Source organism: Allobosea sp. (assembly GCF_030695125.1).
Taxonomy (GTDB): Bacteria; Pseudomonadota; Alphaproteobacteria; order Rhizobiales; family Beijerinckiaceae; genus Allobosea.
The window spans coordinates 1-52,989 of record NZ_JAUYTP010000012.1 but is presented as its reverse complement, the minus strand read 5'-3'; the positions used below and the strand labels follow the sequence as shown (position 1 = coordinate 52,989).

General features: G+C 68.8%; 67 protein-coding genes and 2 tRNA genes (1 of these 69 only partly in view). 48 read left to right on the top strand and 21 right to left on the bottom strand.

What is annotated here, in order from left to right:
- The 5 genes in view from aspS to Q8S38_RS03215 are tightly spaced (at most 43 nt apart) and all read left to right on the top strand, a layout consistent with a single transcriptional unit that may run on beyond the window.
- On the top strand, window positions 1-1,755 hold the 3' portion of the coding sequence (gene aspS, locus Q8S38_RS03235) for an aspartate--tRNA ligase (RefSeq protein ID WP_305679000.1). Its footprint begins 24 nt before the window's first position; the window shows 1,755 of its 1,779 coding nt (coding positions 25-1,779); its start codon lies beyond the left edge, outside the window; its stop codon occupies window positions 1,753-1,755.
- Window positions 1,756-1,762: 7 nt separating this feature from the next.
- Entirely contained in the window at window positions 1,763-2,134 is a 372-nt protein-coding gene (locus tag Q8S38_RS03230; protein ID WP_305678987.1) for a hypothetical protein, read from the top strand.
- Window positions 2,135-2,152: 18 nt separating this feature from the next.
- Entirely contained in the window at window positions 2,153-2,452 is a 300-nt protein-coding gene (locus tag Q8S38_RS03225; RefSeq protein WP_305678986.1) for a hypothetical protein, read from the top strand.
- Window positions 2,453-2,495: 43 nt separating this feature from the next.
- Window positions 2,496-3,380, top strand: a complete 885-nt coding sequence (locus Q8S38_RS03220; protein WP_305678985.1) for a glycosyltransferase family 2 protein — start codon at window positions 2,496-2,498, stop codon at window positions 3,378-3,380.
- Window positions 3,377-4,459: an acyltransferase family protein gene (locus Q8S38_RS03215; RefSeq protein WP_305678984.1), complete on the top strand. Its 1,083-nt coding sequence runs from the start codon at window positions 3,377-3,379 to the stop codon at window positions 4,457-4,459. The genes Q8S38_RS03220 and Q8S38_RS03215 overlap by 4 nt, the downstream gene beginning before the upstream one ends.
- Here the strand turns inward: Q8S38_RS03215 and Q8S38_RS03210 are convergent.
- The 3 genes from Q8S38_RS03210 to Q8S38_RS03200 form a co-directional block, all read right to left on the bottom strand.
- Entirely contained in the window at window positions 4,456-5,214 is a 759-nt protein-coding gene (locus tag Q8S38_RS03210) for a class I SAM-dependent methyltransferase (RefSeq protein WP_305678983.1), read from the bottom strand. The two genes, Q8S38_RS03215 and Q8S38_RS03210, sit on opposite strands and share 4 nt — an antisense overlap.
- Before the next feature lie 166 nt (window positions 5,215-5,380).
- Window positions 5,381-6,004, bottom strand: a complete 624-nt coding sequence (locus tag Q8S38_RS03205; RefSeq protein WP_305678999.1) for a CatB-related O-acetyltransferase — start codon at window positions 6,002-6,004, stop codon at window positions 5,381-5,383.
- Window positions 6,005-6,108: 104 nt separating this feature from the next.
- The gene (locus tag Q8S38_RS03200) at window positions 6,109-7,968 is read right to left on the bottom strand and encodes a hypothetical protein (protein WP_305678982.1); all 1,860 of its coding nucleotides are present in this window, start codon (window positions 7,966-7,968) and stop codon (window positions 6,109-6,111) included.
- Window positions 7,969-8,132: 164 nt separating this feature from the next.
- Here Q8S38_RS03200 and Q8S38_RS03195 point away from each other — a divergent pair, with 164 nt between their 5' ends.
- The 4 genes from Q8S38_RS03195 to Q8S38_RS03180 all read left to right on the top strand — a co-directional run bounded on the left by Q8S38_RS03195 (window position 8,133) and on the right by Q8S38_RS03180 (window position 9,355).
- Window positions 8,133-8,678 (top strand): DUF192 domain-containing protein, encoded by a 546-nt coding sequence (locus Q8S38_RS03195; protein ID WP_371125819.1) that lies wholly within the window; start codon window positions 8,133-8,135, stop codon window positions 8,676-8,678.
- Window positions 8,679-8,749: 71 nt separating this feature from the next.
- Window positions 8,750-8,826, top strand: a tRNA-Pro gene (locus Q8S38_RS03190).
- Between the two features lie 73 nt (window positions 8,827-8,899).
- On the top strand, window positions 8,900-9,205 hold the full coding sequence (locus tag Q8S38_RS03185; protein WP_305678981.1) for an ETC complex I subunit: 306 nt from the start codon (window positions 8,900-8,902) through the stop codon (window positions 9,203-9,205).
- A gap of 73 nt (window positions 9,206-9,278) precedes the next feature.
- Window positions 9,279-9,355, top strand: a tRNA-Arg gene (locus tag Q8S38_RS03180).
- A 75-nt stretch (window positions 9,356-9,430) separates the two neighbouring features.
- Here Q8S38_RS03180 and Q8S38_RS03175 read toward each other — a convergent pair.
- The 17 genes from Q8S38_RS03175 to Q8S38_RS03095 form a co-directional block, all read right to left on the bottom strand.
- Window positions 9,431-10,594, bottom strand: coding sequence for a hypothetical protein (locus Q8S38_RS03175; RefSeq protein ID WP_305678980.1), 1,164 nt, complete (start codon window positions 10,592-10,594; stop codon window positions 9,431-9,433).
- Complete coding sequence (locus Q8S38_RS03170; RefSeq protein ID WP_305678979.1) at window positions 10,579-10,860, bottom strand: hypothetical protein; 282 nt, start codon at window positions 10,858-10,860, stop codon at window positions 10,579-10,581. Before Q8S38_RS03170 ends, Q8S38_RS03175 begins: the two co-directional genes overlap by 16 nt.
- Window positions 10,860-11,282 carry a DUF4326 domain-containing protein gene (locus tag Q8S38_RS03165; protein ID WP_305678978.1) on the bottom strand — a complete coding sequence of 141 codons (423 nt, stop codon included), beginning with the start codon at window positions 11,280-11,282 and terminating at the stop codon, window positions 10,860-10,862. Before Q8S38_RS03165 ends, Q8S38_RS03170 begins: the two co-directional genes overlap by 1 nt.
- Window positions 11,283-11,448: 166 nt before the next feature.
- Window positions 11,449-11,664: a hypothetical protein gene (locus Q8S38_RS03160; RefSeq protein ID WP_305678977.1), complete on the bottom strand. Its 216-nt coding sequence runs from the start codon at window positions 11,662-11,664 to the stop codon at window positions 11,449-11,451.
- Complete coding sequence (locus tag Q8S38_RS03155; RefSeq protein ID WP_305678976.1) at window positions 11,657-12,088, bottom strand: hypothetical protein; 432 nt, start codon at window positions 12,086-12,088, stop codon at window positions 11,657-11,659. The genes Q8S38_RS03160 and Q8S38_RS03155 overlap by 8 nt, the downstream gene beginning before the upstream one ends.
- Window positions 12,081-13,220 carry a DUF5131 family protein gene (locus tag Q8S38_RS03150; protein ID WP_305678975.1) on the bottom strand — a complete coding sequence of 380 codons (1,140 nt, stop codon included), beginning with the start codon at window positions 13,218-13,220 and terminating at the stop codon, window positions 12,081-12,083. The genes Q8S38_RS03155 and Q8S38_RS03150 overlap by 8 nt, the downstream gene beginning before the upstream one ends.
- A 12-nt stretch (window positions 13,221-13,232) precedes the next feature.
- Window positions 13,233-13,439: a hypothetical protein gene (locus Q8S38_RS03145; RefSeq protein ID WP_305678974.1), complete on the bottom strand. Its 207-nt coding sequence runs from the start codon at window positions 13,437-13,439 to the stop codon at window positions 13,233-13,235.
- Complete coding sequence (locus tag Q8S38_RS03140) at window positions 13,439-13,951, bottom strand: thermonuclease family protein (RefSeq protein ID WP_305678973.1); 513 nt, start codon at window positions 13,949-13,951, stop codon at window positions 13,439-13,441. Before Q8S38_RS03140 ends, Q8S38_RS03145 begins: the two co-directional genes overlap by 1 nt.
- Window positions 13,948-14,787 carry a ParB/RepB/Spo0J family partition protein gene (locus tag Q8S38_RS03135; protein ID WP_305678972.1) on the bottom strand — a complete coding sequence of 280 codons (840 nt, stop codon included), beginning with the start codon at window positions 14,785-14,787 and terminating at the stop codon, window positions 13,948-13,950. Before Q8S38_RS03135 ends, Q8S38_RS03140 begins: the two co-directional genes overlap by 4 nt.
- Window positions 14,787-16,982, bottom strand: a complete 2,196-nt coding sequence (locus Q8S38_RS03130) for a ParB/RepB/Spo0J family partition protein (protein WP_305678971.1) — start codon at window positions 16,980-16,982, stop codon at window positions 14,787-14,789. The genes Q8S38_RS03135 and Q8S38_RS03130 overlap by 1 nt, the downstream gene beginning before the upstream one ends.
- On the bottom strand, window positions 16,979-17,320 hold the full coding sequence (locus Q8S38_RS03125) for a TSCPD domain-containing protein (protein ID WP_305678970.1): 342 nt from the start codon (window positions 17,318-17,320) through the stop codon (window positions 16,979-16,981). Before Q8S38_RS03125 ends, Q8S38_RS03130 begins: the two co-directional genes overlap by 4 nt.
- A complete protein-coding gene (locus tag Q8S38_RS03120; RefSeq protein WP_305678969.1) occupies window positions 17,317-18,057 on the bottom strand; it encodes a hypothetical protein in 741 nt (246 codons plus the stop codon). The genes Q8S38_RS03125 and Q8S38_RS03120 overlap by 4 nt, the downstream gene beginning before the upstream one ends.
- Complete coding sequence (locus Q8S38_RS03115; protein WP_305678968.1) at window positions 18,054-18,332, bottom strand: hypothetical protein; 279 nt, start codon at window positions 18,330-18,332, stop codon at window positions 18,054-18,056. Before Q8S38_RS03115 ends, Q8S38_RS03120 begins: the two co-directional genes overlap by 4 nt.
- A 50-nt stretch (window positions 18,333-18,382) precedes the next feature.
- Entirely contained in the window at window positions 18,383-18,760 is a 378-nt protein-coding gene (locus Q8S38_RS03110; protein ID WP_305678967.1) for a hypothetical protein, read from the bottom strand.
- Window positions 18,757-19,518: a hypothetical protein gene (locus tag Q8S38_RS03105; RefSeq protein WP_305678966.1), complete on the bottom strand. Its 762-nt coding sequence runs from the start codon at window positions 19,516-19,518 to the stop codon at window positions 18,757-18,759. The genes Q8S38_RS03110 and Q8S38_RS03105 overlap by 4 nt, the downstream gene beginning before the upstream one ends.
- Window positions 19,519-19,644: 126 nt before the next feature.
- Window positions 19,645-20,139 carry a hypothetical protein gene (locus Q8S38_RS03100; RefSeq protein ID WP_305678965.1) on the bottom strand — a complete coding sequence of 165 codons (495 nt, stop codon included), beginning with the start codon at window positions 20,137-20,139 and terminating at the stop codon, window positions 19,645-19,647.
- Window positions 20,140-20,149: 10 nt separating this feature from the next.
- Window positions 20,150-20,845: a LexA family transcriptional regulator gene (locus tag Q8S38_RS03095; protein WP_305678964.1), complete on the bottom strand. Its 696-nt coding sequence runs from the start codon at window positions 20,843-20,845 to the stop codon at window positions 20,150-20,152.
- 87 nt (window positions 20,846-20,932) lie between these two features.
- Between Q8S38_RS03095 and Q8S38_RS03090 the strand changes: the two genes are divergently transcribed.
- Window positions 20,933-21,193 carry a hypothetical protein gene (locus Q8S38_RS03090; protein WP_305678963.1) on the top strand — a complete coding sequence of 87 codons (261 nt, stop codon included), beginning with the start codon at window positions 20,933-20,935 and terminating at the stop codon, window positions 21,191-21,193.
- Window positions 21,194-21,255: 62 nt separating this feature from the next.
- Here the strand turns inward: Q8S38_RS03090 and Q8S38_RS03085 are convergent, their stop codons facing one another.
- Window positions 21,256-21,507 carry a hypothetical protein gene (locus Q8S38_RS03085; RefSeq protein WP_305678962.1) on the bottom strand — a complete coding sequence of 84 codons (252 nt, stop codon included), beginning with the start codon at window positions 21,505-21,507 and terminating at the stop codon, window positions 21,256-21,258.
- Between the two features lie 113 nt (window positions 21,508-21,620).
- On the opposite strand from Q8S38_RS03085, the gene Q8S38_RS03080 reads away from it, so the two are divergent.
- The 38 genes from Q8S38_RS03080 to Q8S38_RS02895 all read left to right on the top strand — a co-directional run.
- A complete protein-coding gene (locus Q8S38_RS03080; RefSeq protein WP_305678961.1) occupies window positions 21,621-22,181 on the top strand; it encodes a phage regulatory CII family protein in 561 nt (186 codons plus the stop codon).
- Window positions 22,178-22,717: a GcrA family cell cycle regulator gene (locus tag Q8S38_RS03075; protein ID WP_305678960.1), complete on the top strand. Its 540-nt coding sequence runs from the start codon at window positions 22,178-22,180 to the stop codon at window positions 22,715-22,717. The genes Q8S38_RS03080 and Q8S38_RS03075 overlap by 4 nt, the downstream gene beginning before the upstream one ends.
- Complete coding sequence (locus Q8S38_RS03070) at window positions 22,714-22,980, top strand: hypothetical protein (RefSeq protein ID WP_305678959.1); 267 nt, start codon at window positions 22,714-22,716, stop codon at window positions 22,978-22,980. The genes Q8S38_RS03075 and Q8S38_RS03070 overlap by 4 nt, the downstream gene beginning before the upstream one ends.
- Window positions 22,977-23,597 carry a hypothetical protein gene (locus Q8S38_RS03065; RefSeq protein WP_305678958.1) on the top strand — a complete coding sequence of 207 codons (621 nt, stop codon included), beginning with the start codon at window positions 22,977-22,979 and terminating at the stop codon, window positions 23,595-23,597. Before Q8S38_RS03070 ends, Q8S38_RS03065 begins: the two co-directional genes overlap by 4 nt.
- Window positions 23,597-24,916: a DUF7146 domain-containing protein gene (locus Q8S38_RS03060; protein ID WP_305678957.1), complete on the top strand. Its 1,320-nt coding sequence runs from the start codon at window positions 23,597-23,599 to the stop codon at window positions 24,914-24,916. Before Q8S38_RS03065 ends, Q8S38_RS03060 begins: the two co-directional genes overlap by 1 nt.
- Entirely contained in the window at window positions 24,913-25,620 is a 708-nt protein-coding gene (locus Q8S38_RS03055; RefSeq protein ID WP_305678956.1) for a hypothetical protein, read from the top strand. Before Q8S38_RS03060 ends, Q8S38_RS03055 begins: the two co-directional genes overlap by 4 nt.
- On the top strand, window positions 25,617-25,868 hold the full coding sequence (locus tag Q8S38_RS03050) for an acyl carrier protein (protein WP_305678955.1): 252 nt from the start codon (window positions 25,617-25,619) through the stop codon (window positions 25,866-25,868). Before Q8S38_RS03055 ends, Q8S38_RS03050 begins: the two co-directional genes overlap by 4 nt.
- The gene (locus Q8S38_RS03045; protein WP_305678954.1) at window positions 25,865-26,338 is read left to right on the top strand and encodes a hypothetical protein; all 474 of its coding nucleotides are present in this window, start codon (window positions 25,865-25,867) and stop codon (window positions 26,336-26,338) included. The genes Q8S38_RS03050 and Q8S38_RS03045 overlap by 4 nt, the downstream gene beginning before the upstream one ends.
- Window positions 26,335-27,210 carry a DNA adenine methylase gene (locus Q8S38_RS03040; protein WP_305678953.1) on the top strand — a complete coding sequence of 292 codons (876 nt, stop codon included), beginning with the start codon at window positions 26,335-26,337 and terminating at the stop codon, window positions 27,208-27,210. The genes Q8S38_RS03045 and Q8S38_RS03040 overlap by 4 nt, the downstream gene beginning before the upstream one ends.
- Window positions 27,207-29,006, top strand: a complete 1,800-nt coding sequence (locus Q8S38_RS03035; RefSeq protein WP_305678952.1) for a DNA primase family protein — start codon at window positions 27,207-27,209, stop codon at window positions 29,004-29,006. Before Q8S38_RS03040 ends, Q8S38_RS03035 begins: the two co-directional genes overlap by 4 nt.
- A gap of 357 nt (window positions 29,007-29,363) precedes the next feature.
- Window positions 29,364-30,200, top strand: a complete 837-nt coding sequence (locus Q8S38_RS03030) for a hypothetical protein (RefSeq protein WP_305678951.1) — start codon at window positions 29,364-29,366, stop codon at window positions 30,198-30,200.
- 64 nt (window positions 30,201-30,264) lie between these two features.
- A complete protein-coding gene (locus Q8S38_RS03025) occupies window positions 30,265-30,915 on the top strand; it encodes a hypothetical protein (RefSeq protein ID WP_305678950.1) in 651 nt (216 codons plus the stop codon).
- 178 nt (window positions 30,916-31,093) lie between these two features.
- Window positions 31,094-31,666, top strand: coding sequence for a hypothetical protein (locus Q8S38_RS03020; RefSeq protein ID WP_305678949.1), 573 nt, complete (start codon window positions 31,094-31,096; stop codon window positions 31,664-31,666).
- A 23-nt stretch (window positions 31,667-31,689) separates the two neighbouring features.
- The gene (locus tag Q8S38_RS03015) at window positions 31,690-33,777 is read left to right on the top strand and encodes a terminase gpA endonuclease subunit (RefSeq protein ID WP_305678948.1); all 2,088 of its coding nucleotides are present in this window, start codon (window positions 31,690-31,692) and stop codon (window positions 33,775-33,777) included.
- A 25-nt stretch (window positions 33,778-33,802) separates the two neighbouring features.
- Window positions 33,803-34,015 carry a hypothetical protein gene (locus Q8S38_RS03010; RefSeq protein ID WP_305678947.1) on the top strand — a complete coding sequence of 71 codons (213 nt, stop codon included), beginning with the start codon at window positions 33,803-33,805 and terminating at the stop codon, window positions 34,013-34,015.
- 13 nt (window positions 34,016-34,028) lie between these two features.
- A complete protein-coding gene (locus Q8S38_RS03005) occupies window positions 34,029-35,618 on the top strand; it encodes a phage portal protein (RefSeq protein WP_305678946.1) in 1,590 nt (529 codons plus the stop codon).
- Window positions 35,615-36,508, top strand: coding sequence for a S49 family peptidase (locus tag Q8S38_RS03000; protein WP_305678945.1), 894 nt, complete (start codon window positions 35,615-35,617; stop codon window positions 36,506-36,508). The genes Q8S38_RS03005 and Q8S38_RS03000 overlap by 4 nt, the downstream gene beginning before the upstream one ends.
- Window positions 36,509-36,533: 25 nt before the next feature.
- Window positions 36,534-36,977, top strand: a complete 444-nt coding sequence (locus tag Q8S38_RS02995) for a hypothetical protein (protein WP_305678944.1) — start codon at window positions 36,534-36,536, stop codon at window positions 36,975-36,977.
- Window positions 36,978-37,034: 57 nt separating this feature from the next.
- Window positions 37,035-37,688, top strand: coding sequence for a head decoration protein (locus Q8S38_RS02990; protein ID WP_305678943.1), 654 nt, complete (start codon window positions 37,035-37,037; stop codon window positions 37,686-37,688).
- A 79-nt stretch (window positions 37,689-37,767) separates the two neighbouring features.
- Window positions 37,768-38,802, top strand: a complete 1,035-nt coding sequence (locus Q8S38_RS02985; protein WP_305678942.1) for a major capsid protein — start codon at window positions 37,768-37,770, stop codon at window positions 38,800-38,802.
- A 10-nt stretch (window positions 38,803-38,812) separates the two neighbouring features.
- Window positions 38,813-39,232, top strand: a complete 420-nt coding sequence (locus Q8S38_RS02980; protein WP_305678941.1) for a hypothetical protein — start codon at window positions 38,813-38,815, stop codon at window positions 39,230-39,232.
- Window positions 39,229-40,029, top strand: a complete 801-nt coding sequence (locus Q8S38_RS02975; RefSeq protein ID WP_305678940.1) for a hypothetical protein — start codon at window positions 39,229-39,231, stop codon at window positions 40,027-40,029. Before Q8S38_RS02980 ends, Q8S38_RS02975 begins: the two co-directional genes overlap by 4 nt.
- On the top strand, window positions 40,026-40,337 hold the full coding sequence (locus Q8S38_RS02970; RefSeq protein WP_305678939.1) for a DUF2635 domain-containing protein: 312 nt from the start codon (window positions 40,026-40,028) through the stop codon (window positions 40,335-40,337). Before Q8S38_RS02975 ends, Q8S38_RS02970 begins: the two co-directional genes overlap by 4 nt.
- A gap of 42 nt (window positions 40,338-40,379) precedes the next feature.
- Window positions 40,380-41,894, top strand: a complete 1,515-nt coding sequence (locus Q8S38_RS02965; RefSeq protein WP_305678938.1) for a hypothetical protein — start codon at window positions 40,380-40,382, stop codon at window positions 41,892-41,894.
- A 98-nt stretch (window positions 41,895-41,992) separates the two neighbouring features.
- Window positions 41,993-42,382 (top strand): phage tail tube protein, encoded by a 390-nt coding sequence (locus tag Q8S38_RS02960; RefSeq protein ID WP_305678937.1) that lies wholly within the window; start codon window positions 41,993-41,995, stop codon window positions 42,380-42,382.
- A complete protein-coding gene (locus tag Q8S38_RS02955; RefSeq protein ID WP_305678936.1) occupies window positions 42,382-42,747 on the top strand; it encodes a hypothetical protein in 366 nt (121 codons plus the stop codon). Before Q8S38_RS02960 ends, Q8S38_RS02955 begins: the two co-directional genes overlap by 1 nt.
- Before the next feature lie 74 nt (window positions 42,748-42,821).
- Window positions 42,822-45,044 (top strand): phage tail tape measure protein, encoded by a 2,223-nt coding sequence (locus tag Q8S38_RS02950; protein WP_305678935.1) that lies wholly within the window; start codon window positions 42,822-42,824, stop codon window positions 45,042-45,044.
- Window positions 45,044-45,751 carry a DNA circularization N-terminal domain-containing protein gene (locus Q8S38_RS02945; RefSeq protein WP_305678934.1) on the top strand — a complete coding sequence of 236 codons (708 nt, stop codon included), beginning with the start codon at window positions 45,044-45,046 and terminating at the stop codon, window positions 45,749-45,751. The genes Q8S38_RS02950 and Q8S38_RS02945 overlap by 1 nt, the downstream gene beginning before the upstream one ends.
- Entirely contained in the window at window positions 45,748-46,194 is a 447-nt protein-coding gene (locus Q8S38_RS02940) for a hypothetical protein (protein ID WP_305678933.1), read from the top strand. Before Q8S38_RS02945 ends, Q8S38_RS02940 begins: the two co-directional genes overlap by 4 nt.
- Entirely contained in the window at window positions 46,191-47,294 is a 1,104-nt protein-coding gene (locus Q8S38_RS02935; RefSeq protein WP_305678932.1) for a hypothetical protein, read from the top strand. Before Q8S38_RS02940 ends, Q8S38_RS02935 begins: the two co-directional genes overlap by 4 nt.
- A complete protein-coding gene (locus Q8S38_RS02930) occupies window positions 47,291-47,770 on the top strand; it encodes a phage baseplate assembly protein domain-containing protein (protein WP_305678931.1) in 480 nt (159 codons plus the stop codon). Before Q8S38_RS02935 ends, Q8S38_RS02930 begins: the two co-directional genes overlap by 4 nt.
- Window positions 47,770-48,312, top strand: a complete 543-nt coding sequence (locus Q8S38_RS02925; RefSeq protein ID WP_305678930.1) for a phage GP46 family protein — start codon at window positions 47,770-47,772, stop codon at window positions 48,310-48,312. The genes Q8S38_RS02930 and Q8S38_RS02925 overlap by 1 nt, the downstream gene beginning before the upstream one ends.
- Before the next feature lie 21 nt (window positions 48,313-48,333).
- On the top strand, window positions 48,334-49,404 hold the full coding sequence (locus Q8S38_RS02920; RefSeq protein WP_305678929.1) for a baseplate J/gp47 family protein: 1,071 nt from the start codon (window positions 48,334-48,336) through the stop codon (window positions 49,402-49,404).
- A 52-nt stretch (window positions 49,405-49,456) separates the two neighbouring features.
- Entirely contained in the window at window positions 49,457-50,194 is a 738-nt protein-coding gene (locus Q8S38_RS02915) for a hypothetical protein (protein WP_305678928.1), read from the top strand.
- 18 nt (window positions 50,195-50,212) lie between these two features.
- The gene (locus Q8S38_RS02910) at window positions 50,213-51,187 is read left to right on the top strand and encodes a hypothetical protein (RefSeq protein ID WP_305678927.1); all 975 of its coding nucleotides are present in this window, start codon (window positions 50,213-50,215) and stop codon (window positions 51,185-51,187) included.
- Between the two features lie 303 nt (window positions 51,188-51,490).
- Entirely contained in the window at window positions 51,491-52,459 is a 969-nt protein-coding gene (locus Q8S38_RS02905) for a hypothetical protein (protein WP_305678926.1), read from the top strand.
- A gap of 63 nt (window positions 52,460-52,522) precedes the next feature.
- Entirely contained in the window at window positions 52,523-52,783 is a 261-nt protein-coding gene (locus tag Q8S38_RS02900; protein WP_305678925.1) for a hypothetical protein, read from the top strand.
- A gap of 4 nt (window positions 52,784-52,787) precedes the next feature.
- A partial coding sequence (locus tag Q8S38_RS02895; protein ID WP_305678924.1) for a hypothetical protein occupies window positions 52,788-52,989 on the top strand: 202 nt, incomplete at its 3' end.

The following is a 52,989-nucleotide window of genomic DNA, read 5'->3' as shown; positions in this document are numbered from 1 at the left end:
TGCGGCGCCCTTCGCGAGGGCGACATCGGCTCCCAGGTCCGGCTCTCCGGCTGGTGCCACCGCATTCGAGACCATGGCGGCGTGCTGTTCATCGACCTGCGCGACCATTACGGCATGACGCAGGTCGTGATCGATCCGGATTCGCCGGCCTTCGCCGAGGCCGAGACGCTGCGCTCGGAGTGGGTCGTGCGCATCGACGGCAAGGTCAAGGCGCGCCTCGCCGGCACGGAGAACGCCAATCTGCCGACCGGCGCCGTCGAGGTCTTTGCCACCGGCATCGAGGTTCTCGGCGCGTCCGCCGAACTGCCCATGCCGGTCTTCGGCGATCTCGAATACCCCGAGGACACCCGGCTGAAGTACCGCTTCCTCGATCTGCGCCGCGAGAAGCTGCACGCCAACATCATGCTGCGCACCAAGGTCATCGACTCCATGCGCTCGCGCATGAAGGCCTCGGGTTTCTCGGAATTCCAGACCCCGATCCTGACCGCTTCATCGCCGGAAGGCGCGCGCGACTTCCTGGTGCCGAGCCGCCTGCATCCCGGCAAGTTCTACGCGCTGCCGCAGGCGCCGCAGCAGTACAAGCAGCTCCTGATGATGGCGGGCTTCGACCGCTATTTCCAGATCGCGCCCTGCTTCCGCGACGAGGACCCGCGCGCCGACCGGCTGCCGGGCGAATTCTACCAGCTCGACGTCGAGATGAGCTTCGTCGAGCAGGAAGACATCTTCGCCACGATGGAGCCGGTGATCTCCGGCATCTTCGAGGAGTTCGGCAACGGCAAGTCCGTCACCAAGACCTGGCCGCGCATCCCCTATGCCGAGGCGATCGCGAAATACGGCTCCGACAAGCCGGATCTGCGCAACCCGCTGGTGATGCAGGACGTCTCGGAGCATTTCCGCGGCTCCGGCTTCAAGGTCTTTGCGCGCATCCTCGAGGACGAGAAGAACCGTGTCTGGGCCATCCCCGGCCCCAAGGGCGGCTCGCGCGCCTTCTGCGACCGGATGAACTCATGGGCGCAAGGCGAGGGCCAGCCGGGTCTCGGCTATCTGATGATCAAGGAAGATGGCGAAGGGCAGGGGCCGATCGCCAACAACATCGGGCCCGAGCGCGTCGCTGCGATCATCGCCCAGATGGGCTTGCAGCCGGGCGACGCCTGCTTCTTCGCCGCCGGCAACCCCGACAAGTTCTACAAATTCGCCGGAGCGGCCCGCAACAAGGTCGGCCAGGAGCTTGGGTTGATCGACGAGAACGCGTTTGCCTTCGCCTGGATCGTCGACTTCCCGATGTTCGAGTACAACGAGGACGAGAAGAAGGTCGACTTCTCGCACAACCCCTTCTCGATGCCGCAAGGCGGGCTGAAGGCGCTGACCGAGGAAGATCCGCTCTCGCTGAAAGCCTTCCAGTACGACATCGCCTGCAACGGCTTCGAGCTGGCGTCGGGCGGCATCCGCAACCACAAGCCCGAGGCGATGGTGAAGGCCTTCGAGATCGCCGGCTATGGCGAGGAGACGGTGATCGAGCGCTTCGGCGGCATGTACCGCGCCTTCCAGTACGGCGCGCCGCCCCATGGCGGCATGGCGGCCGGCGTCGACCGGATCATCATGCTGCTCGCGGGCGCCACCAACCTGCGTGAGGTCGCGCTGTTCCCGATGAACCAGCAGGCGGTCGATCTGCTGATGGGTGCGCCGGCCGAGGCCTCGCCGAAGCAGCTGCGCGAGGCGCATCTGCGCATCAACGCCCCCGAGAAGAATAGCTGACATCGCCATGATCGTCCCGTTCCTCGCACGGCCGCTCGCGCTCGTCGGCCTTGTCGCGCTGCCGCTTGCGGCTTGCGTCTCCGGCCCGGCCAATCCCAGCGCCTCGCGCGCGGCTGAGCTCGCCAGCCTGGTCTCGCGCTCGGTCGCCTGCCGGGCCGGGGCGCCGCGCGCCAATACGCTGGAGCGCTTCATCGCCGCCGAACAGGCCCGCGGCGCGACGCCCGAGCAGCTCGCCAGCGCCCGCTCGACCTATGTCACCGTGTCCGAGGCGCAGACGATCAACCAGGGCATCAGGCCCCAGGCCTGCGCGCCCGACGAGCGCGCGGCCGTCCGCGAGAAGATGACCCAGGTTCGCGCCGGCGATTTCAGCGCGTTCTGAGCCGCACGTTCGACCGCGATGGCTTTGCCGAAACACTGTCTTGCCTGGCCGCTTCTGCTCGGCCTCTGCGCCTGCACCACGACCGGACCCGTGCCCGGCACGCCGGAATTCGCCGCCGCCCGGGTCTCGCGCGCCTATGATTGCGGCGTCAGGGTCGATCGCGGCCATGTGCTGGCCCGGCTGTCCCGCGCCGAGCGCCAGCGTTTTACCATGGCCAACGCCGCTTTCGCCGTGAAGTCCTACAAGGCGCCGCGCGCCTGCGACGCCGCCGAGCGCGCTGCCGTGCAACGCGATGTCGCGGCGCTGGCCCGGCCCTGAATTTCGCTTGCGTCAGATCGGCCAACGCGGCCACAAGGCGCCGATGTCCACCGCCAGCCCGATCACCGCCATCGTCGTGACCTATGACAGTGCCGAGGTGCTCCCGGCCTGCCTGGCCGCGTTGGCTGCCGAGGGCGTGCCTGCGATCGTGGTCGACAACGCCAGCGGCGACAACAGTGCCGAGATCGCCCGCACGCAGGGCGCGACCGTTCTCGTCAACCGCCGCAACGAAGGCTATGGCCGCGCCAATAACCGGGGCGTCGCCGCCAGCGCCACCCCTTTCGTTCTGATCGTCAACCCCGATGTTGCGATCCGGCCCGGCGCCGTCATCGCGCTGCTTGAGGCGGCCGAGCGCTATCCTGATGCCGCTGTTCTGGCGCCGCGCATCGTCGAGCCCTCGGGCCGCGTCTTCCTGCAGCCGCGCTCGCTGCTCTCACCGGACCATCTCAACCGCGCCGGAGCGATGGCGATCCCCGAGGGCGACGCCTGCCTGCCCTTCCTGTCGGGAGCCTGCCTGCTGATCCGCCGCGAGGTGTTTGCGGCGCTGGGCGGCTTCGATCCGGCGATCTTCCTGTTCTATGAGGACGACGATCTCTGCCGGCGCCTGCGCGATACCGGCCATGCGCTCGTTCATGTCCATGGCGCCGAGGCCGGGCATGGCCGGGGACGCTCGACCGCCCCCTCGGCCGCGCGCCGCTTCAAGGCGCGCTGGCACCTCGCCTGGTCGGAAGCCTATGTCGCCGCCAAATACGGTCTGCCGCGGCCGGGCCTGACCCGGATCCTCGAAAACCTCGCCAAGGCGGCCGGATATGCGATGCTGTTCAGGCGTGAGAAGATGTTCGCCCATGCCGGCTCCGCGGCCGGGGCGCTGGCCTGGCGGCGCGGTCTGAGCGCCACCCAACGCGAGGGCCTGGAGGCACCGGCGTGAACGGGTTTTCGGGTCTCAGCGTCGGCGAGGCGATGGCGCGCCCGCATAACAATTTCGGCCTGCTGCGGCTGATCCTGGCGCTCGCGGTGGTGGTCTCCCATGCCTTCAGCGTCGCGACGGGTCGCGTCGAGGACGAGCCCTGGGCCCAGACCACCGGCTTCACCCTGGGCGAACATGCGGTCAACGGCTTCTTCGCGATCTCGGGATTCCTGGTGACGATGAGCTATGACCGGCGCGGCTGGCGCGATTATCTGCTGGCACGGAGCCTGCGGATTGCGCCGGGCCTGATCGCCGCGACGCTGCTGGTCTCGCTGGGCCTGGGCGCCGCGATGACGCAGCTCGATCTCGGCGCCTATCTCGCCGATCCGCAGCTTCACCGCTTCATCACCGGCACCCTGACGACCTTCAAGAGCGCGGCGGCGCTGCCGGGCGTCTTCGAGGACAATCCGTTGCCCTTTCCGATGGGCACGGTCTGGACCCTGAAATACGAGACGATTTGCTATCTCGGGGTGGTGCTGGGGGGCTTGCTGGGTCTGCAGGGGCGGCCCAGGCTGGTGCTCGCGCTGGGGATCGCCCTGCTGGCAGCGACGATTCTGCGCGAGATCGTTGCCCCTGACGGCCCCAAACGCATCGAGACGGCACTGCGCTTGCCGCTGATCTTCCTCGTCGGCGGGCTGATCTATCTCTTCCGCGCGCGGATTCCCGTTTCGCTTCCGGGGCTGGCCCTCGCGCTGGTCGGGCTCGTCGTGCTGTCGCCGACGCCGCTCTACAAGCCTGCGCTCTATCTGGTCACGGCCTGGGGCGTGCTGGTGCTGGCGCTTGCGCCCGCCTTGACGCAACGGAGCACCGAGCCACCGGCCGATCTCTCCTATGGCGTCTATCTCTATGGCTGGCCGGTGCAGCAGGCGGGCCAGGCGCTGTTTCCGGAATGGGGCGCCTTCGCCCTGTTCTGGCCCGGGCTCGCCGTCACGCTGGTCGTGGCCTATCTGTCCTGGATCCTCGTCGAGGAGCCGGCGCTGGGGCTCAAACGGCGGCTGATCGCCAGCTCGCTTGCGCTGGATCCAGCGATCCGTCGCTAGAGGTGAAGGTCCTTCAGCGGCGTCACGATGATGCGCCTGATTTCGCGCATCTGCCGCAGCACCAGCCGGGTCTTTTTCAGCAGCGTGCTTCCTGAAGCGAGCAGGTCCGCCTCTCGCGCCGCGAAGGCGTTCAGCCCCGTCTGGGGGCCGATCGCGCTGATCGCGCCGACCACGTCCGTCGCGCTGTTGCGGCCCATGACGGCCAAGACCTCCTCGATGGCCGGCTTTGCGGCGCGCAGGCTCTTGCCGATCGTCTGGCGCAGAGCGTCGTCGAAGGCACCCTCGGTGTCCTGGACGGGCTTTTGCATGACGGCGCTCGAATCCCGCCACTGGATTCCCTTGCGATAGGCGGGAACCCACTGGACCTGTGCTTCGAGCAGGTTCAGCCCGGCATAACGCGCGAGTGCGGGAAAGGCATCGTCGTAGAAGCGCCAGCAATCGACCGGGAAGCGGTGGCGCGGCCCCCCGCCGGGCGAGGTGATGAAAGCCAGACCGTTGCCCTTCAGCACCCGGGTGATCTCGAGGATCGTGATCCAGAAATATTCGGCGTGCTCGAACACCTCCGAGCAGGTCACGACATCGATCGAGCCGCTCGCGATCTCGCGCCAATCATAAGGGTCGGCCACGACGACATCGACATTGTGGCCCGGCTCGATATCGAGCCCGATCATCCGCCAGTCCGGATTGGCCATCGCCGAACGATTGGCCAGGCTTTGCCCATCGACCGTGGCGGAGCCGACGTCGAGGACGGTCAAAGGGGTGGCTTCACAACCGGAAAGATAGGCGCCCCGAAAAACGCAAGCCTTGTCGTAGGCCGATGCATGCATGAACAACGCCACTGTCAGCGCGCCCCAGCGGCGCGTCGATTTCAATGGTCAATTGTTTCTGAATATACAATTGAAATTTCTCAGCGGCACGTCGTCACGTCGAGCCCGATGTTGTTGAGCCTTCCTCGGCGCCGACCGGAGAGGGAAGATCATCGACGCGGCTCGACATCAAAACCGGCAGAAAACCTGCAATTTCATCGCGCGGCCGCAGCCACCAGCGGCTGGCCAGGAGAGCCGCGACCTGGGCCTCGTCGAAGCGCTGCCGCAGCACCCGCGCCGGGTTGCCGCCCACGATCGCGTAGGGTGGCACGTCGCGCGTCACCACCGCACGCGCCGCGACGACGGCGCCGGTGCCGATGCTGACGCCCGACAGCACCATGCATTGCGAGCCGAGCCAGACGTCATGGCCGATCGTGACGTCGCCCCGCGTCATATGGCTGCCGCCGACACCCGCGGCTTCCGGCCAGAGGCCGGGCAACGCCGGGAAGGGGTAGGTCGTCACCCAGTCGGTGCGATGATTGCCGCCGAGCAGGATTTCGACGCCATCGGCAATCGAGCCGTAGCGGCCGATCGTCAGCCGGGCACCGCTTTCGGCGAAGCGCACCTTGGGCCGACCATAGGTCCAGGCGCCGACCGCGATCTGACCGGGCCGCCGCGCAATGAGCTTGGCCAGGTGGAGACGCGCCTGGTTGTCCGGGTTGAAGCGCTTGCGCAGCAAGCTGTTGGCCGCAGGCGCCAGCCCCGCCCACCAGGCGACGAGCGGGCCCGGCCGCCAGCCGGCGTCCTCCGGTGGGAGGAGCCCGGCCGGGTCCGTCACGGTCGTCACTGCGAATCGGCCTTGAGATCGATCTTGTCGAGCAGTTCGGTGGGATCGGTGATGGTGATGACGTCGGCCAGGCCAAGCCCGCTGGCAGACTTCGCCCGGGCGTCGAGCGTCAGCGTGCCGGGCTTGGCGGCGAAACGCGACACCGCCGCCGTCAGCGTCTTGGCGGCATCGGAGGGGCCGAGGATCGAGGCCAGGCCGAGACTGGCGATCATCGCGAATTGCTGGCGCATCTCGTCGGGCCTGCGGCCGGCCTTGCGGGCTTCGTTGGCGATCAGCTTCTCGACCAGCCCGAAATTCTCGAGCTTGGCGGTCAGCCCGCGCGCGGTCGCACCCAGCGCCGCGACCTGCGCCAGCGCCATGTCGTTGGAGAACAGATCCTTGGTGACGTTGCCGAGCGTCGCGGACGCCTCCAGCCGCGCCAGCCCGGCGCCGCCGAACGCGATCTGGCGGATGGCGAGTTCATTGCGCGCCGCCTCCCAGGCGAGATCGATCTTGGCCGAGAGGTCGAGCGAGCGGATGCCCATGGCGATCAGGTCCCGGGCGGCGGGATTGCCCGTTCCTTCGGAGATCGGCGCGAGAAGCTTGTCGACGGTCACGACGAGGCTGGTGGGAATGCCGTTGAGCTGCTCGCCGGCCTTCAGTTCGAACGTCCCGAGCCCGATCTTGATCGGCTGGCCGCCCGGCAGCATCGGCGGGGCGTCGACCGAAAGCCCGGCGAGGCGCATCGTGCCGAGCGTCGGGATGTAGCGCCGCCAGTCGAACGCATCCGCCCCGGCAGACGGCCTGGCGAGATCCTCGCGCAAGGCCTTGATGACCGGGCCGTAGGAGAAGCCGGAATAGCTGATCGAATCGATCAGCCCCTTGGCACCGCCGCCGGCGAACTGCAGCCCCTCGACCGAAAAACCCGACTTCGCCGCCGCGTCGTCGCCATAGGCGATGCGGGCGATCTTGACCGTGACGGGCTCGGGCTTGACGCCAGGCCTGCCTGCGGGCGTGGGGTCGACCACGGTCATCGTCATGTCGCGGATGTCGCCGCTGCCGTAGTCGATCCGATCGTAGAGCGCGAGCAGGGCTTCGCCCATGCGCTTCTCCGCATCGCCGGTCGTCGGGTTTGGCCTGGCGGCGCCAGGCCTTGTCGAGCCAGGCCTCGTCGAGCCGGGCTTGGTCTCGCTGGCGGCGACCTCCGCGGCCAGCGACATCGCGCGGTTGAAGACCTCGCCCAGCGGCTCCTCGCCGACGCGGGCGCCAAAATCGCGCCCGATCATCTTGCCGAGGCTGACCTGGCCGGCCGCGCCCATGTCGACGGTGTAGCCGTCCTGCTCGAAGCGCCGTACCAGCGGCCGGGCCGGCTCGTTGCCGCCAGGCGTGGCGCGTTCGGTCATCACGCGTGCGGTCTGCCGCAGGTCGAGCCCCTCGAAGCCCATGCGCTGCAGCGTGCCGGTGATCTTGCCCGATTGCGGGTTCTCGCCGCTGAGCGTGCCGCCCGCCGCTTCGCCGCGCCCGACGACGCCGTCCCGAATCGCCGAGAACCGGACGTCGCGATAGGTCGTGGCCTGCTTCTGCTGGCCCAGGCTGTGCTCGAAGACGAGTTCGGGCGCGGTGATCTCGCTCGCGTTCAGGCGGTCGATGCGGGCGACCGCGCTCTCGCTGCTCCTGGTGTCGAGCAGCGCGCGGAAGGCCTCCCGCTCCAGCGACGAGCCCTTGACCATCAGCCGGGGCGCCGAGATCACCACTGCCCCGAAATCGAGGCGGACATTGTCGAGCTGGAAATCGGCGGCCGCGACGGGCTGGACAAGCGCCAGCGCGGTGAGGGCAATGGCGGCGCTGAACCGATGGCGAAGGCGCGCTGCGGTCATGATGGTCTCCTGATCTGTGGCGGCGACCCTGCCGCAACCGGGCCGGGAAGGAAAGACGCCGCCGCTTCCGCCCGCGGACGAAAAGCTTGACCCCTGGCCGCGCTTGGCCGGTATCTGTCGCAGATTCGCCATCTCCGCCATCATAGCTTTGCAGGATCACACGCATGAAGCCGACACGGATGGAGCCGAGACCGATGCAGGCCAAGACCCGTTTCCCCGCCGCCTGCATCGCAGCGGCCGGCCTGGCCTTCGCGGCGGCCCTCGCAGCGCCCGTGCCGAGCGCGTCGCAGCCCTTGCGCCTGGCGCAGGCGACTCCCGCCGCACCGGCCGCGGCGCTGGAAACGCTGGCGATCGTCAGCGCCGACAAGCGCCACGCCTTCCAGGTCGAGGTCATGCGCACGCCCGAGCAGCGGGCGAGGGGGCTGATGCATCGCCGCTACATGCCCGCCGATCGCGGCATGCTGTTTGATTTCGCGCGCGTCGAGCCGGTCGCGATGTGGATGGAGAACACCTTCATCCCGCTGGACATGCTGTTCATCCGCGCCGACGGGACCATCGCCAGGATCGCCGAGAACACCGAGCCCTTGTCGCAGCGCACGATTCCCTCAGGCGAGCCCGTGCTGTCGGTGCTGGAGATCAATGGCGGCGTTAGCCGGACGCTCGGCATCAAGCCGGGCGATCGCATCGAGCATCCCTTGTTCAAACGCTGAGCCGCCCGGGCTTTCGCTTGCGGCAAGGCGGCCGGACGTGATAGCCAACCGGCTCGCCGGAATGACCACGTCGGGGTATAGCGCAGCCCGGTAGCGCATCTGCTTTGGGAGCAGAGGGTCCCAGGTTCGAATCCTGGTGCCCCGACCATTTTCGGTGTCGCTGGATTCGCTTATGCGAACCGCTAGCGAGCCAGGATTTCAGGTGAGGGCAAGCGAGAGCCATGACCGCACGCATCTACCGCCCCGCCCGCACAGCCATGCAGTCGGGCACCGCCAAGACCGAGCGCTGGCTGCTCGAATATGAGCCGGAGCAGCCGCGCCAGATCGAGCCGCTGATGGGCTGGACGTCGTCGGGCGACATGAAGAGCCAGCTCAAGCTCTGGTTCGACAGCGAGGCGGAGGCCGTGGCCTATGCCACCCGCAACGGCATCGCCTATCGTGTCGAGCAGCCCAACGAGCCGCAACGCCGCACCGTGGCCTATTCCGACAATTTCAAGTTCTCGCGTCTGGGACAGTGGACGCATTGAATTCCTGAGACAGGCGCAGGCTTGGGCCTGAGCCTTTGATGAGACAGGCGAAGGGGACGATGCCTTCGCTTGCGGGCCCGTAGCTCAGATGGATAGAGCAGCAGCCTTCTAAGCTGCTGGTCGCTGGTTCGAATCCAGCCGGGCTCGCCAACTTATCAAGGGCTTAGCCGCCCTTGTCGGCCGTATTGAGTTGGAAGAGGGGTGCTGTTTTCCAACTCGGTTTCATTATTCGTTCCCGGCCCTGCGCTTCTGGCGCCCCGCCAGCCGGGCTTTGTCGAACTCGATGACGGCGTCGTGGTCGACCGGCGCATAGGTCTTGTGCAGTGCGTTGGAGGTCTGGATGCTGTTGGCGAGCTTCGCCGAGAGCAGCCCCGGGTTTGACACCCCGCTGGCGTTGGCCTCGCCGCTGCCCGAGCGCCTCATGTCGCGCAGCTGGCGATCGTCGCCCGGGTCGCGGATCGCGGCGAAGGCCTTCGCCAGCTCGTGATCGCGGAAGGGCTGGCCGTTGGGCTTGCGGAAGACATAGCCATCGGGAAGGTGCTCGACGCCCTGCCAGACGGCTTCGCAGAGCCGTTGCGTTCGTGGCCCGACCGTCCCGATCGCCGCCCTGCCAGTCTTGATGCGGCCATCCTCGGTGCGATCGAAGAACAGGGCCTTGCGCCGGCCCTGCTTCCGGTAGGCGACATGCTTGCCGGCGAGAAGGCGGACATCGCCCGGTGAGAACAGGGTGTCCCAGGTGACCGCGATGATGCAGGCGAGCTGGAGTTGGCGTGCCCGAATCGCGCGCTTGACCAGGATGACCGCCTCGCCCTCGCTGTAAGTCTGCCAGCGCGGCGCCGGCGCCTTGTTCCGCATCCCGAGCGACGGGTCGTCGCCCCTGGCGACCTTCAGCGCCCGCATGATCTTCCAGAGCTTGCGCCAGAACTTCAGCGTCTTGTGGGCGACGCCGACGCCGTGATCCTCGACCAGTTCCTTGCGCCATTCCGAGATCAACTCGAAGGTCATCGTGTCGGGGTCGGCCTCGGCCCAGGCATCGCGAACGCGGTACCAGGCCGGCCAGAGCACCTTCGTCCTGGTGCTGTAGGGGATGGCCCGCCATTCCTCTGTGCGGATCCAGCGCTGGAAGGCCTCGCCGATCGACCGGGGAGGGTAGCGGCGTGCCGCCTCGGCGACCTCGCGGGAGGCGTCTTTCGAGACGGGCGGGTGCTCTTCATTGTTGAGGACCTTGAGCCAGGCCTCATACAGGCCGAGCGCGACCTTGCGGCTGCGGTCGTCGTCCCGGCCGAGCGGCTTCGGCAGGAAACCTTGCTCCTGCATCGCCTTCGTCGGCTGCCAGTAGCGCTTGCCGTTTTTGACCGGGGAATAGGGGATCTTCACGCCGTGCCCCATTTGCGCTGTCTCCGCTCCGCCGCCAGGGTTGCAGCGTTGCGTGCGGCGGGGGCGATCGTCAATTCCGGGAAGAGGTGCGGCGCGCGTGATCGGCGCCAGCGCTCGACGGCTTCAGGGTCGAATCGGCCGGTCATAGGGTCTGCCGCCGGGAAGCCGCGCTTGAGATAATCCGCCATCCGTTCGTTGAAGGCTCGCGCGCTGTCATAGCCCAGCGCCGCCGCGACCTCGGCCGGCGTGAGATCGGCGATCAGCCGGGCGCGGGGCATCAGCGCACCGCCTCGCAGATCGGCCGCAGGGCGGCGCGGCGGGTCTCGACATCGTCGTTGTTGACCCAACCCAGCAGCACGGCGGCGTGGCAGAGATCGGCCTCTCCGGGTTTCGGCAGCCGGCACCAGCAGGCGAGGTTCTTGGCCCTCAGCCGCCGGGTCTGCGCCTCGACGACATAAGGATAGGCACGGGCGGCTTCGAAGACGCCGTCGCCCAGGGTGAGCGGCACCAGGCCGTCGCAGATTGCGAGGAACAGCCGGACGCATTCGGCCCTTGTGCCGTGTTTGCCGACGACGAACGGATTCCCGAGGATCGATGGGCGAGCCACGTTGACCGCATCGAAGCCGTTCCTGGCCTGCGACAGGGCTTGCAGGTCAAAGCCCTTGCGGCGCGAGAGCTGAAGGCGGATGGGGTTGGTCATGCCGTCACCTTGTCGACGACCATGGCGCCGGCGGCGATCGCCAGGCAGGCGGCGACGAAGCCGCGCATCTCGTCCGGCATGGTCGGGGCCAGGGCGCGAAGCATCTCAACCGCGCCGAAGCCGGCGGCAGCTACCAGGGCGAACAATGCAAAGAGCGGGAGCCGGGTCATCGCGCGAGTGCCGTGTTGAGGTCGGCCTGCCGCTGCTGTTCCCGCCGCCAGTGCAGATAGCAGCCGCGTTTCTCGGCGCGCGGGCACCCGTCCCACCAATGGTAGCAGGAGCCGGGGCCGGCGGCCGGGTCGCGACCGCAGGCGTGCTTGCCCTTCGGCCGGGACCATCTCGTCGGTTGCGGCAGCGGGAGAGAGGCTTGAATCTCACCCATGGCTGGCCTCCCGCTGCCGCTCCAGCTGGTCGGCCGCCGCATCGGCGCCGAAGCGGAACTCCTCGATCAGGATGGTCGCCAGCTCGCGCCAGGGCGTGTCTTCGCGACATGCGCCGGCGGTGGCGCAAAGCGCCGTGTGCCCCATGACGCGGGCGAGCTGAAGGATCGCGCCAACGAAGTCGCCGCCCTCCGCCGCCTCCGCCTCCCGCAGCCCTTCTATCGCTGCGATGCCCATGACGCGCAGCAGCCGGACCATGATGCGCTCTTCAGCCGTGGCGGCCGTGTCGGCCCAGGCCTGATTGCGGGCCATCTCGGCGACATAGTCTTCGAACTGCTCTCCCCGGCTTTCGCCGAGAAACTGCGCCAGATTGGGCATGGGGCGCGCCTGGCTGCCGAGCAGTCCCCGCCGCTTCGCCTCACCCATGACGAACCTCCGGCATCGCGTCATGCGTCACGCCGTCCAGGAGGCGGCCGGCGCGGGCCTTGCCGACTTTCCAGAGGCCTGTTTCCCCAAGATCGGAATCGGCGCAGCGATCGAGCGGAATGTCGACTCCGCCGATCTCGATGGTGCCATCCTCCAGGGCGATGGCGCTGCCGGTATTGCTGATGCCGGAAAAGCCTTGGCCATCCGGGTGCCACTCCCCCCACTGCTTGAAGAAAAAGGCCGTGCCGGCGGCGGCGCATTGGTCGCGGATCGCGCGCGCCCAGCCGGGGTGCATCGGCCGGGCGTTCGGGCCGCTCTCGCCGCCGACGATCACCCAATCAAGGCCGGAGCGCCCCCGCTCCCAATCGCCCTTACCGCGCTGGCAATTGTAAAGAGGCGGGTGCCCCTTCTCGCACCATGCGCAGTCGCCCCAGCATTCGCTGTCGAGCGCGCTCTCGCCGTGCCACGCGGCCTCGAAATCGATCGGCGCGAGCAGCGGCTCGGCGCTGACGAAGCGGATCGCGGCCGGGGTCGCCAGCAGATCGGGGATGCGCTCGTCGGCGCGGCGCTGGTCCTCGGCGCTGACGCCGAGCCAGACATTGGGGAGAACGCGAAGCTGCGGCTGATAGTTGGCCATCAGATTGCGTTCTGTCGCGATCTCGACCGCCCGCTGCCAGATGATCGACATGCTGTCGCAGATGCCGCCTTCGTGGCGCACCTTCTCGAAATAGCCCCGCATCCGCGTGCTGCGCTTCGTCAGGATCTGGTAGCTGTGCTGCGGGGTCAGCGCCATCACCGCGAAGACGCGGTCGATCCATGCGTCGGGCACGTCCTCATGGAAGAGGTCGCCCATGCTGTTGACGAAGATGCGGCGCGGGCGCTTCCAGCGCAGGGGCTGGGTCAGCGTCGCGTCGGAGGCCAGAGCGACCTTGCCGGTCCAGACCGGCTTGCCCTTCACCGTCTCGACCGTGCCGTCATAGGTCGATGCGCGGTTAAGGCCCGCCGCGCAGCGGACGATGCGGGCGGCCTGGCCCATGGCGTAGCAGTTGGTGCAGCCTGGCGAGACGAGGCTGCAGCCGACGACGGGATTCCAGGTCGCGTCCGTCCATTCGATGCCGGTGTGGTCAGTCACGATCTCGCTCCATCAGAAGGGGATGTCGTTGTCGTGGTGAATGTCGTTGGGGTGGCGATCGCGATAGGCCAGCGTGTAGGCGAGGGCCTCGATCGTGACCTTTGCCAGCGCCAGTTCTGTCTCAAGCCGTTTGTTCCGAGCGATCGATTGCTGCCACCACTGGCGATACTCCTCGCGGTTCGGCTCGCGCTGCTCGGCCTGTGCCTTTCTCCTGGCCATCACTGCGCTCCGCACCAGTAGGCTGTCCGGGCGGCGCGGGCGGCGGCTCCGGTGGACCAGGGCAGAGCGCGGCCTTCCGAGACGAGGACGCCGCCGAGATCGCGGCCGCCGGCCGAGAGGCGGGCGAGGGTGCGGCCGTAGGGGTCCGTGCAGCGGCCCGAAGGCTCGCAGCGATCGACCGTGACCGGGCCGCCGCGCAGCAGCTGGGCGAGGCGTTCCTTCGCCTTCAGGCCGGCCGTGAGTTCGGCTTCGCAATGGGCGTTGCGCGTTTCGGGCGCGTCGATGTTGTAGATGCGGATCCGCTCGGCCGGGTTGCCGGGCAGGGCGACCGTGTCGCCGTCGATCACGACGATCCGGTTGCCGTCCACCGCCTCGGCCCTGGCGACGACAGCGAAAACCAGCGCAAAGCAGCAGATGGCGATGACACCGGCGCCGAACTGGATCAGGCGGGTGCGGCGGATTTCGCGGTGGTATTCGGACGATCCGGCCCAGTCGTCGTTCCGGCGGGTCATGCGGACACCTTTGGCAGCCTGAGGGTACGGCGCAGATAGGTCTCGATCTCCGTCGCCAGCACGCGCCAGCGCAGCGCACCCTTCTGGACGGGCGTGGCCTGCATCCGCTCGAAGGCTGCGGGCAGATCGAACTCGTCGAGGACGTCGAGCTGGTCGGGATGATCGCGCAGAACGGGATCGGACTCGAAGACTGCGCAGTAGGCGGTGATGATGCCGGCGCGGACCATGCCGATATTGCCGTCACTGGTCTTGACGATCGCCTCGAGGGCGGCCGTCAGCGTCTCGTCGCCGTAGAGGTCGGCGAGCTTGTAGATCGTGTTGACGGCCAGGGTTTCGCCGCGGCCCATCTCGGAGGCCGCCTTCATGTCGGCGATCGAGACCCCGGCGCGGTCGCAGATCTTCTGGATGCGCAGCGCCGCCTTGTCGCCGGCCGTGACCCGGGCCTTGTGCAGCACGGCGGGGCGCACAGCGAGCTGGCGCGTGTTGATCTCGGTGAAGGCCTCGGCCTGCTCGGCCTCGTCGACGATGACGACCATGCAGGGCACGGATTTGATGCCGCGCAGCCTGGCGGCATGGCAGCGGTGCTGGCCGTCGATGATCGCATAGAGCCCGCCCTCGACCGGGGCGACGATGACGGGCGCGAAGCGGGACCAGCGAAAGCGCTCGGCAATGCGGCGGATCTGCTGGCGGCCGCGCTGGCTCAACGGCCGCTGGTAGCGATCATCCATGCGCAGCACGTCGAGGCCGAGCCACTGCGTCTGGGGCACCGGGCCGACCTGGGTGGTGAAGGTGATACCGGCGAAGCCTTCGATATCGATGGCGCGGAGCGTTTCCATTACGCGGCCTCCGCCAGATCGGCCGGGCGCCAGCCCTTCTCGGCGGCCGTCTTCACCGCGAGGTCGACGAGCTGGGCCTTGGTCCAGCCGACCGGGGCCGGCTGCTCCATCTCCTTCAGCGCGGCGCGGATCGCCGGAGCCTTCTGCGCGCCGAACCAGGCGGCGGCGTCGAAGCCGGCGGGATCGTCGCCCTCGTCAATGCGACCGTCCTCGTCGCGCCAGATGGCGAGAGCGGCGTCGGCCGCGCTCTGATGCGCTTCCGAGGCCGCGAGATCCGCAGATGCGGTCTCTGGCTCGGCCGGCGTCTCGATCGCCGCGAAGATCTCGCCGCGCAGCAGCGGCGGCAGCCAGCGATGGGCCGTGGCGAGGCGGGTGGCGACGGCGACCAGGTCGCCCTTCTTGAGCTTGGCGTGCTTGGCCGGCTCGTCGCCGCAGTCGGCGATCGCGGCCAGCGCCTCGGTCTTCGGGGCCGCGGTGAAATAGGCGGCTGCGTCGAAGCACTCGACCAGGGCGGCACGATGCGCCTCGAGCGGAAGGGCAAAGCGCAGGTCCGAGACTGCGACCGGGCTCAGCGCCTCCATCGAATTCGCGTTGTTGGCCTTGCTGGTGAAGTCTAGCGCATGGGCGATGGCCGTGGCGACATGCCGGCTCAGGGTCTCCTCATCCCATGCTAACGCCGTGCGAAAAGCGGCGCCGAAGGAGAGCTTCTGACTCTCCCAACTGCGCAGCGGCCAGGGCAGATCGGGCCCGGCGTGTCGGCCGTTGATGTTGATCCGAACCGGCGCGCCATAGGCGACGGCGCTGGCGACGAAGGCTGCCATAGCGATACGCGGCTCGGTGGCGAGAACCTCGGCGGCTGCCATGGTTGCGGTCTGCGCCAGCTCGTCGAGGAGATTGGCCGAGAGCCGCACCGGTTCGGACGCCTCTGCCGTCTCGCCGGCGGTGGCAGGCTGGGGCTTCGGCGCCTGCATCGCGGTGGCCTTGGGCGGCGCCGGGGGGCGCTTGTTATTGAGGTGCCCGCGGATGACGTCGAGGCCGCCTTCGCGGTTGATACGGACGATGACGACGGCCTTGGCGCGCTGCTCGGCCGGCAGGGAGAGCCAGGCGGCGGCGCCCTCGTCGAAGTCATCGCGCTCGTGCTCGAGCTGCACCAGTTCGCGATCGAGCCGGTCGTTCTCCTCCTGCAGCGCGCGGGCTGCGATCGGCAGGTCATCCTCGTCTTCGCAGTTCGACCATGCCTCTTCGAGCGTCGGCTCGATCTCGAGCTGGCGGGCGTGGATCTGGGCGAGGCGGGCTTCGATCTCGCGGATGCGCTCCGGCTTGTCCTCGTCGCGCAGGGCCGGCTTGGGCAGCCGGTCCCAGCCGTGATGGCCATCCGCTTCCTGCTCGGTCAGGCCCTCGGCCCAGCCTTCCTTGGCTGCGAGGCGCTCGGCTTCAGCCTTCAGCTTGTCGCCGGCGAGCCGATGCAGCAGGCCGGCATCGGCGAAGTCGCGCTTCTCGACGAAGAGATCGGCCACGAGTTCGCCGCCGGCTGCGACATAGGCCTCCTCGCCGACGAAGATCGCCATCGGCGCGGTGCCCGGCACGGATTCGCGGGTGAAGGCGCGGCGGATATTGTCCCAGCGCAGCTCCCAGGCCAGCGTCGCCTTGGCGAGATAAGCCGCCTGCTCGGCCGGCGCGACCAGCGTGAAGGCGCGGGCGGAGTCGCCATTGATGCGGCCCTCAAGCCACGCCCTGCGGACGTCCTCGTGCAGCCGGCCTAGGGCCTGGCGCTGCTCGACCTGGCGCAGCGAGATCCCGAAATGCGCCGCGATCTCCTCGTTCGTCTTGCCGCGCTCGGCGAGCTGGACGAAGGCCTCGTATTCCGCAACCGGATGCAAGGGCTTGCGCAGCACATTGGCGGCCAGCGAGATCTCGAAGGCGTCGGCGTCGGGCTCGTCCCCGCGCAGCATGACCGGGACAAAGCCCTGCCAGCGGCCCTCGGCCGTCAGCTGGTGGATCGCCTTCAGGCGGCGGTTGCCGTCGATGATCTCGACGCATTCATCCGCGATCAGCCGGCCGACGAGCGGCTGCAGCAGCCCGTGGGCGGCGATCGACGCGACTAGGTCGGAGACATCCTCGTCGCCCGGGCGGCAGTTGACGGCGGTGCCGGGGATCAGATGCTCCGGCTGGTATTCGTTGGGGTGCTGGCTCATGGGGCCTTGTCCTCTTCTGCGAGCGCGTCGAGCACGGCGCCGATGATGGATTGGGGTTGCTTGGCCTGGTCGCGGGAGACCGAGGCCTGAAGGGCCGAGACCGGCCAGCCGGCCTGCAGTGCGAGCGAAATCATGATGGCCGCGTCGCGGACGATGGCGTGCATGTGCTCGCCCGATTTCGGGCCGGAGACGAAGACCTCGGCAATGCTGCCGCCGCCGGCGCCGACATCCTGCGGATCGGTGTCGAAGCGGCCGATCGTCAGCGTGAACGGCATATGCTGGTATGCGAGCGTGAAGGTCTGGGCGGTGCGGCGGCTGGGTTGACGGCGCGGTGTCATCGGGCGGCCTCGCGCGCCAGCTCGGCGATCGTGCCCGGGTTGGACCGGACCCGCGCGCGGGCGGCGTGGATACGGCTGCTCCAGGTCTCGAAGCGCGTCACCCAGGCCTCGGCGGCCTTGGCGGGTGGCAGGACCTTGATGCGGTGCTTCAGGGCGAGCGGCTTGATCGGCCGCAGCTTCTCGTCCCAGGGGCGCGGCTGCGGGCCGAGCAGATGGTCGCGCTCGGCCAGCAGCAGCTGCAGATCGACATAATGGACACGGTCACGCAGCACGGGCGGCAGCGGCCAGGGCAGGCCGGCCTCGGCATGCAGATAGCGGTCGATCGGCTCGGCGAGCTGCCGGCGCAGGCGCTGGATCGAGAGGCGCGGGCCGGCGGTGTCGCCCAGCGCCAGCCGCGTCTCGTCGAGCGCCTGCTGCAGGGCCGCGAGGAAAGGCGAGGTCTGGTCGCCGAGCGGGCCCTCATGCCCGTCATGGAGCAGAAAGGCCATGGCCAGCGCATCGTCCTGCGTCTGGCCCCAGAGGAAATCGGCGCCGATGCAGCAATGCTGGGCCACCGAATAGAGCATCCCGCTCGGCAACTGGTTGGCGAAGCGGCCGGTGTTGCCGAGCGGGATGGCGATGTCGCGCCGGATGTCGAGCGTGCCGGGCTCGATGACGCGGCCGAGCGTGAGCGCCCGGCCGGAGGCGAGCGGCAGCCAGGGCGCGGCGGCCGCGGAGACGGTGGTGGCGGGCTTCATGTGCCGACCCCTGCGCGAGCATGCCGGCGTTCGGTCAGGCGTTGGGCCATCCCCTCGACCGTATCGAGATCGTCGAGATCGTCGATGTCGAAGGCGGCGTCGCCGTTGAGCGCCTTGGCACGATAGAGCGCGTCGATGAAGAGCGCGCGCGTCGCCTTTATCAGGCCCGGTTCGCGTCCTGCTTCCCTGGCGGCTCGCCTGCGCTCGTCGGCCTGCCGCTGCAGCTCGGCCTCGGCCGGGCCATCATCGGCCGCACGATCAAGCGCGTCGCCCAAGCCGCGGTTATCGGGTTGGTCACGGGGCACGAGAGTTTCCTGAGATCGGATCATCGGGCGGCCTCGCGCAGCTGCGGTTCGCAGGGGCTGGGGCGCAGCGCGCGCAGGCGGCGATGGCTGGCCTCGAGGGTCGAGAGGGCCAGGCGGCGCAGCGCGGGCGTGTCGAGGCCGGCATCGCGATTGCAGATGCGATCGACGATGTTCGGCGACACCACGCCCGCATCGGCCTGGATCAGCGCGACCTGGGCCAGCATCCAGCCTGCCCGGGCCGACAGGGCGAGCGGCCCCTGCGCGATCGCCGGCGGCACGGGTTCGCCGCGCAGCCTCTCGACGAACCAGGCCATGTCGTCGGCGACGGCCTGCAGGCGGCGGATGGCGACGGCGCGCGCCTGCGCCTCGACGGCCGTGAGGGAGAGCGCGTCCATCACGCGACCTCCAGGCCGTCGGCGACGGTTGCGTCCTCGCCGCGCTCGGCGACGCGGGCGGCGAGCAGCTTGGCGGCATGGGGGCCGAGCGAAGCGGCCAGCTCGGCGTGATAGCCGGCGCGGTAGAGGTCGAAGATGTCGGCATAGCCACGATCGATGCGGCCCTGGTCGAGCACATCGACCATGTCGGCGATGACGACGTCGCGGATGCCCTGGCCCAAGCCGTCCGGCTCGATCTTGGCCCGCGCCTCGACGGCATAGGCGCCCCGCAATGCCGTCTGCAATGCGACGACGGGCGAGATGACGACGAGGTTTACCTCGGTCGCGCGGCCGGGCAAGCTGGCATCGGCAACGGGAGAAGCGCCATGGCGGACGACAGCATCCGGAAACTTGTGTGGAGCGGCGTCGTCGGGGAAGGCGACCGCTCCATCGGCTCGATTTACATCAAGACGCATCCGGACCGACTGCCAATGCAGATCGAGATAGACGTAGAGGGTCTGGAAAGCCTCGCGCGGATGCTCGGAGAGACAGCGCGCGAGCTCCGCAGCCGAAAGACTGGGAATTAGCGCTGAGAGCGGCGCCTCCAGCCGCTCGCCGCCGAGGCGGATCAGCAACATCGGATCGCTCTCGACGACCCCTAAATGCAGCAGCAGCTTGCCGGCGAGATTGCGGGCCAGCGCTTCGCCGTGTTTCTCCAGCAGAACGGTGTTGAGGTCCTCGGCCTGGCAGATCGTGCCGGGGATCGGGCGTTCGTGACGCATGGCGGCGCCTCCATCGGGTTGCGATGGGGGAACGCTAAGCGGGTGAATTTACCCTGTCAAGGGTTAAAGGGTATATTTCCGCATATGCCAACCGAGCCGTTGCGTGGCCCAGTGATTCGCGCCGCTTCACGGCCCGGCCAGAAAAGCCTTTTTCCACGAGGCGTAGATCGCGCCCTGCTCGGCAGCCGTCCAGCGCGAGCGACCGCAGGTAAAGGTTTTCATCTCATTGCTATAAGCCGTGGTATTGGCGGGAAAGAGATCGACGGTCGCCGTCCACCACACGCAGGCGTTGCCGAGGGCGACAGGCATGGCGCCGTCGCAGCCCGTCGTCAGGCAATCGGCGATCTTCCACATGCGGTCAGGATACAGCTCGAGTGCCCTGCTGACGGCCAGCAGATCCGATCGCTCTTCACTGCAGCGGCTTGTCGCGTTCGTGCTGCAGGTTCGCACGACCTTGCCAATCTGGTGCGGCGAGACAAGAGGTTCGCCGGCGCCCTGGGCGCCAGCTGCCGTCCAGACATTGAGCGCCACGGCCGACTGTAAAGGCGGGGTCTGAGATTGAACCGGCGCGCCGCTTGCCAGTAATCCGAAGGCAAATGACACAATCCAGCAGCGCTTCATGATGACCTCGTCATATCCCGAACAGTTCGTTCATCGTCAGCACCTTGTGAATGCTGACGACATATTGCGCATCGAATTCGATCTGGGCCGCCGGATTGAGCTGCGCCACGAGGATCTTCGATGACGAGCGGCGTACCAGTGTCTTGATGAAGGATTCGTAGGGGCCGTCGGGCGTATAGCGGGCCGTGATAGCGACGGTGTCGCCGACATTGGGGTGTTTGAAGGCGCTGACGAAGCGCAGCTCGCCCGGCTTGTGCTCCGGGACCATCGAATTGCCTTCGACATAGAGGGCATAGACACCCTTGGTATTCGCCAACCCCGGCGGCCGCGCCACGTAATCCACTACGCCACCCTCGAACTGGAACGCGCCGGCCATCGACCCGGCAATGGTACCCCTGACCTCGATGTCCTTTAGGAGGTTGGACCGGTAGGGATAGTCAACGTCGGCAGGGCGGCTGTTGGGTATCGGCCGACCCTCCAATAGTGGTGGCACGGGATCGCCATCGCCATCCATCAACCACTCGACCGAGCACTCCAGGCCAGAGGCCACCTTGCGGATCGTGTCCGCGCGCGGGTTCTTGGTCCGGCCATTGATGATGTCGCGGAGCAAGTCCTTGTTATCGCTGATTTTCAGCGAAACGGCGGTGGCGTTGGTGCCGAGGTGTTCGAGGCGCTCCTCGATCCTCAGGGCGAGCGGTGTCTTCATGTCGGGTAAAATACCCCGCTGGGAGAAAGCCGTCTCTGCGGAAATACCGCCTTGACGAGAGGGTAAATTTCCGCATAGCGTCGCGCCATGCTGACGTTGACCGACCAGATGCTGACTGTCGCCAAGGCCTATTGCGAGGCGCTGGGTGTGACGTTGTCCGTTGCCAGCCGGCGAGCCTTCGATGAGTCGAAGCTGCTTGTCGATCTCGACCGCGGTCATTCGTCACCCACCCTCAAACGGTCCGACCGCGCATTGCGCTGGTTCTCCGACAATTGGCCCGAAGGCCATGCCTGGCCATCTGACGTCCCGCGCCCGGTGCCGACCGATACCGCCGAGAGGGCCGCGTGATGACAATCCAACCTGGTGCGAACGATGGCGGGATCTGGCGGCGCATCTCTGAGGTGCCGTGGTCATGCGCGAACGAACCGGTTGATGACGTCGAAACTCGTCCGAGCCGCCTCGAACATCTGCAGCGCCCGTTCGCGGGTTTCAGGGGAGAGTTCCGTCAGGGCTTCGGCTTCCACCTTCGCCAAATGGCGCTCGGCTTCCGCGAGCAGCTTCCGGCTGTTGGCCTTTTCGCGAAGCAGCAGCGTGACCAGGATCTCAAGCGCGAGCAACCGCCCCGGCACCTGCACTTCAATATCGTCCATCGGGTTTGCCATCTGATCCGCCTCCTTTTGCGGCGGCCGGGCTCCGGCCCTCCGCCCTGATCTGACCGGGCCACCCTGACGCACCATCACTCTGCCGTCGCCTTGAAAAACAGGGAGGATTTCACGTGGACTTTTCCAGCCTCGACACGGCAGAGCCGGGCTTCCTCCTCCTCAAGCGCGCGAGCCGCCTTCTGATCAAGGCGGCAGGCGGGCTGCAGGCCGCCGGCGAGATCACCGGGCGCAGCCATGAGCAGATGCGCCGCTATGGCGACCCGGTCAGCCCCGAGTCGCTGCCGGTGCATCTGGCGATGCGGCTCGAGGCCGAATGCGGCCAGCCCTATGTGACGCGCGCGCTCGCCGAAGCGTCCGGCCACGCGCTGCGGCCGATGCAGGGCCGGGGCAGCGATGGTGGTCTGCCGCTTGCCTTCGCCGAGGCGACGATGGCCGGGGCCGAGTTCCACCGCGAGGTGGCGCTCGCCAAGGCCGACGGCGTCATCACGCCCAATGAAGAGAACGCGATCGCGAGGGCCGGCGCCAAGGCGCAGGCCGCGATCGGGACCGTGCTGGCGGTCGTGGCCGGTGCCGCGCCGCCCGTGCCGCCGCCGGCTTCGCCGGATGCGACGCCGGCGCAGGACGGACAGGTTTCGCGTCCCGTCCTGCGCTCGGTCGGCGAGGCCGGACGATGAACCCGCCGCCGCTCTGGACCGAGGAGCGCGTCGCCCGGTTGAAGGCCCTGCTCGAACGGGGTTTAAGCGCAGGCGAGATCGCGGAGGAATTGGGTGACGTCTCGCGCAACGCGGTCATCGGCAAGGTGCATCGGCTGGGCCTCGCCTTCACGCGCGGCTGGGGGATGCACGAGACGCCGGCAGAAGCCGCCGCGCGCAATCTGCGGCCGGCGCCGCCCAGGGTTCCGCGACCTGAAAAAGCCGCGCCGGCCGAGCCGCCGGTCGACCCGACGCCGAAGGCCTGGCCGAAACCGGCCGGGCCTGAAGCCGTCGACATCATCGGGCTGAAGGCCGGGCTCTGCCACATGCCGCTCTGGGGGATCGAGGCGCGCAGCGGGCTCTATTGCGGCAAGCCGGTTCGCGCCGAAGGGCAGCGCTGGTGCGCGGCCTGCGCCCAGCTGGTCTATGAGCGCCGGCCGATCCGCCAGCAGGAGGAGCTCAACGCCGCGCGCTCGCGCCGGGCGAAGCAGCTAAGCCGGGACGGGGCCTTCGCATGAACGCGACCCCGCTCTCCTTCGACGAGATCGCCGCCCGGCTGCGCACCGCCGCGCTCGGCGAGACGATGGCGCTGAACCAGCTCGAATTGCTGGTGGCGCAGAGCCCCAGCGAGGATCCGACGCTGCGGCGGCTGACGATCGGCGAGACGCTGCGCCAGGCGCAGGCCCTGGCGAAGGCGAGCGAGATCGCGCTGGCGCTGGCGCGCAACCCCGAGATCGCGATCGGGTTGGGCCTGGTCGTCAGCAGCGAGGGGCTGTCGTGAACGTGCCCGTTTCGTTTCGTGCCCAGGTCAAGGCGCTGGCCCTGAAAGGCCAGTCGCCGCGCGATATCTCCAAGGCGCTGTCGCGCTCGGCGGCGGCCGTGCAGCGCATGCTCTACAAGCTGCGCAACGCCGGCGAATTGCCGCCGCCGGAGATGATCGACCCGGCTTCGCTGCCCGGGCGGGTGCTGGCCCTGATCGAGGCCGCCGGCGAGGCGGGGCGCAGTGCGGCGGCGCTGCAGGCCGAGCTGGTCTGCGCGCCACCTGATCTGCGCCGCGCGCTGCGCCGGCTCTGCGAGCTGGAAGCCGCCCGCGAGGATCCCGATGCGCGCTTCCGGTCCGTCCAGGTCGCGCCCGCACCGGTGGCGACGGAGGCGCGCCCGTCCAGCGCGGTCGAGGACATCGTCGGCCATGCGCTGCTGATGGCGGTGAGCGGGCAGCGCTCGCGCGCGGTCGTCTTCCTCGAGCGCGCCTGCGGGCGGCTGCCGCCTGGCAAATTCCAGCTCTATGCCGAGAACTGGCGCGCGATCGCAGCCCTGCTCGCCGCGCCCGAAACCCGCAGCGCCGATGGGCGCCTGCGCGGCTATGGCGGCGGCTTCGATATGGCGGGGCGCGGCTGATGGCGGCGATCGCCCACAAGCCGGACCCGGCTTTCGACGCCTGGGTCGATCGCGCCAAGGCGATCTCGACGCTGAACGCGGCGTTCAAGTTCGGCTTCTCGCCGAAGGGCTCGGCCGGGCGGACGACGCGCGCGACGGGGGAGATCGCCGGGCCGTGCCCACGCTGCGGCGGTGTCGACCGCTTTTCGGTCAACGCGACCACGGGCTTGTGGAACTGTCGCGGCGCGGGCAAGGGCGGGGCGGATGCGATCAGCCTCGCGCGGTACCTCCTGATCGACGCCAGCTTCCTCGAGGCCGTCACCTTCCTGACAGGCGAACCGAAGCCCGGGCGGCCGGCGACGGAGCCGACCGCGGAGGAGATCGCGGCGCAAGAGGCGGCGTTCGCGCAGCGCAAGGCCGATGACGAGGCGGCGCGGGCGAAGACCGAGCGGGCCAACAACCAGTTTCGGGAGGATGAGCGCCGGCGCTGCCATGCGCTCTGGCGCGCGGGGGAGCCGGCGCCGGGTTCGCTGGTCGAGGCTTATCTGAGGTGGCGCTGCATCCCCGGCGTGCCCGCCGGCGCCAAGCTCAGGCTGCACCGCGAGATCCGCCTGCGCCACCCGGCCGGGAGGGACGGGGCGATCGTCTGGACGGGGCCGGCGATGCTGGCGCCGATCGCCGGCAATGACGGCCGCTTCATCGGGCTGCACATGACCTGGCTGGACCCGGCGCTCGCGGATGGCGGCCTGCCGGCGCAGGCCAAGGGCAAGCTCGTCCTGGTCGTCGATGGCGAGCGGCTCGACGTCAAGCGCTCGCGCGGGACGAAGCAGGGCGGGCATCTGGTGCTGGTGCCGGCGCCGTCGGGCCGCGTCACGCGGATCGTCATCGGCGAGGGCATCGAGACCGTGCTGTCGGTCTGGGCTTCGATGGTCGAGGCCGGAGAAGACCTCTCGACGACGGAATTCTGGTCCTCGATCGATCTCGGCAATCTCGGCGGCAAGGCGGTGGCTTCGATCGCCCATCCGACACGGAAGAAGGCCGACAAGGCCGGGCGGCTGTTCCCCGTGCGGGTGGGCGGGCCGGAGCCCGACATCAGCGACCCGAGCCGGTCAATCGCCATCCCCGACGGTGTCGACCAGGTGCTGATCCTCGCGGACGGGGACAGCGACCGCTTCACGGTCGAGATGACGGTCGCCCGCGCCTCGGCCCGCTGGGCCCGGCCGGGCCTGACCGTGCGCGTGGCCTGGCCGGAGGATGGCGGCGACTTCAACGACATGCGGATCCGGCTCGTGCGGGAGCGCGAGCGGGTGGCTGCGGAGCGGGAAAGGGAAGAGGCATGAGCATTGAGATCTCGCCGAGCGGCTTGAAGCCTCGGCCTATGGACAGCGCTCCCAAAGACCACACCTGGGTCCGGCTGCTCGTCGATTATTCCTGCGTCGAGTTCGACGCCCGACCGATCGAGGACAGCGCCGAGCCGAGTTGGACGATCGGCTACAACGGCGAGGATCACACGGGTGAGCCCGGCTGGACCTGGATGGGCTGGGACTGGTCGCACGATAGGATCGTCCAGACGCGCGCCGGTGTGCCAATCGGCTGGCTTCCCTTTCACGGGGAGGTGGCGATTCAGCCTGACTTCGTCCTGTTGCCTAAAACGCCGACGCCCGCCGAAATTGATGAGATGTATCGGCAGATGGCGACGCCCGGGCCGATCATGCTTGTTGACGACCCGCTGCGCCCTGCCATCCGTGACATCGCCGCGGAAAGGCTCCGGCAGATCGAGGCCGAAGGCTGGTCGCCCGATCACGACGATCGGCACTTCAAGGGCGAACTGGCGAGGGCGGCCGCCTCCTATGTCCTGCCTGCTCGTCATCGAGAGGGTGGCTTCGCCGACGGCGTCAACATCATCAAGCTGCTTTGGCCTTGGGGCTGGGATTGGTGGAAGCCGACCAGCCGCCGCCGCGACCTGGTCAAGGCCGGCGCCCTGATCGTCGCCGAGATCGAGCGGCTGGACCGCGCCGCCGCCAAGGCGGGAGCCGCGTCATGAGCGTCATCCCGCAGGACATCGTCGACGCGATCCGCGCCCAACTCGGCAGTGACGACAGTTTTACGCGCGAGACGCTTTTGCAGGCGGATCTCGGCCTCGACAGTCTCGACGAGGTCGAGATCGTCGTGCGGCTCGAAGGCAAGCGTGGGATCGAAGTGCCTGACGGTGTCCTCGACAGCATGAAGACCGTCGGCGACCTCGTCGCAGCCATCGAGGGCGTTGCCCCCAGTGCGGGAGCGGTGTCATGAGCAGCCCCGTCACCCTCGATTCCCTGGCCCGGGGCCTGTATGAGGCGCGCTTTGCCGACGAGCCGAAGCGCTGCGTCACGCCCTGGGAGCAGCTTCCGTCGGAGGCCATCGCCGTCTGGCATCGCTGCGCCCGCACCGCGATCGCGCGCTGCGGGCCTGGGCTGGCTGATCTGGGCGGGCATGTCTGGGAGGGCGGCATCACCGAGGACGGTCTGCCCTGGGCGGTCTATGTCTATGGCCACCACGACCCGGCCGCCTTCGCGAGCCCCGCCTATCGCCAGCGCATGGCGCGCGAACTCGAGCGGATGGGCTGCGAGGACCCGTTCGAATGGCTGGGCCACAAGCCGGCCGAGCAGCTGTGGATCTACGATTCCAGCGAGGACCCGGACGAGCCCGACGAGTTCGGCCTGCTGTTCTGCCCGGCTGAGCAGCCCGGCGCGATCGCGATCACGGGGGTACGGTTTCCGTGAGCGAACCGTCTCGGGCCGTGCTGCGCTGGCATGGCGGCAAATGGCTGCTGGCGCCCTGGATCATCGCGCATTTGCCGCCGCACCGCGTCTATGTCGAGCCCTTCGGCGGGGCCGCCTCGGTGTTGCTCCGCAAGCCGCGCGCCTATGCCGAGATCTACAACGATCTCGACAGCGAGCTGGTGAACCTTTTCCGGGTGCTGCGCGGACCGCGCGCCTCTGAGCTGATCGACCAGCTGCGGCTGACGCCGTTTGCGCGCGAGGAGTTCTTCGCGGCCTATGAGCCGAACCTCGACCCTGTCGAGTGCGCGCGGCGCATGATCATTCGCAGCCTGATGGGCTTCGGCTCGACCGGCGCCATGGGCCGCTCGACCGGCTTCCGGGCCAATAGCAACCGCTCCGGCACCACGCCGGCGCATGACTGGGCGAACTATCCCGACCTCTTGCCGGAGATCGTGCAGCGCGTGATGGGCGTCGTCATCGAGCAGCTCGACGCGCTTGACGTGATGCGGCGGCACGATGGGCGCGAGACCCTGCATTATGTCGACCCGCCCTATGTCCATGAGACGCGCTCGGGCGGCAACCCACACTGCGCCAAGCACCGATATCGCCATGAACTCGACGACGCGGGCCATGAGGCCCTGCTCGCCGGCCTGCGCGAGCTGTTGGGCATGGTTGTCATCTCCGGCTACCCGCACCCGCTTTATGAGCGCGCGCTCGCCCGCTGGCGGCGGGTCGAGCGCGTGGCGCTGGCCGATGGCGCCCGCGAGCGCACCGAGGTGCTCTGGATCAACCCTGCGGCGGCTGCCGCGCTCGACCGACACGCTGGCGGCCGCGGTACGCCGCTCTTCCCGTCGCAGGGTGATGCAGCGTGACGGCTTCCGACGATACGCCTTCCGACGATCCTATCCTCGGCGCGGTCCAGGCCGCGGCGCCGGTCTCCTCCGCGCCTCCTCCCGATCGTGCCGACGATGGCGACAGCGAGGGGCATGACGATGGCGAGGCGGAGCGTCCGCAGCTCGGCGCCGAGGAATGGGCGCTGATCAAGCAATGCGTCGCGCAAGGGACCCATGACATTGGCAATTCCCGGCGCTTCCGCTTCCGCTGCGGGACGGCGGTGATCCATATCCAGAATGTCGGCTGGCACGTCTATGACGGGCGCCGCTGGATCGAGGACATCGACGGCGTCCACATCACCCCGCTGGTTCACAGGACTGTCGAGGCGATCGCGCTCGAGGCGCATCTGATCGAGCCGACCGAACGCGAGGCGGCCTCAATCGAGGCCGGCGACGCCGCCCAGGCGATGAAGGATTCGGTCAACTGGGCCGAGGCCGGCGAGGCCGACAAGGCGCAGCTGCCCGAGCTGAACCGGCTGATCGCGGCCGGATCGCGCGCCCGCAAGGCCGTGATCAACCGCAAGGCGCAGCGCCGGCGCTTCGCCAACTCGGCCTGCAACACCGGCAAGATCGACGGGATGCTGAAGCAGTCGATCGGCTTCCTGTCCAAGCCGCTGGCGGAGTTCGATGTCGATCCGCTCGCGCTGAACCTCGAGAACGGGACGCTGCGTATCGTCGTCGCGGAGACCGAGGACGAGGAATCGGACCCCGACGATCCGCGCTTCATCCGCGAGGTCTCGATCGAGATGGCGGAGCACCGGCGCGACGACTGGATCTGCAAGCTGGCGCCGGTCGCGCATGATCCCGAAGCGACCTGCCCGGTGTTCGACGCGTTCCTGGCGCGCATCCTGCCCGAGCCGTCGATCCGCGACTACATGCTGCGCTATCTCGGCTATGCCCTGACCGCGCTGACGATGGAACAGGTCTTCGTGCTGCTGCATGGCGAGGGCCGCAACGGCAAATCGACGCTGGTCGACATCGTCTCCCGCATCGCCGGCGACTATGCGACCTCGCTGCCGATCGCGACCCTGACGGGCGAGGACCGGCGCAAGGGCGCGGAGGCGACGCCCGATCTGGTGCGGACGCCCGGCGCGCGCCTTGTGCGCGCGGCCGAGCCGAAGGAAGGCATGGCCTTCGACGAGAGCCTGATCAAATCCCTGACCTCGGGCGAGCCGATCCTGGTGCGCCGGCTCAACCACGAGTTCAACGAGGTCTATCCCAAGTTCAAGCTGCTGATCTCGGCCAACCGCAAGCCGGTGATCAAGGGCAATGACGACGGCATCTGGCGCCGTGTCGTGCTGATCCCCTTCGAGGTGCAGATCCCCAAGGACGAGATCGACAAGAAGCTGCCCGACAAGCTCTGGGCCGAGCGCGCCGGCATCCTCAACCGCCTGCTCGCCGGCCTTGTCGACTTCCTGCAGCGCGGGGCCCTCGACCCACCCGCCGCAATCCAGGCCGCGAGCCAGGAGTATCGCGACGAGAGCGACCAGATGGGCGCCTTCGTCCGCGAGGCGCTGATCGTCACGCGCGAGCCCCACGACACCGAGACCGCCGGCGCGCTCGTCGATGCCATGACGGCCTGGTGTCGCAAGGCCGGCCTGACGCCGTTCAAGCCCAACACCATCACCAGGCGGCTGCCGAAGACCGCGCACGACTTCGGCTTCGAGAAGGCCAAGTCGTCGACCTCGATCTATGTCGGCGTGCGAATCCGCGACGAGTTCAAGGCCTCCGACGAGGACGGCCGCTGGCCCTCGCGCACCCATCGCGACGACTGACGGGAGGCTAGGGAGGGTAGCTTTCGCTCCGGCGGCTACCCTCCCAAAAGGGGCGCGGGGAAAAAGGCCGCGATGTCAACAGGTTGGCTGATGGCGCGGGAGGCTAGGGAGGCTAGGGAGGGTAATCGGCTATGCCCGCACGCGCGTATTGAGGGGTGAATGGGGGACTGGGCCGCGATGACGGGAAACCGTGTTTTTTGTGGCCTCATAGCCTTTTACCCTCCCTAGCCTCCCTACACTCCCAAACGAGAGAAAAAGAACAAAGAGAAGAATGGGTTAGAGGTTCGGTGGCCTTGGGAGGCAAGCGTTTTTGCGCAGAGCTACCCTCCCTAGCCTCCCAAAACGGGGATTGAGCGGATGAAGACGATCGGGATCGAGGCCTTCCTGACCTGGGCCTATCGGGACGAGCTGCCGAAGGCCGAAGCCGGCGCGCAGATCTCGCTTGTCGGCTCGCTGGGCGGCGAGATGACCGGCGGTTGGGACGCGGTGTCGCGACAGGGCGAGCTGATGGCGGAGACGGTCCGCGACGGGCGGGTCAACAGCTTTGGCGTGCTGCCGCTCTCGATCGACTGCGGGCCGCCGCATCCGGACGCGCTGGTCGCGCATGCGGCGGTGTCGGCGCTCGACCGCTGGGAGATCGGCCTGCCGGAGGATTGGGATCCGCTCGCCGACATGCATCTCAGCGAGGCGGACCGGCGCGACGCGGTCGCCCGGGCGATGCCGCGCATCGTCGTCGGCCGCGAGGGCGTGGCGCGCTTCCGCCAGCGCCCGGCCGAGCTGGTGCGCCATCACGCCATCATGCGCAGCGCGCCGGGCTGGGAGGCGCAGGCCCCGGTGTCGAAGTTCGTGACGGGCCCGACCGGCAATCCCGCATGGTTTCGGCGCGTGACAGTGACCGAGGGGATGACGACCTTTGAGCGCGAGGTCGATGGTTTCAACCCGCGTACTCGGCGGCCCTGGCCCGGCGCCTACAAGAAGACCTATCTCGACCCCGACCCTGCCTTTGCTGCGGCGGACCGGGCGGAATACGAGATCTGGCACGCGGCCTTGGCGCAGGTTGCCGAAACGCTTGAGACGGCGGGTCTGGCTGGGCATCGCGTGCTGCATCCGGCCCGCCCGGCCCGGCCCTGGGAGGGGGGGGGAGATGCTGCTCGGCCTCCGTTGACTGCGACCTTCGCTTTACATACCCCTTGAAGCGTCAAATTCCGTCCGCCGCCCGGGTCACTCCCGAGGCGGCGTTTTCATTGGGAGCGCAGGGATGGTGAAGCCGATCCTCCTGCGCTGCGACGGCCGGGATTACCGGGCGCTGGGCAACCTCTATGCCGCTGCCGGCAAGCGCGCCCCGCTCGCGGTGACACGGGCTGTCCGACGGAAGGGTGAGCGGGCGTTCGGTCTCATGACCCGCGAGATGCGCACCTTGCTGGGCCTGCGGCTGAAGGACGTTCGGCGCCGGCTCGGTCGCAAGATGATCTCGAAGAGCAGCTTCGAAATATCGGCGCGTGGGCTCATCCGGCTTGAGTACTTCAACACCGTCCAAACGCCGTCGGGCGTCAAGGTGCCCGGGGTCGACGAGAGTTGGATCATGGGCAAGGACGATCTCAAAATCGCTTTCCAGGCGAAAAAGGGAAAGCCAGCGAACCAGCCCGGCAATGCGGCCAAGCGGCGCGGCACTCTCGGAGGTCGCATCGTCTACGGTGTCGGCAAAGGCAGACGAGAGGGCTTTCGCTCTGTTATGGGCGTCATGATCCCGGCCGCGTTTGTCGATTCTCGCGTTCAAGGCCACTTCAACAAGGCCGCCGCCGAGCTGCCAGCCGAGCTTGCGCATCAGCTTTGGGTCGTCACCGAAGGCATCGACATCGCCGCCAGCCGGGCGCGGTCGGCGCGCACCGGTCGCGCGTGGCGACTGTGAGGCCGCCCGCCGCGCGCGACGGCGGGCGGGGCGGCTCGCGCGGGGTGGAGCGGTCGAAATGTTTCACGCAAATGTTTCACGGGTCCTCCCTGGGGCTTCCACCCCCTGCGGGTAAGAATGCCCGCGGGATTTCTCTAGTGGCCCGGTTGCGTAACCCGATGCACGGATCTTCACGGAAATGAGCGGCGATGCACGCTTCGTGTCCGTGTCGAAGGCGGCGGAGATCGTCTCGGCCTCGGAAGGCCAGCGCGTCGATCGCTCGACGCTCTCGCGCTACATCAAGCGCTACGCCTCCGACTTCGCCCCCAGGCGCGAGGGCCGCGAGACCCTGATCGACGTCAACGCCCTGCTCGAGCACCGGACCGTCAACATCCGGGTCGAGCGCGGATCGGCCGCCCCTTTCAAGGCGGACGTCAAGGTCGCGTCGACCAAAGAGCGCAAGGGCGAGATCGACGTCCGCATCGCGGAGATCGAGCTCGAGCGCGAGGAAGAGAAGCGCGCCCGGGAGCGCGGCGAGATCATCTACGTGGCCGACCTGGCTGCCGCGGCGGAAGCCGCCATCAAGGCCTTCGGTGCGGCGCTCGACGAAGCCGAGAGCGACGCCGCCGAGGACATCGCCCGCCGCACGCGCTCGGAGGCCCGCCATGTCAGGCCGGGGCTGCGGACGCTGAAGCGATCCGCCCTGGAAGCCTTCACCCGCGCCCTGACCCGGGTGCTGCCGTCGTCGGAGGTCGACACACCGTCAGCGTGAGGACTGCGCCTGCATGAGGACCGATGACGGACCTGGCTAAAGCCGCCAGCTCGCGGGCCGGGCGGATCCTGTATGCGGCGCTTCTCGGGGCCGCCCGGCCGGAGAAGGAGCTGACGGTCTCCGAATACGCCGACGACTATCGCGTAGTCTCGGCGGAATCGGGCTCGCCCTGGGCGGGCGAATGGAAGACGTCGCGGATGCCCCATCTGCGCGAGCCGATGGACTGCCTGCATCCCGACCACCCGGCCAAGGTGATCCCGCTGAAGTGGGCGGCGCAGCTCGGCAAGACCGAGATCGGGGTGAACTGGTTCGCCTTCATCGTCGATCGCGCGGCTGGCCCGGTGCTGACGATGCTCCCCTCGCTCGACGAGGCGATCAAGTACAACCGCGTCAAGCTGCAGCCGACGATCGACGCCTCGCCCCGGCTCCGGCTGCGGATCAAGGCCGAGAACAGCCGCGACGAGGCTGCTTCGACAACCGCGTTCAAGCGCTTCTCCGGCGGCTTCAACCAGATCGTCACGGCCTCCTCGTCGAAGGGCCTGCAGATGATCTCGATCCGCTACCTGATCGCGGAAGAGATCACGAACTATCCGTTCGATACGGACGGCCGCGGCGACCCGCTGCAACAGGCCTATGCCCGGCAGAAGGCCTATACCGGCAACCAGAAGAGGCTTCTGTCGAGCACGCCGGGCCACCGTGCGACGTGCCGCATCAGCGCCTATTACGAGGCGGGCGATCGGCGCCGGCGCTATGTGCCCTGTCCGCATTGCGGCACCTTCCAGGTGCTGACATTGGCGGCGCTGCAGCCGCCCTCCGAAAGCACCGCCTTCATGGCGAGCTTCAGCTGCCTGTCCTGCGGCGGCATCATGGAGGAGCACCACAAGCCTGAGATGCTTTCGAGGGGCGAGTGGATATCGACACGTCCGCTGCCGTCCGACGATCCCGAAGCCGCTCCCGCCGCAGTGCCGGACCTCATTCCCGCGAGCGACATGGACCGCTACCGGTGCCTGCCGCTCGAAGGCCGCTGCCGGGAATACGAGCCGAGCTGGGCGCTCTGGACGGCCTATTCGCCGGCCGAAACCTGGCAGTCGCTTTGGCTTTCCTGGGAAGAGGCCAAGGCCTCGCCGGTCACGCTGAAGACCTGGACGCAGCAGACGCTGGGTGAAGCCTGGGAGGACGGCGCCGCCGAGGTCGAATACGAGCGGCTGCACGGCGCGCTGGAGGAGATCACGTCCGGCCTCGCCACGATCGAGCACCCGGTCTGGGTCGGCTTCATCGACTGCCAGGGCGATCGCCTCGTCTGGGCCGTCTGGGCCTTTGGCCCGATGACGCAGGGCGTGCTGATGGCCCGCGGCGTCATCCCGCACGCGCCGGAAACGCCGGAGGCCGTCGCCGGCATCGACGAGCTGCTCTCGCGCAGCTGGCCGGCCAACACCGGCGGCGTCGTCGAGGTCGCCCGTTGGGGCATCGACTCGTCGAACTGGTCTAACTGGGTGCGCGCCGTCGCCGCCGGTCGCGGCCACCGCCTCTGGGCGATGGAGGGCGCGGAAAAGAAGACCGCACCGATCCTGGGCACGCCGAAGCGGCTCGCGATCAAGGACAAGTTCGGGCGCACGCTGTCGAAGGCCCTGGTCTATCCGACCGGCGTCTTCGACCTGAAGCACACGGTCTATCGCGGCCTGCGCCAGTTCGTGGCCGGTCCGCTCGAAAGCGGGGCCTTTCTGCCCGGCACGCTGCGCCTGCCGCGGGACCTGGTCGACGAGGCCTATTGCCGCGAGCTAACCGCCGAGGTCTGCATCGACCCGGCCCAGCAGGCCAAGGGCAACGCCCGCCGCAAGCTGCACGAGAAGCCCGGCGACAACCGCATCTGGGTCAAGCGCGCCGGCTGGGCCAACGAGGCACTCGACATCGCCGTCGGCTGCCGGGCGCTCGCCTTCTCGCTCGGTGTCGACACCATGGGCCCGGCCGGCTGGGCCAAGTGGCGCGAGCGCCTCGCCCCGCCGGAAGGCATGGCCGATCTCTTCGACGCGCTACCGCCCGGCCAGGTCAAGCCGGCGCTGAAGCCCAACGACATGTTCGCGCGGCTCGCCGCGCTCAACAACCAAGACTGAACCGACAGCCCTTATGGAGCACACCGTGCCGACCGATGCAGAGATCCTCGCGAATCTGGAGGCGGAGCGGGACCGCGTCCTGCTCGGCGAGCGGGCGTCGTCCGTGATGGTCACGCCCAACGGCCACAAGACCGACTTCGTCGCGCCCGACCTCAAACGGCTCGACGCGCGAATCGAGGACGTCAAGGCGAAGGTCGAGGGCCGTCCCCGCCGCGGCGCGATCGGCTTCACCTTCTGATGCGGCCCTGCTGATGATGCGTCCCGCCCTGGTCGCGGCAGATGGGGTCACGCCCCTGTTCGGCCAGGCCTCCGCTTCAGCCCAGCCGATGCATCGCGGAGCGGAGACGCGCTCGCAGGCGCTGTCGAACTGGAATCCGCCCGGCGCCTCGGCCGACATGGCGGCGCTGCGGGAGCGGCGACTCATCGCCAACCGCGCCGAGGATCTGGCGCGCAACAATCCGATCGCGATCGCGGCAATCACGCGCCTCGTCGACATGATCGTCGGCGCCGGCCTGCGCTTCTCGTCGAAGCCCAGCGCCGCGGCGCTCGGCATCACACGGGACCAGGCGCTCGATCTCGGCAAGCAGATCGAGCGCGAGCTGGCCCGCCATGCCAACGATCCGCGCAAGCGCTGGGACGCGCAGCGCAAGGTCAGCGCGAACGGGCTGTACCGGCTCATGGCCCGCAGCTTCGTCAAGCTCGACGAGGCCTGCGTCGTCGCCACCTGGCGCGAAGGGCAGGGGCCCTATGAGACCGCCTTCCTCGCGGTCGATCCGGAGCGCCTCGCCAACCCGACCTGGAAGTCCGATTCGGACACGCTGCGCGGCGGCGTCGAGATTGACGGCTACGGCGCCCCGGTCGCCTACCACATCCGCAACCGGCATCCGGGTGACGGCTTCGGCAGCGGGGTCAGCTGGGAGCGCGTCCCGCGCGAGACCGCATGGGGCCGCCCGGTCTTCTGCCACGTCTTCGAGCCGGAGCGCGAGGACCAGAACCGGCCGATCTCGCCCTTCGCGGCGCTGATGCCGATCCTGCGGATGAAGGGCACGCTCTCGGAGCTCGAGCTGGCCGCCGCCGCCGTCAACGCGATGTACGCGACTTACATCAAGTCGAACCTGCCCTTCGCCGAGGTCGCCGCATCGATGGAGCCGGAGGCGTTCAACAGCGCCACCAACTCCTATGCCGACAAGCGGCTCGACTTCTATGAGGCCGCCCCGGTCAAGATCGGCGGCGTCCGCGTGCCCGTCCTGCCGGTCGGCGACGAGATCTCCATGGCCGGTCAGGGCCGCGAGCGCGCCGGCATGGGCGAGTTCGACGACATCTTCAACGACCAGATCGCGGCGCGCATGGGCATGTCGCGCCAGCAGGTCCTGATGAACTTCGCGAAGCTGAACTATTCCAGCTCGCGCACCGTGCTGAACGAAACCTGGCGCATGGTCCGCCGCAAGGTCGCATCCTTCGTCGAGCAGGGCCCGATCCCGATGGCGCTCTGCGTCGTCGAGGAGGCGATCGACAAGGGCTATATCCGCATGCCGCCGCGCTGCCGCCCGCTCTGGGACGAGCCGGCGGGCTGGATGGCCGGCCGCTGGATCGGCCCCGGCCGCGGCTGGGTCGATCCGGTCAAGGAAGCCGAATCCGCCTCGCTGCGCATGGAGACGATGGTCTCGACGCTCGAGATGGAATGCGCCGAGCAGGGCCTCGATTACGAGGAGGTCCTCGACCAGATCCAGCGCGAGGAGGCCGAGATCACGTCGCGCGGCCTGACCCGCGCCACCGTCATCAGCCGGATCGCCGCGCGCTCCGCCCAGGCCGACCCGGCCGAGGAGACGACCGCGCCATGACCCTGCTGCTGCCGCGCATCGCGGCCGAACTCGTCAACACGCCGTTGGCGATCGACGGCGCGCGCGCCGACGTCATGCTGCGCGCGCTCGGCCCGCGGCTGTTCGGTGCACCGGTCCACGTCGCGGCGGCGCAGGCACCCGATCCGCAGGCCGGGGTGCTGTCGCAGCGCCTCGACCGTGGCCTCGCCGCGCGGGGCCGCGCAGCCTTCCCCGTAATCGACGGCGTCGCCGTGATCGAGGTCGAGGGGACGCTGGTCAACAAGGGCTCCTGGATCGGCATGGATTGCGGGGAGACCTCCTATGAGGGCCTGCGCACCCAGATCGAGCGGGCGCGGCGCGAGTCCTCGGTCCGGGCCGCGGTCTTCGAGGTCGATTCGCCGGGCGGCCAGGTCTCCGGCGTCTTCGAGACCGCCGCCGCAATGGCGCGCCTCTCGGCCGAGAAACCGACAATGGCGATCCTGACCTCGAACGCCTGCTCGGCCGCCTATCTGCTCGCCAGCCAGGCGCGGCGCATCGTGATGCCGGAATTTGGCTATGCCGGCTCGATCGGCGCTGTCGTCATGCATGTCGACTTCTCCGCCGCCCTGACCGAGGCCGGCGTCAAGGTCACCATGATCCAGTCGGGTGCGCACAAGACCGAGGGCAACCCCTTCGAGCCTCTGTCGGTCGAGGTTGTCGATCGCATCCGCGCCGAACTCGACCAGGTCCGCACCCGCTTCGCCGAGGTCGTCGGCGCTGGCCGCGGAAAGACCCTGACCGCGCAGGCCGCGCTCGCCACCGAAGCGCAGGTCTATTCCGGCCGAGAGGCCGTCTCCCTCGGGCTGGCCGATGCGCTCGGCGATCCGCACGAGGCCTTCGCCGCCTTCCGCGCGGAAATCAGCCGGCTCTGAACCGGTAACCTTGGAGCACAGCACCATGTCGAACCTCGCCACCATGGCCCGCGAAGCCGCGGCCACGATCGCCCCTGCCGCCAGCACCGAGACCGCCCCAGTGCCCGCCGCCGCTGCCGCCCCTGTCGCGGCCACCCCCGTGGCGACGGCGCCCACCGTCGACGTCACGGCCGTCCGCGCCGAGGCCCGCGCGGAGGAGCGCGCCCGCATCCAGGCGATCGTCGGCCATGCCGAGGCGGAGGGGCGCACCGCGCTCGCCCATCAGCTCGCCTTCGGCACCGATCTCGCGCCCGAAGCCGCCGCCGGGCTGCTGACGGCGGCGCCGAAGGCCGAGGCCGCCCCGGCCCGCACCCTGACCGGCGCCACGGTTCCGGCCCCGGCGATCGCGCCGCAGGCCGGTGCCACCGACAAGGCCGACGCCTCGGCCCGCCTCGCCGCCGCCGTGAAGGCGCTCGGTCCCAAGGCCTGACGCCCTCCGGCTTTAACCACCGCCGCCTTTCCTTCAGCCCTCTCCAGGAGAGACCTCATGTTCACCCCCACCAGCCAGGAGCGGGCGAAGACCTACTCCGACGTCATCAAGCATGTGAACGACTCGAACTTCTCGCTCGATGCCTTCACCGTCGCCTCCGGCTCCGGCATCCTCAAGGTCGGCACCGTCATGGGGCAGGCCACGCTCGGCTCCGCCACCTCGGCCGTGAAGGCCTCCGGTGCCAACACCGGCAACGCCACCATGTCGGCCGTCACCGTGCTCGATGGCGCGGTCGGCGGCGTCTACACGGTGCGCATGCTGACGGCGACGACCTTTCGGGTCGAGAAGCCCAATGGCGACGTCATCGGGGACGGCGCGACCGGCGTCTCCTTCGCCGACGACATCGGCTTCACCATGACGGCCGGTGGCACGCCGATGGTCGCCGGCGACGGTTTCGACGTCACGGTAGCGGCCGGCACCCAGAAGTGGAAGCCGCACGATCCCGCCGCCGTCGACGGCTCGCAGGTCGCCGCCGGCGTTCTCGGCGAGGCGGTCGATGCCACCAGGACTGACGTCGTCGCGCTCGGCGTGAAATGGGGCGCGATCGTCGTGCTCGAGGAGCTGACCTTCAAGTCCGGCATCTCGGCGCCCGACAAGGCGGCCGCCATCACCGCGCTGGCCGCCCGAATGATCCTCGCCCGCGCGACCTGACCGCCGCGCCGAGCGCCCTCCCACCGAAGCCCCATAACCTCGCCCGCCATGCGCGGGCTCTCACTCCTGGAGTCCCGTCATGGAATTCGTCTTTCCGTTCGATTCCGTCACCCTGACCAATCAGGTCAACCTGATCCCGTCCGACTACGGCATGTTGAACGCGCTCAACCTCTTCCCGGCCGAGCCGATCTCTTCCACCGTCGTCGGCATCCACCGTGTCGGCAACCAGATCCGCGTCCTGCCCTCGGTCCCCCGCGGGGCCCGGGGCGCTGAAGCGGCTTCGGACGGCGAGAAGATATTCTACGTCGAGGTGCCGCACTTCCCGATCATGGACACGATCGGCCCGCTCGACCTGCAGAACAAGGCGGCGATCGTCGACGGGCGCGCCATGCCGATGACGGTCGAAATGGCGACAGCCAAGAAGCTGATGAAGCTGCGCCGGCAGCACGCCATCACCCGCGAATACCTGAAGTTCGCGGCGCTGAAGGGCCTGGTGAAGGACGGCAACGGCAAGACGATCGTCGATCTCTACGCCTTCTTCGGCATCGCCAAGAAGACGGTCGACCTGGTGCTCGGCACCAACACGACCGAGATCGTCGACAAGTTCGAGGAAATCCGGACCTCGGTGCTGACCGGCGTCCAGGGCGACACGGTCAGCCGCGTCGAGGTGGTCATCGGCTCGACCCTGATGAACCGACTGCTGAAGCACGCGAAGTTTGAGAAGTACTGGCTCAACACACCCTCCGCGCAGGAACTGGTCAAGCTTGAGCGGCATCGCCTCGGCCAGGACTTCGGCCGCATCATCGACACCGGCACCCTGCTGCTGCGTGAATCGGTCGGCCAGGTCCCGGTCAAGGTCAACGACGTCCTGACGAACGAAGCGCTGATGTCGCCGACGCTGGGCGTCGCCTACCCCGCCGGCACCACCGAGATGTTCACGACCTATGACGCGCCGCCGCACCACATCGAGGCGGTGAACGAACCCGGCATGGAGATCTTCATCTCCGAGGAAGTCCTCAAGCACGGCGAAGGTGCCGAGATGAAGAGCCAGTCCAACCCGCTGCCGATCGTCAAGCGCCCCGAGGCGCTGGTCGAGATCGTCAGCTCGAACTGAGCCGGCACGCGTGACGGTCTTCCAGGATGCGGTGGCGCGCTCCCGCGCCACCGTGGCCCGCACCTATGCCGTCCCGTGGCGGGTTCTGCCGCGCGTGAAGACCGGCCAGGAGCGGCCGGTCGTCGACACCACGCGGGCGCCCTTCGAGATCAAGGCGCATCTCTTCGCGCCCGACAAGGCCGATGGCCGCGTCGCCGAGGTGAACGCCTTCGAGACCGGTCGCTCCCCCGGCATCCTCGGTGACGACCTGGCGCTGACGGTCTGGGAGAACCCGACCGGCGGCAGGATCAGGCAGCATGACGTCGTCGAGGAGGTGGTGACCGCGCCGGCGGTGCCCCGGAAGTTCCGCATCTCCAACCCGCCGGGCGGAGACGCCACCGGCCATGTCCGTCTCGATCTGCAGGCCCTGAAGGCGAGGGAAGAGTTATGAGCCTCGCCGTGATGGCCCTGCGCCTGGCCGTCAGCGCTGCGCTCGCGCCCTATGTCGCGCCGGAGGACATCGAGGCCGCAACCTGGCCGACCCTGGCCCGGGACCGGGTTTTCGATTCGCGCTTCGATCTGCTCGACGGGCGCGGAGGCGAGCGCACGCCGCTGATCGTCTTCGCGGCCGAGGCGGTCGAGGGCAATGCCTTCTCGGCCCAGGACGGCGCCAGCGATGCCCGCCGCGGCTTCGACAACAGCGTCCGCCTCGTCCTTTCGGCGCAGGTCACCTCGCGCCAGACCTTCGAGACCGAGGGCGGGGATGAGTTCGACGCGGAAGCCGCCGACCTGCTCGACCAGGAGCTGGCCGATATGCTGGCCATCCTGCAGGAGCAGGCCTGGGCGACGCTCCAGGCCGATCCGCTGTTCCGCAAGGTGTCGAAGCGGATCACCAAGCTCGATGCCGAGCCCTATCCGGCGTCCGAGACCGGCGAAAAGCTCGCCGTGCTCGCCAACTCCTATTTCGTCGAGCCGCTCGGCGATGGCGAGAAGGCGCTGGCCATCATGCGTGACGGGCTGCCCTCCGCCTCGCCGGTGCGCGCCCGGGCCGTGCTGGCGCTCGAGCGCATGCAGGCCACGCGCGCCAGGCTCTCTGCCAATGTCCTGATCCGCTCCGGCCTCGCCGGGCAGACCGATTTCGCCGTCACCAGCATCGCCCAGGGCGCCGCGGCGCCCGTGCCGGCGACGCCGGCGCCGTCCACACCCGACTTCACCGTCACGCTCGATCCGGAGGATCCGCTTCCATGAGCCCCACCGCCACCCTCGTCGATGTCCGCCCGCAGCCCGGCCGCCGCGTCCGTGACCAGGAGGGCTCACTCCTGCCGGAAACCCACATCCTGCGCGGCGTGCCTCGCTCGACCTACTGGCTGCGCCTCGAGCGCGATGGCGATGTGACGCTCGCCGCGCACGAGCCAGAGATCGAGGCTGAGCCGGAAACCCCGGCGCCGGAAGCTAGCGGGCCGGAAGCCGCAGCGCCGGAAGCCCCCGAGCCGGAATCCGCAGTGGCGGTCGATCTGCCGGCGCTTCTGCCCCGGCCGCCGAAATCAAAGGGCTGACCGCCCGCTCCCGATCGCCCCTCAACCGCAGAGGCCTGACCCATGACCATCACCTTCGACCAGATCCCCGGCTCGCTGCGGCTGCCGGGCTACCGGAACGAGTTCGCGCTCGGGACGCCGCCCTTCTCGCAGTCGATGCAGGTCCTGATCGTCGGGCCTGTCGCCGCCGGCGCCACCGTCACGACCGGCGTGTCGCAGCGCCCGCGCGACGATATCGAGGCCGCCTATGGCGCGGGCTCGCTGCTCGGCACGATGCTGAACTATGCCAAGCTGACCCGGCCCTTCCTCGACTATCGCGTCCTGCCGCTGCCGGAATCGGCCACCAAGGCCACCGACGTCTACACGGTCGGCACGGTGCCGCCGGTCGGCACCTGGCCGTTCTGGGTGTTGGGCAATGCCCGCCGGCGCCAGATCACGGTCGTCGCCGGCGACACGGTCACCACGGTCGCGGCCAAGATTGCCGCCGCCATCAACAGCCGCGTGACGCTGGCAGGAGATTCCAAGTCCCTCGTCGACATGGTCTCGGCCACTTCCGCGCTCGGCGTGGTCACGGTCACCGCCCGCAACGGCGGCACCATGCTGAACGCCACCAAGTGGATCTCGTTCAGGAGCCGCGGCGAGGTCTCGCCGCTGGGCAGCCACATCACCAACGTCTTCACGGCCGGCTCCGGCGCGCCGGATCTCGCGGCCGCGCTCGCCGGCGTCGGCACGGGCTACTATGCCTGGGTGATCTCCGCCTATCGCGACGCCACCTCGCTGGCGGCGATCGATGCCTGGCTCGAAACCCAGTGGGGCCCCTTCGCCATGCGCTATGGCTGGGCGGTCGGCGCCGTCGTCGGCTCGCAGGGCACGCTGGCCGCGCTGGGCGACGCGATGAACGATCGCAAGCGCGTCTTGGCCGGCCTGCGCAACTCCTCCGAGCCCGAGCCGATCATCGCCGCCTGCTTCGGCGCCGAACTGGCCCATGTCTTCGACTTCGGTCGCTCGATCACCGAGGTGCAGATCTTCGCGCGCGGCCTCACCGGTCGCACGATGACGCATCTGACCGGCCCCTGGGATGAGGACGACGTCTTCTCCGACGAGCAGCGCAACCTGCTCTATTTCGACGGCATCTCGCCGCAGGTGCCGGCCGAGGGCGCGGTCCAGATGGAGCGCGTCATCACCACCTTCCAGCGCCGCTCCTCGACCGGGCTCGAGGACATCTCCTATCTCGACATCAACGGCCCCTGCATCGATGCCTGGGTCGTGCAGTACCAGCGCCACTATGTCTGGAATGCCCACCAGAACGACAGCCTGGTCGGCGACCAGGAGGACTTCGCCGACGGCCAGACCCGGCCCAAGGATGCCCGCAAGACCTTCGTCTCGGCCTATACCGAGGTGAACCGGCGCGGGCGGATCGTCCAGGACATCCCCAGCTACGAGCAGGCGCTCAAGGTCGAGCTGTCGGGCGATCCGGTGCGGCTCAATGTCGAGCAGAAGATCTTCCGCGCCAACCCGCTCTACATCCTCGCGACCAAGAGCATCGTCGGCGAGCTGGCGCCGGGCGCCCAGACCTGACGTCCCCGCCTGACCGGCGCGCCTGGCCACGGCCGGGCCACGACCTTCGGCGCCCGGCTCCGGGCGTCACCATCCTCTGACATCGGGAGTTCTCCACCATGGCCGGCAAGGACTATGGCGTCGTCATCATCACCGTGCGCTCCGGCCCGCTCGCCGGCCGCACGCTGCAGGCCATGGGCGAGATCAAGCTCAAGCCGTCCGGCTACAAGATCGGCGGCGAGGTTTCGGTCGACCACCAGGCCCACAACCGCTCCTTCGAGCCGTCGCCCGTCGTCGCCATGTGCGACTTCGACCGCGGCGAGATCGACTGGGACCAGCTCGCCCGCGCCCGCTTCGACATGACCTGGGAGGAGGAGCACGCCGGCCTCGTCCACTACATGACGCAGGCTGCGATCGTCGGCGAGCAGTCCGACTCGTTCAAGGACGGCAAGGCGACCGGCCTCGAGGTCCAGTGTACCAAGCCGAACTACCGCAAGAGGGCCGTCTGATGTGGACGCTGGCGCTGGACAAGCAGCGCGAGTGGCCGGCGGGGACGATCGTTACCGAGCTGGAGTTCCGTGACCCGACGCTGCGGATCCTGCGCACGCTGCCGACGATCGAGGTGGTGCGCACCTTCCCGGACAAGACCAGCACCTATGAGATCGACTGGGGTGCGGTCGACGCCTGGCTCAAGGCGCTGATCAAGGACGAGCTGCGCGCCGGGATCATCGACCAGCTCACGCTGGCCGAGGCCGAGCGGGCGAAGGTGGTGCTCCTCGATTTTTTCGGTGGGGCGGCGGCCGCGAAGCCCAGGAGCGCGCCTCCGACGACCTCCGCTTCGGAGCCGGCCTCCGCACAGACCCGGATCGACTGAGCGTGACCGAGCTGATGCGCCTTCACACCCGCTGGCAGGCCTGGCGCCTGTCGCAGGCGCTGGGCGTCTGAGCCATGGCGATCGTCAACGAAGCCCGCGCCGTCCTCACGGCGGAGGACCGAGCCTCGGCCGTGCTGGCCATGGTCGCCCGGAACTTCGACAGGCTTGACCGCGCCGCCAGCCGGCTGGATGCCAATGGCGCGGTGTCGCGTCGCAACCAGGTCGTCCAGCAGCAGGCCAGCCGCACCGCCGTTCTGACCGATCGCATGGGCGCCGCGGCCCTGCGCGCCACCGGCCCCCTCGTCGGCCTCTTCGGCGTCTATGGCGCCGCCAGCATGTTGAACGGGGCGAACAAGGCCTTCGCCACCAACGAACGCGCGATGACGCGGATCGCCGTCACGGCGGATGCCTCCGCGGAAGCGCAGCAGGCGTCCTGGACACAGCTGCAGCAGCTCGCTCGCGAGACGGCGCTGCCGATCGACAAGGTGCGCGCCGGCCTCGACGCCCTGGTCGCCTCTGGCCGGTCTCTTCCCGAGGCCATGGGCTTCCTGCCGGCCGTCGCCCAGACCGCCCAGGCCAGCGGTGCCGAAGTCGCTGACATCGCCAAGACCGCCGATTCGGTCGGCGAGTCCTTCAAGATCGCCGGCAAGGATATGCAGACCGCCTTCGACATCATGGCGGCGGGCGGCAAGGCCGGGAAGTTCGAGCTGAAGGACATGGCGCGCTATCTGCCGAGCCTCGGCCCGGCCGCCTCGGCGATCGGCTTCGAAGGCAAGAAGGGCCTCGCGGATCTCGTCGCCATGCTCCAGGTCATGCGCAAGGGCGCCGGTACCTCGGAAGAGGCCGTGGCATCCATGAACAACGTCCTGGCCAAGATGGAGTCGGACAAGACGACCAAGGCCTTCAAGAATCTGGGCGTCGATTCAGAAGCTGCGTTCAAGAAGGCGAGGGCGGAAGGCCGCAACCTCGTCGAGGTCTTCGAGAACCTTGTCGACACCGCGCTCAAGGGCGACCGCTCGCGGCTGGGCGAGATCATCGACGACATGGAGTTCAAGCGCGGCGTCCAGGCGCTGATGATGTATCGCGGCGAGTGGCAGAAGCTGTCGCAGACGATGCAGTCGAGCTCGGCCGGCACGGTGGCGCAGGATCTGGCCCGCGTAACCGCCAACAGCCAGAGCACCTTCGACCGCTTCAAGAACGCCGCCGACAGGCTGGCGGATTCGCTCGGCCGGCGCCTCTCGCCGGCGTTCAAGGCCGTTGCCGAAAACGCGACCGCGGCCATGGATGCCGTCAACTCCGCCCTGCAGCCGTCCGAGACGGACGAGCAGCGCCTCGCGCGCATCGGCAACAGGCCTCTCACGCGGGCCGAGCAGTCGATCGAGAACGCCCGTCGCGCGCAGGAGCGGCAGCGCATGCTCGACGATCCCTCTTCTGACATCTACGGCATGCGCGACGGTGGCTTTGCCGGTGCGGGTCGCCGGCGCCAGCCGACGCATCTCGACCAGCTCGATGGCGCGACGACCGCGCGCAAGCGCATGCAGGCCGATCAGGCCGCTGCCGAGCGGCGCGAGCGTGATTCCGCCCGCGTCCGATTCCTGATGGACGAGCGCAAATCGGCGCAGGAAGAACGCCTGAACCCGCGGGGCAACGACGCCTTTCGCGATGTCGAGGCATTATCCCGGGCGCGCACCCGCGTTTCGACCGATCTGACGCAAGGGTCGGCCGACAACATGGTCTCGTCGAGTGGCGAGGCCAGCCGCGAGGTGATGGCCGCCGTGATGAACCTGGCCCAGCTCGTGCGCGCCGAAAAGCTGACCGCCACAGGCGAATCGAATGTCTTCGCGCTCGGTGGCGCCGGCGCCCGTGACGGCGCGATGAATGTGATCGCGACGGCCATGCGCGAGATCGCCGAGCGGCGGGCTCAGGCCGAGGGCCGCCCTGTCGACGAGGGCAGGCTCCAGGAGGCGATCGCCAGCCTGAAGATGCTGGCCGAGCGTATCGGCGAAACCGTTCCCGCGACAGGCCCCAAGGCTCGCGTCGACGGCATCTATCCCAGCGCGGAAGAGATCCTCAACGGCAAGCTGACGGCCGAGGTCAAGCCGGACCAGATCACGGCGAGCGTCTCGGTCGATGCCAAGTCGGACGTGACGGTGAAGGTTGAGCCCTCGCCGAATTTCATCAGCTCGATCCTGTCGCAGGCCACGCGCATCACGACTCGCGACAGCCGCGGCATCTCGCTGCCTGGCAAGGAAACCAGCCGCGGCGGCGGTGGTGGCGGTGGCGGGGGGGCCATGTAATGGCCACCCCCGGCGGCTTCCTGCGCCCGGCCTCTTTCCGCGGCGTACCCTTTTTCGCGCGCCGAGGCACCCGCGCTTTCCCACGCTCGCTCCAGGTCGACGAGTATCCGGCGTCCGACCGCTGGAGCGTCATCAATCTCGGCCGCAAGGCGGTAACCTATCGCGAGGATCTCTATGTCGCCGACGAGGCGAATGTCGAAGCGCGGATGCGGGCGCTCGAAGCCGCGCTCGAGGCGGACGGCGCCGGCCTGCTGATCCTGCCGCAGCGCCGCCCGGTGATGGCCTGGGCGAGGGCGCCGGAATCGACATGGGAATGGGACAAGCTCGGCTACTTCACCTTCCGCGTGGAGTTCGTCGAGGACGGGCCGGCTGCCGGCGCAGGCCTCAGCCTCGGCCTGGCCGAGCGCCTTCTGGTCGATGCGCTCGGCACGGTCGCCAGCCTCGCCACGGCCGCCGGCGTGCGGCTCGACAGTGTCGCGGCGGATCTGCGCGGGCCGGGGCTTTACGAGGCGACCGCCTTCGCCCGGGAAGGCGCCGCCCGGCTCGTCGCCCTCAAGGCCGACGCGCTGGCCATCACGGCCGAGACCGAGGTCGTCGAGGCCGTGCAGACGGCGGCCGGCTGGGCCGGGCAGGCGGCGATCGTCGAGGCGCTCTCGGTCGCCGGCGACGCCGGCCTGACGGCGCTCGAGGAGCGAGCCGCGGCATGAGCGCCCCCCGCTCGACCTCCCGCATCCTGGAGGCCCGCGGCCGCGAGCAGGCGGCCGTCTTCGCTCGCCTCCTGGCGGCGCTCGCCTTCGCCCGCGGTGTCCTGCGCCTCGACTTCGCCACGCGCCAGCAGGCGCAGCAGGCCCGTGCCCGGCTCGTCGCGGTGATGGAGCCTCTGCTCGATCGCGCCGCGACCGAGACCGAGCTTCTGACGGTCGTCGTCGGCACCTATGGCCAGGCTCTTGCCGCCATCGACGCCGAGATCCTGTCGCTGAAGCCGCTCGCCCGGGTGGTCACCGGCCAGAGCCAGCCCGCCTGCCTGCTCGCCTGGCAGCTCTACGGCGACACCACGCGCGCGGCCGAGCTGGTGCGCCTCAACAATGCGCGCTGCCCGGAGTTCATGCCGGTCGAGATCCTGGCCCCGCTGCCGGATGACGCGGCATGATGCGCGAGGAACTGATCCTCGAGATCGACGGGCTGGCGCATCCCGGCCTGCTCTCGATCGAATACAGCTTCGACGGCAAGGGCGCGCTGCTCAAGGTCGTCGCCGGTGTGCATGAGCAGAAGGGCGCGCTGACGAAGAAGGGCAGCGAGGCCGTGCTGAAGGCGCTGCTGCCGGGCGGCGGAGCTGAGACGATCGTCACCGGGCGCGTTCGGCGGACCTATGGCGATGAGGCGAAGCCGGCACTGCGGCGCTTCCTGCAGATCGAAAGCAAGGCCTGCGACGCGGTGGAGTGCGCCGCCGACGGGCGCAAGCACGGCTACAACCTGAAAAAGCAGAAGCTCGGCGCCGCGGCCGACACGCTGTTCAAGCCCTATGGCATCAAGGTCAAGGTCGAGGCCGACAGCCGCGAGATGGACATCGCCTGGGCGCCCGGCGAGCGCGCCTTCGACGTCGTCGAGGAGCGCGCCCGCAAGACCGGGCTGCTGATGACCGGCGCCTCCGATGGCGGCGTCGTGCTCTACAAGGGCACGCGCGGCCGCCACCCGGGCTCCTTCATCGTCGGCGACGATCGCGACGACGCCAACGCCACCACGCTGCAGTTCGAGGACAGCGAGATCGGCCAGTTCTCGCAGACCCACTATTACGGGCAGCGCTACAAGGGCGGGAAGGGCAAGGACGAGACGGACGGCTATGCCATCGTCGAGAACGAGGCCATCCGCCGGCTGCGCATCGACATCCGCCGCATGGAGCATGACGGCGACGACGCCGACCTGAAGCAGCGCGCGGAATGGGACGATCGCCGGGGCGCCGGCGGCGACGCCGGCAACGGCACCCAGATCGTGCTGGCGACGCCGGAATGGCGCGATCCCGACGGCAGGCTCTGGTCGGCCGGCTTCGTTCGCTATGTCGTCGCCGGCGACTTCGAGCTCGAGCAGGACATGACGATCAAGAGCGGACAGCTCTCCTGGTCGAAGGAACACCAGCTCGCCCGCCTGACCATGGTCGATCCGCGCAGCCTCGGCGGCAAGGACGCCAAGGGCAAGTCCGGCGAGGCGTGGAAGGTCTCGACCAAGAAGGCGAAATACGAGGAGCTGTCGTGAGCCTGGTCCGTTTCCGCGTCATCAGCGTCGACGACAGCGGACCGATCCAGAAGGTCACCGGCCGCGGCGAAGGCGGCGAGCGGCTGGAAAACCTGATGCGCCCGCAGCCGGACGGGCTGACGACGGTGCCGGAGGTCGGCTCGCTCGGCTGGGCCCAGTTCGCCGGCTCGCGCGAGCGGGGCATCGTCGCGGGGCTGGAAAACCCGGACAAGCGCCCGTCCGACCAGCCAGGCGGGAGCAAGATCCTGTACGGGCCGGATGGCCAGAAGCTCAACCTGAAGCCCGGAGGCGCCATCTCGCTTGAAGGCGGCGACGGCCAGACCTTCGGCATGAAGGCCAATGGCGACCAGGTGCTGAAGCCCAAGGCCGCCGGCGGCAAGGTTTATCTCGGCGGTGACCCTGCCGATGGCGGGGTCTTCGCCCGCGTCATGACCGAGGCCGGCGCCTCGCCCTTCGTCTTCGCCAAGGTTTCCTGATGACGCGCCTACTGGTCGACGCGCTGGTGCCGCAGGGCGCCGGCCCCGATATCCTGTGGAACGGCGAGCGTGGCGACATGGCGCTGGCGCCGCTCACCGATGCCGGCAACCCGGCCGGCCTCGTCGCCCGCAATCCGCTGCTGACGGCGCTGGTGCTGTCGCTCGAAAGCGACGCGCGGGGCCCGCGCGATCCGCTGGACCCGGCGGCCTATGATCTGCGCGGCTGGCCCGGCGACGGCTTCGATGTCGACGTCGCCGCCGGCGAGGCACCACTCGGCTCGACGACCTGGGTCGCCTTCCGGCACCCGACGGATGAGGACAATGCCCGCCGCGTGATCGAGGCCGCCCAGGTCGCGCTGAAGCCGCTGCAGGACCAGGGCATCATCGGCGACGTGACCGTCGAGGCCGAAGCGGACCCGGCCGAGACCCGGATCCGCCGCAGCATCACGATCGCCCGGCCCGACGGCTCGATCCTCTATTCGGGCCCCTTCGCGGGCCTCTGGGAAGCCCTGGGTGCCGTCGCCTCGGGCGCCGGCGCATGACCTCGAAAGCGTGAACCCGACATGGCCCTGACCATTCCGACGCTGGACGCAACCTCGCGCTGGCTGCGCGGCGTCGTTGCGACCGCGCTGTCCGGCGCGCGAGCCGACATCTGGCCCAACAACTGGACCGTCTTCGTCAAGGTGATGGCCATGGCCGCCTCGCAGGGCAACCTGCGCGCGGAGTGGATCTACAAGCAGATCTTCGTCACCACCGCAGAAGACGACATGCTCGATCTGCATGGCTACGAGATCGGGCTCGGCCGCAAGCCGGCGACCGCAGCGACCGGCATCGCGATCTTCGCGGCGACGGATGGCTCGATCGTCCCGGCCGGGACCGTGGTCGACGCCGGCGGCCTCGCCTTCACGGTGCGCAGTGCGGCGACAGCCGTCGGCAACAGCGTCACCGCCCAGATCGACGCGACCGAGACCGGCGCGCGCGGCAACCTGCCGGCGGAGGCCACTGTCCGCCTTCGCGATTCCGTCGAAGGTGTCACCCAGGACGGCGAGATCGGCCCGCTCGGCCTGTCGGGCGGCGTCGAGAAGGAGATTGATTCGGCCTATCGCAAGCGCCTGATCTTCCGCAAGCGCAACAAGCCTCGCGGCGGGGCCAAGGCCGACTATCAGGTCTGGGTCGGCGAGGTCGCCGGCTTCGCCACCGCGCAGGTCTTCGCCGCGACGCCGGAGATCGGCACCGTCACGGTCTATCCGCTGCTCGAGGGCTCCGGTGCGGACCGCATCCCGTCGCCGGCGGATGTGCTGCGCTGCGCCGAGCATCTCGAGACACGCCGGCCGCTGACGGCCACCGTCGTCGTCGTCCAGGCGACGGCGAAGTCGATTCCGGTGACGATCGCGCAGCTGGAGACCGACAGCGCCGCGACGCGGGCCGAGATCACTGCCGAGATGCTCGACATGTTCGACGAGCGCGCCTTCGTCTCGGCCGGGGCTGAGACATTCCCGACATCCTGGCTCTCGGAAGCCGCGTCGCGCGCGCTGGGCGAGACCCGGCACCGCCTGGTTGTTCCGGATCCCGACACCGACACGGCGCTGGCGCTCGGCGAATTCCCCGTCTTCGGCGGGCTGACGGTGACGTGACCGGCATGGCCTTTTCCGAAAACCGGTTCCCACTTTTCGGGGCCATGCCACGATGAGCCGCACCTTCGCCGTCGTCCCCGGCCAGCTGCCGATCCGCGTCGCCGATGCCCCGCCGCTGGACGCCGGGCCCGGGCTCGGCGCGGCGCCGGCGACAGCCGACCGCCTCACAGACGTGACGGCGGCCGATCTCTGGCTGCCGAGCCTGCGCCTCTTCCCCCGAGGCCGCGCCTGGCCGGACGAGAAGGCGGCCGGCCTCGGCGCCTTCGTCTGGCATGCCCTGCCGCGGCTCGTGGCGGAAACCATGGCGCAGATCCATGACTGGCTGAACCGCGCCCGCTATGGCGCCTTCGTCAGCCAGTGCCGGCCCGAGCTGGTCGAGGACCACGAGCGCGAGCATGGGCTGCCGGACGCCTGCCTCGCCGAAGTCACCGGAATCGCCGAGCGCCGCGCCCTCGTGCTGGACGCGCGCGCGCCGATGGAGACGGCCAACCGCCGCGAAATCGAGGCGGTGCTCGGCCGCGCCGGCTTCGCGGGTGTCTCGATCGACGAGCCGCTCGGCTTCGAATGCGGGCTGTCCGACTGCGGCGGGCCCGATGGCTTCGGCTCGCCGGGGCTGCCGCACATCTTCCTCTTCGCAGGCGAGGGCCTGTCGCTGGACTGGGTCGCCGGCGGCGAAAGCGGCTTCGACCAGCTCGGCTTCGGCCAGCTCAACGACACCGGCCTGACCTGCCTGATCGAACGCATCCGCCCCGCGCACACGCTGGGCATCCTCGACCCCGAAACCCTCTGACAAGAAACGGCCTTTAAGATGAAACGCTGGGAACCGATCGCCTATCCCGGGCCCAACAACGGCTTCGGCGCGGCCACGCATCGCAACTTCAACCAGAGCACCGCCGCGCGCGGCTCCTGGCTCGATGCCGGCGGCTACCAGAACACCATCGACGAGATCTGCGCGGCGGTCGAGGGCGCCGGCTACACCCTCGACGGCGCGCTCGGCGTCCAGCTCGCCCGCACGATCCAGAAGGGCATGAACTATGCCGTCGCGACGGGCACGGCCAATGCCTGGGTTGTGGCGCCATCCTTCGCGGTGCATGCCTATGCCGCCGGACGCGTTCTCAACATCGTCGCCCCGGCGACCAACACCTCGACGACGGTCAACATGGCCGTCTCGGGGCTGGACAACCGGCGGATCAAGAAGGCGGATGGGGCGGACCCGGCTGTCGGCGACCTCGTATCCGGCAAGGTCTATGCAACGATCGATGACGGAACCAACATCCGGATTCTCACGCCGCTGCCGAGCGATATCGTCGTGGCGCAGCGCGCCGCGCCGACCTATGGCCTCGAGGCGGCGTCCGCGATCAACAACATCGCCTCGGCGGGTTTCCCGGCCACGCTGATCTCCGCCTATGGCAGCGTCGTCAACGGCCTGGTGGCGTCCACCTTCTCCGGCGGTATTCTTACCGTCGCTGCCGCCGATGCCGGGCTCTATTCGATTTCGGCGCTTCTCACCACAAACATGCCGAAGGCCGGGTCGTCCGGCACGGCGGCGACCTATGCCGCCGTCCTCTACATCGACAAATCCACGGACGGCGGTGCGACCTACGTCAGCCAAGCTGCAGGCCAGACGACATCGAGCTCGGTGTCGGTGCTCGGTCCGTTCTTTTCCGCAGCCGCGACCGTGCGGCTGGCCGCGGGAGACAAGATCCGCGTCTCGGCGGGACACAACGCGGGCGTGACGCTGGAAATGCCTGTCGCGCTGACCGCCGTCCTGATCGGGCGCTGATTCTTCCGCGCCGTCCGGATCACCGGGAGAAAACGCTGCGGCGGCCGTTGAACCCGGCCGACAAAAATGGTTCATTCGCAACGGGTGTGAGAACCCATCAAGCAAGGCGGACGCAGGGCAGCTTGGCCCGGCGTTCGCCGATGCGCGTCATCCGCGCATCATCCGGGCTTTGGCCGGGGTCGGGCGATATGTCCAGGGCGAAAGCCTAAAGGCGCTCGACACGTCGCTTGCGTGTTCTCACCCCCCGGCTGCCGGGACCGTTTCCTGGCGCGGCTGTGAGAAGCCGTTGCAAGCGGGTCCACCATGAAAGGCTTTCTTCGCGCCGCCCTCGCGGCTGCGCTGCTGTGCCTCGCCGTCTTTCCCTTTCACCCTGCATCGGCCGCACCCGGCCAGGTCGTCACCCGGTTCATGGGCGCCGAGCGGGAGATCCTCGAACCCGTCGCGGCCACGCCGACGATCGCCTGGGCGCCGCAGCTCCTCTTCCCGCCCGGCTTCTACAGCCATAACGGGCTGGTCTACGACCTGACCCGGCCGGGGCATTACGTCTTCTTCAACCCGATGGTGAACACCACGCGGATGACGGTCGCGGCCGGAGATCCGGTGGCGCTGTTGAGCGCGGCGGCGTGGCTGACGACCTTCGGGGACAATGACGAACGGCTGGCGGGGGAGAGCCTCCCAGCCTTCGTCGCGCGGGCCTCGACCAAGGCGCGCACCAGCAAGCTCCGGCTGCTCTGCGGCAACACGATCGAGTTCACCGCCGGTGCGCTGCTGGCGGGTTCCGGCGTGCCGCATCGCACGGTGCGCTTCCTGACCATGGAGGCGCCCAACAATCATGTCGACGGGCATATCGCGGTCGAGGTCATGATCGCCGGCCAATGGGTGCTGGCCGATGTCTCGCTCAACACGATGTTCCGCGACGCCGGCGGGGCGCGGCTTTCGGCCCGGGACGCCATCCCCGCCATCGCGGCCGACGCCTTCGCCTATGAGCTGCTCGCCTCGGACGGTTACGCCGTCGAGACCGCGGGAGCCTACGGGTTCGACGCCACGGGCTATGCCGAGGCGCTTCTGCTGACCGATGCCGACCGCCGCGCCTGGCACCGCCGCATCTTCCAGGCCGTGGGCGTCGACCGGCTCGATGGCGACGGGATCACGCGGACCTACTGGAAACTGCCGGCGGGCTCCGAGAACCGGGGAGCATGGCTTGAAAGCCTCTCGCCGGGTGTCTGGAAAGTCACCGACCCGGTGATCTGGGACACGGTGTTCTACCCCTGAAGCCCAGCCGTCCCCACCATCCTCCGCCGCCTTCGGGCGGCTTTTTCATGCCCGGAGTTCCTCATGACCACGACCTCGGACCCGATCGACGTCACCACCACCTGGGCGGAGGTCGCCTCCGGCTCGGCCTCGGTGAGCGTCCAGAGCCGCTCGACCGGGCTGGTCTATGTCGCGGTCCAGGCCGCGGCTCCGGCGGCGGATTCGAAGAAGGGCGTGGTGCTGGACGCCGAGGACGACGTTGCATCCTTCGGCAGCCTCGTCGCCGGCGACAAGGTCTTTGTCCGGGCCGAGACCACGGCCGTCGTCACGGTCGTGAAGAGCTGAGCCCGTGGCCCAGTTCGTCTTCGGCCCCGAGCCGCCGCTGAAACTCGGCCGCAAGCCCGTCACCTTTGGCACGGGTGGGGTGTCGTCGATCTTCAACCTGAAGGCTTCGAACACGGTCAACCTGCGAACCGGGCTGCGGAACGTCATCAACCAGACCGCAGACGCTGCAATCGTCGCGCAGGGGGACAGCACGGATCGTGCTAAGG

Excerpts from the sequence above, each read along its gene's own strand:
- Q8S38_RS02945 (WP_305678934.1), top strand. The coding sequence starts at position 45,044 with ATGGCCACCCCCGGCGGCTTCCTGCGCCCGGCCTCTTTCCGCGGCGTA.
- Q8S38_RS02920 (WP_305678929.1), top strand. The coding sequence starts at position 48,334 with ATGGCCCTGACCATTCCGACGCTGGACGCAACCTCGCGCTGGCTGCGC.
- Q8S38_RS03130 (WP_305678971.1), bottom strand. The coding sequence starts at position 16,982 with ATGAGCCAGCACCCCAACGAATACCAGCCGGAGCATCTGATCCCCGGC.
- Q8S38_RS03070 (WP_305678959.1), top strand. The coding sequence starts at position 22,714 with ATGAACGCGACCCCGCTCTCCTTCGACGAGATCGCCGCCCGGCTGCGC.
- Q8S38_RS03135 (WP_305678972.1), bottom strand. The coding sequence starts at position 14,787 with ATGGAAACGCTCCGCGCCATCGATATCGAAGGCTTCGCCGGTATCACC.
- Q8S38_RS03000 (WP_305678945.1), top strand. The coding sequence starts at position 35,615 with ATGACCCTGCTGCTGCCGCGCATCGCGGCCGAACTCGTCAACACGCCG.
- Q8S38_RS02965 (WP_305678938.1), top strand. The coding sequence starts at position 40,380 with ATGACCATCACCTTCGACCAGATCCCCGGCTCGCTGCGGCTGCCGGGC.
- Q8S38_RS03145 (WP_305678974.1), bottom strand. The coding sequence starts at position 13,439 with ATGGCCAGGAGAAAGGCACAGGCCGAGCAGCGCGAGCCGAACCGCGAG.
- Q8S38_RS02960 (WP_305678937.1), top strand. The coding sequence starts at position 41,993 with ATGGCCGGCAAGGACTATGGCGTCGTCATCATCACCGTGCGCTCCGGC.
- Q8S38_RS02955 (WP_305678936.1), top strand. The coding sequence starts at position 42,382 with ATGTGGACGCTGGCGCTGGACAAGCAGCGCGAGTGGCCGGCGGGGACG.
- Q8S38_RS02925 (WP_305678930.1), top strand. The coding sequence starts at position 47,770 with ATGACGCGCCTACTGGTCGACGCGCTGGTGCCGCAGGGCGCCGGCCCC.
- Q8S38_RS02910 (WP_305678927.1), top strand. The coding sequence starts at position 50,213 with ATGAAACGCTGGGAACCGATCGCCTATCCCGGGCCCAACAACGGCTTC.
- Q8S38_RS03175 (WP_305678980.1), bottom strand. The coding sequence starts at position 10,594 with ATGGGGCACGGCGTGAAGATCCCCTATTCCCCGGTCAAAAACGGCAAG.
- Q8S38_RS03185 (WP_305678981.1), top strand. The coding sequence starts at position 8,900 with ATGACCGCACGCATCTACCGCCCCGCCCGCACAGCCATGCAGTCGGGC.
- Q8S38_RS02940 (WP_305678933.1), top strand. The coding sequence starts at position 45,748 with ATGAGCGCCCCCCGCTCGACCTCCCGCATCCTGGAGGCCCGCGGCCGC.
- Q8S38_RS03195 (WP_371125819.1), top strand. The coding sequence starts at position 8,133 with ATGAAGCCGACACGGATGGAGCCGAGACCGATGCAGGCCAAGACCCGT.
- Q8S38_RS03225 (WP_305678986.1), top strand. The coding sequence starts at position 2,153 with ATGGCTTTGCCGAAACACTGTCTTGCCTGGCCGCTTCTGCTCGGCCTC.
- Q8S38_RS03125 (WP_305678970.1), bottom strand. The coding sequence starts at position 17,320 with ATGACACCGCGCCGTCAACCCAGCCGCCGCACCGCCCAGACCTTCACG.
- Q8S38_RS03200 (WP_305678982.1), bottom strand. The coding sequence starts at position 7,968 with ATGACCGCAGCGCGCCTTCGCCATCGGTTCAGCGCCGCCATTGCCCTC.
- Q8S38_RS02935 (WP_305678932.1), top strand. The coding sequence starts at position 46,191 with ATGATGCGCGAGGAACTGATCCTCGAGATCGACGGGCTGGCGCATCCC.
- Q8S38_RS03020 (WP_305678949.1), top strand. The coding sequence starts at position 31,094 with ATGAGCGGCGATGCACGCTTCGTGTCCGTGTCGAAGGCGGCGGAGATC.
- Q8S38_RS02950 (WP_305678935.1), top strand. The coding sequence starts at position 42,822 with ATGGCGATCGTCAACGAAGCCCGCGCCGTCCTCACGGCGGAGGACCGA.
- Q8S38_RS03170 (WP_305678979.1), bottom strand. The coding sequence starts at position 10,860 with ATGCCCCGCGCCCGGCTGATCGCCGATCTCACGCCGGCCGAGGTCGCG.
- Q8S38_RS03165 (WP_305678978.1), bottom strand. The coding sequence starts at position 11,282 with ATGACCAACCCCATCCGCCTTCAGCTCTCGCGCCGCAAGGGCTTTGAC.
- Q8S38_RS03155 (WP_305678976.1), bottom strand. The coding sequence starts at position 12,088 with ATGGGTGAGGCGAAGCGGCGGGGACTGCTCGGCAGCCAGGCGCGCCCC.
- Q8S38_RS03120 (WP_305678969.1), bottom strand. The coding sequence starts at position 18,057 with ATGAAGCCCGCCACCACCGTCTCCGCGGCCGCCGCGCCCTGGCTGCCG.
- Q8S38_RS03220 (WP_305678985.1), top strand. The coding sequence starts at position 2,496 with ATGTCCACCGCCAGCCCGATCACCGCCATCGTCGTGACCTATGACAGT.
- Q8S38_RS03075 (WP_305678960.1), top strand. The coding sequence starts at position 22,178 with ATGAACCCGCCGCCGCTCTGGACCGAGGAGCGCGTCGCCCGGTTGAAG.
- Q8S38_RS03090 (WP_305678963.1), top strand. The coding sequence starts at position 20,933 with ATGCTGACGTTGACCGACCAGATGCTGACTGTCGCCAAGGCCTATTGC.
- Q8S38_RS03085 (WP_305678962.1), bottom strand. The coding sequence starts at position 21,507 with ATGGCAAACCCGATGGACGATATTGAAGTGCAGGTGCCGGGGCGGTTG.
- Q8S38_RS02995 (WP_305678944.1), top strand. The coding sequence starts at position 36,534 with ATGTCGAACCTCGCCACCATGGCCCGCGAAGCCGCGGCCACGATCGCC.
- Q8S38_RS03045 (WP_305678954.1), top strand. The coding sequence starts at position 25,865 with ATGAGCAGCCCCGTCACCCTCGATTCCCTGGCCCGGGGCCTGTATGAG.
- Q8S38_RS03030 (WP_305678951.1), top strand. The coding sequence starts at position 29,364 with ATGAAGACGATCGGGATCGAGGCCTTCCTGACCTGGGCCTATCGGGAC.
- Q8S38_RS03160 (WP_305678977.1), bottom strand. The coding sequence starts at position 11,664 with ATGGGTGAGATTCAAGCCTCTCTCCCGCTGCCGCAACCGACGAGATGG.
- Q8S38_RS03095 (WP_305678964.1), bottom strand. The coding sequence starts at position 20,845 with ATGAAGACACCGCTCGCCCTGAGGATCGAGGAGCGCCTCGAACACCTC.
- Q8S38_RS02970 (WP_305678939.1), top strand. The coding sequence starts at position 40,026 with ATGAGCCCCACCGCCACCCTCGTCGATGTCCGCCCGCAGCCCGGCCGC.
- Q8S38_RS03060 (WP_305678957.1), top strand. The coding sequence starts at position 23,597 with ATGGCGGCGATCGCCCACAAGCCGGACCCGGCTTTCGACGCCTGGGTC.
- Q8S38_RS02985 (WP_305678942.1), top strand. The coding sequence starts at position 37,768 with ATGGAATTCGTCTTTCCGTTCGATTCCGTCACCCTGACCAATCAGGTC.
- Q8S38_RS02990 (WP_305678943.1), top strand. The coding sequence starts at position 37,035 with ATGTTCACCCCCACCAGCCAGGAGCGGGCGAAGACCTACTCCGACGTC.
- Q8S38_RS03015 (WP_305678948.1), top strand. The coding sequence starts at position 31,690 with ATGACGGACCTGGCTAAAGCCGCCAGCTCGCGGGCCGGGCGGATCCTG.
- Q8S38_RS03050 (WP_305678955.1), top strand. The coding sequence starts at position 25,617 with ATGAGCGTCATCCCGCAGGACATCGTCGACGCGATCCGCGCCCAACTC.
- Q8S38_RS03105 (WP_305678966.1), bottom strand. The coding sequence starts at position 19,518 with ATGCGTCACGAACGCCCGATCCCCGGCACGATCTGCCAGGCCGAGGAC.
- Q8S38_RS03025 (WP_305678950.1), top strand. The coding sequence starts at position 30,265 with ATGGTGAAGCCGATCCTCCTGCGCTGCGACGGCCGGGATTACCGGGCG.
- Q8S38_RS03005 (WP_305678946.1), top strand. The coding sequence starts at position 34,029 with ATGATGCGTCCCGCCCTGGTCGCGGCAGATGGGGTCACGCCCCTGTTC.
- Q8S38_RS02975 (WP_305678940.1), top strand. The coding sequence starts at position 39,229 with ATGAGCCTCGCCGTGATGGCCCTGCGCCTGGCCGTCAGCGCTGCGCTC.
- Q8S38_RS03055 (WP_305678956.1), top strand. The coding sequence starts at position 24,913 with ATGAGCATTGAGATCTCGCCGAGCGGCTTGAAGCCTCGGCCTATGGAC.
- Q8S38_RS03100 (WP_305678965.1), bottom strand. The coding sequence starts at position 20,139 with ATGAAGCGCTGCTGGATTGTGTCATTTGCCTTCGGATTACTGGCAAGC.
- Q8S38_RS02900 (WP_305678925.1), top strand. The coding sequence starts at position 52,523 with ATGACCACGACCTCGGACCCGATCGACGTCACCACCACCTGGGCGGAG.
- Q8S38_RS02915 (WP_305678928.1), top strand. The coding sequence starts at position 49,457 with ATGAGCCGCACCTTCGCCGTCGTCCCCGGCCAGCTGCCGATCCGCGTC.
- Q8S38_RS03140 (WP_305678973.1), bottom strand. The coding sequence starts at position 13,951 with ATGACCCGCCGGAACGACGACTGGGCCGGATCGTCCGAATACCACCGC.
- Q8S38_RS03230 (WP_305678987.1), top strand. The coding sequence starts at position 1,763 with ATGATCGTCCCGTTCCTCGCACGGCCGCTCGCGCTCGTCGGCCTTGTC.
- Q8S38_RS02905 (WP_305678926.1), top strand. The coding sequence starts at position 51,491 with ATGAAAGGCTTTCTTCGCGCCGCCCTCGCGGCTGCGCTGCTGTGCCTC.